The sequence below is a fragment of the Mesorhizobium sp. WSM4850 genome (genome assembly GCF_055811735.1).
On sequence record NZ_JBVVPV010000024.1, the window covers coordinates 1 to 55966 of the forward strand.

Annotated in this window: 54 protein-coding genes (1 of these 54 cut by a window edge); 26 read left to right on the plus strand and 28 right to left on the minus strand. The window is 62.5% G+C overall.

Going from position 1 to position 55966, the window contains the following annotated elements:
* Nucleotides 1-66 precede the first annotated feature (66 nt).
* The gene (locus tag AC0L2Z_RS21250; RefSeq protein ID WP_473629217.1) at nucleotides 67-1011 is read right to left on the minus strand and encodes an AraC family transcriptional regulator; all 945 of its coding nucleotides are present in this window, start codon (nucleotides 1009-1011) and stop codon (nucleotides 67-69) included.
* 92 nt (nucleotides 1012-1103) lie between these two features.
* Between AC0L2Z_RS21250 and AC0L2Z_RS21255 the strand changes: the two genes are divergently transcribed.
* On the plus strand, nucleotides 1104-2315 hold the full coding sequence (locus AC0L2Z_RS21255; protein ID WP_473532073.1) for an MFS transporter: 1212 nt from the start codon (nucleotides 1104-1106) through the stop codon (nucleotides 2313-2315).
* Nucleotides 2316-2371: 56 nt separating this feature from the next.
* Here the strand turns inward: AC0L2Z_RS21255 and AC0L2Z_RS21260 are convergent, their stop codons facing one another.
* Nucleotides 2372-2944, minus strand: a complete 573-nt coding sequence (locus AC0L2Z_RS21260) for a TetR/AcrR family transcriptional regulator (RefSeq protein ID WP_287230199.1) — start codon at nucleotides 2942-2944, stop codon at nucleotides 2372-2374.
* A gap of 100 nt (nucleotides 2945-3044) precedes the next feature.
* Between AC0L2Z_RS21260 and AC0L2Z_RS21265 the strand changes: the two genes are divergently transcribed.
* A complete protein-coding gene (locus AC0L2Z_RS21265; protein ID WP_473629218.1) occupies nucleotides 3045-3953 on the plus strand; it encodes an SDR family oxidoreductase in 909 nt (302 codons plus the stop codon).
* A gap of 37 nt (nucleotides 3954-3990) precedes the next feature.
* Here AC0L2Z_RS21265 and AC0L2Z_RS21270 read toward each other — a convergent pair whose 3' ends face one another.
* Nucleotides 3991-4338: a GFA family protein gene (locus AC0L2Z_RS21270; protein ID WP_287230195.1), complete on the minus strand. Its 348-nt coding sequence runs from the start codon at nucleotides 4336-4338 to the stop codon at nucleotides 3991-3993.
* A 130-nt stretch (nucleotides 4339-4468) separates the two neighbouring features.
* Between AC0L2Z_RS21270 and AC0L2Z_RS21275 the strand changes: the two genes are divergently transcribed.
* Entirely contained in the window at nucleotides 4469-5764 is a 1296-nt protein-coding gene (locus tag AC0L2Z_RS21275) for an amidase (RefSeq protein WP_473629219.1), read from the plus strand.
* A 163-nt stretch (nucleotides 5765-5927) separates the two neighbouring features.
* Nucleotides 5928-6074, plus strand: a complete 147-nt coding sequence (locus tag AC0L2Z_RS21280; protein WP_473629220.1) for a hypothetical protein — start codon at nucleotides 5928-5930, stop codon at nucleotides 6072-6074.
* A gap of 133 nt (nucleotides 6075-6207) precedes the next feature.
* On the opposite strand, the gene AC0L2Z_RS21285 is transcribed toward AC0L2Z_RS21280, so the two are convergent.
* The 4 genes from AC0L2Z_RS21285 to AC0L2Z_RS21300 all read right to left on the minus strand — a co-directional run bounded on the left by AC0L2Z_RS21285 (nucleotide 6208) and on the right by AC0L2Z_RS21300 (nucleotide 10029).
* On the minus strand, nucleotides 6208-7188 hold the full coding sequence (locus tag AC0L2Z_RS21285; protein ID WP_473629221.1) for a hydroxyacid dehydrogenase: 981 nt from the start codon (nucleotides 7186-7188) through the stop codon (nucleotides 6208-6210).
* A gap of 1 nt (nucleotide 7189) precedes the next feature.
* Complete coding sequence (locus tag AC0L2Z_RS21290; protein ID WP_128173445.1) at nucleotides 7190-7906, minus strand: FadR/GntR family transcriptional regulator; 717 nt, start codon at nucleotides 7904-7906, stop codon at nucleotides 7190-7192.
* Between the two features lie 2 nt (nucleotides 7907-7908).
* On the minus strand, nucleotides 7909-9078 hold the full coding sequence (locus tag AC0L2Z_RS21295; RefSeq protein WP_473629222.1) for a mandelate racemase/muconate lactonizing enzyme family protein: 1170 nt from the start codon (nucleotides 9076-9078) through the stop codon (nucleotides 7909-7911).
* 63 nt (nucleotides 9079-9141) lie between these two features.
* Nucleotides 9142-10029, minus strand: a complete 888-nt coding sequence (locus tag AC0L2Z_RS21300; protein ID WP_128173447.1) for a sugar phosphate isomerase/epimerase family protein — start codon at nucleotides 10027-10029, stop codon at nucleotides 9142-9144.
* 394 nt (nucleotides 10030-10423) lie between these two features.
* On the opposite strand from AC0L2Z_RS21300, the gene AC0L2Z_RS21305 reads away from it, so the two are divergent.
* The 3 genes from AC0L2Z_RS21305 to AC0L2Z_RS21315 all read left to right on the plus strand — a co-directional run bounded on the left by AC0L2Z_RS21305 (nucleotide 10424) and on the right by AC0L2Z_RS21315 (nucleotide 13706).
* A complete protein-coding gene (locus AC0L2Z_RS21305; RefSeq protein WP_287066992.1) occupies nucleotides 10424-11479 on the plus strand; it encodes a sugar phosphate isomerase/epimerase family protein in 1056 nt (351 codons plus the stop codon).
* A gap of 152 nt (nucleotides 11480-11631) precedes the next feature.
* Nucleotides 11632-12819 (plus strand): Gfo/Idh/MocA family protein, encoded by a 1188-nt coding sequence (locus tag AC0L2Z_RS21310; RefSeq protein ID WP_473629223.1) that lies wholly within the window; start codon nucleotides 11632-11634, stop codon nucleotides 12817-12819.
* 32 nt (nucleotides 12820-12851) lie between these two features.
* Nucleotides 12852-13706: a sugar phosphate isomerase/epimerase family protein gene (locus AC0L2Z_RS21315; RefSeq protein ID WP_473629224.1), complete on the plus strand. Its 855-nt coding sequence runs from the start codon at nucleotides 12852-12854 to the stop codon at nucleotides 13704-13706.
* Nucleotides 13707-13721: 15 nt separating this feature from the next.
* On the opposite strand, the gene phnE (AC0L2Z_RS21320) is transcribed toward AC0L2Z_RS21315, so the two are convergent.
* The 11 genes from phnE (AC0L2Z_RS21320) to phnG form a co-directional block, all read right to left on the minus strand.
* Nucleotides 13722-15272, minus strand: coding sequence for a phosphonate ABC transporter, permease protein PhnE (gene phnE / locus AC0L2Z_RS21320; RefSeq protein ID WP_473629225.1), 1551 nt, complete (start codon nucleotides 15270-15272; stop codon nucleotides 13722-13724).
* 4 nt (nucleotides 15273-15276) lie between these two features.
* The gene (gene phnE, locus AC0L2Z_RS21325) at nucleotides 15277-16251 is read right to left on the minus strand and encodes a phosphonate ABC transporter, permease protein PhnE (RefSeq protein WP_473629226.1); all 975 of its coding nucleotides are present in this window, start codon (nucleotides 16249-16251) and stop codon (nucleotides 15277-15279) included.
* A 74-nt stretch (nucleotides 16252-16325) separates the two neighbouring features.
* Nucleotides 16326-17234, minus strand: a complete 909-nt coding sequence (gene phnD, locus AC0L2Z_RS21330; protein WP_473629227.1) for a phosphonate ABC transporter substrate-binding protein — start codon at nucleotides 17232-17234, stop codon at nucleotides 16326-16328.
* A gap of 162 nt (nucleotides 17235-17396) precedes the next feature.
* Entirely contained in the window at nucleotides 17397-18254 is an 858-nt protein-coding gene (gene phnC, locus AC0L2Z_RS21335) for a phosphonate ABC transporter ATP-binding protein (protein WP_473629228.1), read from the minus strand.
* 206 nt (nucleotides 18255-18460) lie between these two features.
* On the minus strand, nucleotides 18461-19081 hold the full coding sequence (locus tag AC0L2Z_RS21340; protein WP_473629229.1) for a DapH/DapD/GlmU-related protein: 621 nt from the start codon (nucleotides 19079-19081) through the stop codon (nucleotides 18461-18463).
* Entirely contained in the window at nucleotides 19078-19785 is a 708-nt protein-coding gene (gene phnL / locus AC0L2Z_RS21345; protein ID WP_287325930.1) for a phosphonate C-P lyase system protein PhnL, read from the minus strand. Before phnL ends, AC0L2Z_RS21340 begins: the two co-directional genes overlap by 4 nt.
* A gap of 2 nt (nucleotides 19786-19787) precedes the next feature.
* Entirely contained in the window at nucleotides 19788-20564 is a 777-nt protein-coding gene (phnK, locus tag AC0L2Z_RS21350; RefSeq protein WP_473629230.1) for a phosphonate C-P lyase system protein PhnK, read from the minus strand.
* The gene (locus AC0L2Z_RS21355) at nucleotides 20561-21472 is read right to left on the minus strand and encodes an alpha-D-ribose 1-methylphosphonate 5-phosphate C-P-lyase PhnJ (protein WP_473629231.1); all 912 of its coding nucleotides are present in this window, start codon (nucleotides 21470-21472) and stop codon (nucleotides 20561-20563) included. Before AC0L2Z_RS21355 ends, phnK begins: the two co-directional genes overlap by 4 nt.
* A complete protein-coding gene (locus AC0L2Z_RS21360) occupies nucleotides 21469-22581 on the minus strand; it encodes a carbon-phosphorus lyase complex subunit (RefSeq protein ID WP_473629232.1) in 1113 nt (370 codons plus the stop codon). Before AC0L2Z_RS21360 ends, AC0L2Z_RS21355 begins: the two co-directional genes overlap by 4 nt.
* A gap of 1 nt (nucleotide 22582) precedes the next feature.
* Entirely contained in the window at nucleotides 22583-23194 is a 612-nt protein-coding gene (phnH, locus tag AC0L2Z_RS21365) for a phosphonate C-P lyase system protein PhnH (RefSeq protein ID WP_287054369.1), read from the minus strand.
* Nucleotides 23194-23658 (minus strand): phosphonate C-P lyase system protein PhnG, encoded by a 465-nt coding sequence (gene phnG, locus AC0L2Z_RS21370; protein WP_473629233.1) that lies wholly within the window; start codon nucleotides 23656-23658, stop codon nucleotides 23194-23196. The genes phnH and phnG overlap by 1 nt, the downstream gene beginning before the upstream one ends.
* A gap of 123 nt (nucleotides 23659-23781) precedes the next feature.
* Between phnG and phnF the strand changes: the two genes are divergently transcribed.
* Nucleotides 23782-24531, plus strand: a complete 750-nt coding sequence (gene phnF / locus AC0L2Z_RS21375) for a phosphonate metabolism transcriptional regulator PhnF (protein WP_473629234.1) — start codon at nucleotides 23782-23784, stop codon at nucleotides 24529-24531.
* A gap of 8 nt (nucleotides 24532-24539) precedes the next feature.
* Here the strand turns inward: phnF and AC0L2Z_RS21380 are convergent, their stop codons facing one another.
* The 6 genes from AC0L2Z_RS21380 to AC0L2Z_RS21405 form a co-directional block, all read right to left on the minus strand.
* Nucleotides 24540-25556 (minus strand): zinc-binding alcohol dehydrogenase family protein, encoded by a 1017-nt coding sequence (locus AC0L2Z_RS21380; protein WP_473629235.1) that lies wholly within the window; start codon nucleotides 25554-25556, stop codon nucleotides 24540-24542.
* 65 nt (nucleotides 25557-25621) lie between these two features.
* On the minus strand, nucleotides 25622-26587 hold the full coding sequence (locus tag AC0L2Z_RS21385; protein ID WP_287297005.1) for an ABC transporter permease: 966 nt from the start codon (nucleotides 26585-26587) through the stop codon (nucleotides 25622-25624).
* Complete coding sequence (locus AC0L2Z_RS21390) at nucleotides 26584-28137, minus strand: sugar ABC transporter ATP-binding protein (protein WP_473629236.1); 1554 nt, start codon at nucleotides 28135-28137, stop codon at nucleotides 26584-26586. The genes AC0L2Z_RS21385 and AC0L2Z_RS21390 overlap by 4 nt, the downstream gene beginning before the upstream one ends.
* A 92-nt stretch (nucleotides 28138-28229) precedes the next feature.
* Nucleotides 28230-29225, minus strand: a complete 996-nt coding sequence (locus AC0L2Z_RS21395; protein WP_027153111.1) for an ABC transporter substrate-binding protein — start codon at nucleotides 29223-29225, stop codon at nucleotides 28230-28232.
* A 327-nt stretch (nucleotides 29226-29552) separates the two neighbouring features.
* Nucleotides 29553-30551 (minus strand): aldo/keto reductase, encoded by a 999-nt coding sequence (locus tag AC0L2Z_RS21400; protein ID WP_473629237.1) that lies wholly within the window; start codon nucleotides 30549-30551, stop codon nucleotides 29553-29555.
* Between the two features lie 62 nt (nucleotides 30552-30613).
* A complete protein-coding gene (locus AC0L2Z_RS21405) occupies nucleotides 30614-32119 on the minus strand; it encodes a UxaA family hydrolase (protein WP_473629238.1) in 1506 nt (501 codons plus the stop codon).
* Between the two features lie 269 nt (nucleotides 32120-32388).
* On the opposite strand from AC0L2Z_RS21405, the gene AC0L2Z_RS21410 reads away from it, so the two are divergent.
* The 6 genes from AC0L2Z_RS21410 to gndA all read left to right on the plus strand — a co-directional run bounded on the left by AC0L2Z_RS21410 (nucleotide 32389) and on the right by gndA (nucleotide 38312).
* Nucleotides 32389-33282, plus strand: coding sequence for a GntR family transcriptional regulator (locus AC0L2Z_RS21410; protein ID WP_473629239.1), 894 nt, complete (start codon nucleotides 32389-32391; stop codon nucleotides 33280-33282).
* A gap of 192 nt (nucleotides 33283-33474) precedes the next feature.
* Nucleotides 33475-33831 carry a DUF2946 family protein gene (locus tag AC0L2Z_RS21415; RefSeq protein WP_473629240.1) on the plus strand — a complete coding sequence of 119 codons (357 nt, stop codon included), beginning with the start codon at nucleotides 33475-33477 and terminating at the stop codon, nucleotides 33829-33831.
* Between the two features lie 104 nt (nucleotides 33832-33935).
* Entirely contained in the window at nucleotides 33936-34475 is a 540-nt protein-coding gene (locus tag AC0L2Z_RS21420) for a copper chaperone PCu(A)C (protein WP_473629241.1), read from the plus strand.
* A gap of 39 nt (nucleotides 34476-34514) precedes the next feature.
* Nucleotides 34515-35033: a YcnI family copper-binding membrane protein gene (locus AC0L2Z_RS21425; protein WP_473629242.1), complete on the plus strand. Its 519-nt coding sequence runs from the start codon at nucleotides 34515-34517 to the stop codon at nucleotides 35031-35033.
* A 54-nt stretch (nucleotides 35034-35087) separates the two neighbouring features.
* On the plus strand, nucleotides 35088-36710 hold the full coding sequence (locus AC0L2Z_RS21430; RefSeq protein ID WP_473629243.1) for a copper resistance CopC/CopD family protein: 1623 nt from the start codon (nucleotides 35088-35090) through the stop codon (nucleotides 36708-36710).
* 174 nt (nucleotides 36711-36884) lie between these two features.
* Nucleotides 36885-38312 (plus strand): NADP-dependent phosphogluconate dehydrogenase, encoded by a 1428-nt coding sequence (gene gndA, locus AC0L2Z_RS21435; RefSeq protein ID WP_473629244.1) that lies wholly within the window; start codon nucleotides 36885-36887, stop codon nucleotides 38310-38312.
* Between the two features lie 201 nt (nucleotides 38313-38513).
* On the opposite strand, the gene AC0L2Z_RS21440 is transcribed toward gndA, so the two are convergent.
* From AC0L2Z_RS21440 to AC0L2Z_RS21450, 3 genes are read right to left on the minus strand one after another with little or no spacing between them, the layout of a single operon-like run.
* Nucleotides 38514-40466 carry a coiled-coil domain-containing protein gene (locus AC0L2Z_RS21440; RefSeq protein ID WP_287184038.1) on the minus strand — a complete coding sequence of 651 codons (1953 nt, stop codon included), beginning with the start codon at nucleotides 40464-40466 and terminating at the stop codon, nucleotides 38514-38516.
* Nucleotides 40463-41071, minus strand: coding sequence for a hypothetical protein (locus tag AC0L2Z_RS21445; RefSeq protein ID WP_287184041.1), 609 nt, complete (start codon nucleotides 41069-41071; stop codon nucleotides 40463-40465). The genes AC0L2Z_RS21440 and AC0L2Z_RS21445 overlap by 4 nt, the downstream gene beginning before the upstream one ends.
* Nucleotides 41068-42345: a dsDNA nuclease domain-containing protein gene (locus AC0L2Z_RS21450; protein ID WP_287184044.1), complete on the minus strand. Its 1278-nt coding sequence runs from the start codon at nucleotides 42343-42345 to the stop codon at nucleotides 41068-41070. The genes AC0L2Z_RS21445 and AC0L2Z_RS21450 overlap by 4 nt, the downstream gene beginning before the upstream one ends.
* Nucleotides 42346-42632: 287 nt before the next feature.
* On the opposite strand from AC0L2Z_RS21450, the gene AC0L2Z_RS21455 reads away from it, so the two are divergent.
* The 12 genes from AC0L2Z_RS21455 to AC0L2Z_RS21510 all read left to right on the plus strand — a co-directional run bounded on the left by AC0L2Z_RS21455 (nucleotide 42633) and on the right by AC0L2Z_RS21510 (nucleotide 55329).
* A complete protein-coding gene (locus AC0L2Z_RS21455) occupies nucleotides 42633-44006 on the plus strand; it encodes a hypothetical protein (protein WP_287184047.1) in 1374 nt (457 codons plus the stop codon).
* A 526-nt stretch (nucleotides 44007-44532) separates the two neighbouring features.
* A complete protein-coding gene (locus AC0L2Z_RS21460; RefSeq protein WP_473629245.1) occupies nucleotides 44533-46116 on the plus strand; it encodes a sensor histidine kinase in 1584 nt (527 codons plus the stop codon).
* Between the two features lie 13 nt (nucleotides 46117-46129).
* Nucleotides 46130-46792 (plus strand): response regulator transcription factor, encoded by a 663-nt coding sequence (locus tag AC0L2Z_RS21465; RefSeq protein WP_128247318.1) that lies wholly within the window; start codon nucleotides 46130-46132, stop codon nucleotides 46790-46792.
* A 74-nt stretch (nucleotides 46793-46866) separates the two neighbouring features.
* Nucleotides 46867-47253, plus strand: a complete 387-nt coding sequence (locus AC0L2Z_RS21470; protein ID WP_473629246.1) for a response regulator transcription factor — start codon at nucleotides 46867-46869, stop codon at nucleotides 47251-47253.
* 240 nt (nucleotides 47254-47493) lie between these two features.
* Complete coding sequence (locus AC0L2Z_RS21475; RefSeq protein ID WP_473629247.1) at nucleotides 47494-48855, plus strand: epoxide hydrolase family protein; 1362 nt, start codon at nucleotides 47494-47496, stop codon at nucleotides 48853-48855.
* An 89-nt stretch (nucleotides 48856-48944) separates the two neighbouring features.
* Entirely contained in the window at nucleotides 48945-49373 is a 429-nt protein-coding gene (locus AC0L2Z_RS21480) for a DUF6130 family protein (protein ID WP_473629248.1), read from the plus strand.
* Complete coding sequence (locus AC0L2Z_RS21485; protein ID WP_473629249.1) at nucleotides 49370-50647, plus strand: epoxide hydrolase family protein; 1278 nt, start codon at nucleotides 49370-49372, stop codon at nucleotides 50645-50647. Before AC0L2Z_RS21480 ends, AC0L2Z_RS21485 begins: the two co-directional genes overlap by 4 nt.
* 67 nt (nucleotides 50648-50714) lie before the next feature.
* Nucleotides 50715-51377, plus strand: coding sequence for a VOC family protein (locus AC0L2Z_RS21490; RefSeq protein ID WP_473629250.1), 663 nt, complete (start codon nucleotides 50715-50717; stop codon nucleotides 51375-51377).
* A 129-nt stretch (nucleotides 51378-51506) separates the two neighbouring features.
* Complete coding sequence (locus AC0L2Z_RS21495; protein ID WP_473629251.1) at nucleotides 51507-52313, plus strand: SDR family NAD(P)-dependent oxidoreductase; 807 nt, start codon at nucleotides 51507-51509, stop codon at nucleotides 52311-52313.
* Between the two features lie 53 nt (nucleotides 52314-52366).
* Nucleotides 52367-53104, plus strand: coding sequence for a hypothetical protein (locus AC0L2Z_RS21500; RefSeq protein ID WP_473629252.1), 738 nt, complete (start codon nucleotides 52367-52369; stop codon nucleotides 53102-53104).
* Between the two features lie 43 nt (nucleotides 53105-53147).
* On the plus strand, nucleotides 53148-54200 hold the full coding sequence (locus AC0L2Z_RS21505; protein WP_473629253.1) for an alpha/beta fold hydrolase: 1053 nt from the start codon (nucleotides 53148-53150) through the stop codon (nucleotides 54198-54200).
* Between the two features lie 88 nt (nucleotides 54201-54288).
* A complete protein-coding gene (locus AC0L2Z_RS21510; protein WP_473629254.1) occupies nucleotides 54289-55329 on the plus strand; it encodes an adenylate/guanylate cyclase domain-containing protein in 1041 nt (346 codons plus the stop codon).
* A gap of 242 nt (nucleotides 55330-55571) precedes the next feature.
* On the opposite strand, the gene AC0L2Z_RS21515 is transcribed toward AC0L2Z_RS21510, so the two are convergent.
* Nucleotides 55572-55966: the end of a LacI family transcriptional regulator gene (locus AC0L2Z_RS21515; protein ID WP_473629255.1), read on the minus strand. 655 nt of this gene lie beyond the right edge of the window; 395 of the gene's 1050 nt are visible here — the last part of the coding sequence; the start codon falls outside the window, past its right edge — the gene reads right to left on this strand; it ends in the stop codon at nucleotides 55572-55574.

A 55966-nucleotide genomic window follows, 5' to 3' on the forward strand; every position in this document is an offset into this window, starting at 1 on the left:
TTGTCGCTCTTGATCGCCCTGCTTCAACTTCGGTCGAAGTCGGTCGCCGCTTAGCGCCCGGATTGTTCACGGTCGACGAAAATGGCTGGGAGCCGATCCGATGACGCGCTTGAACGCCCGACTGAATGACGCGTCGGATTCATAGCCCAGGCGTGCGGCGACGACGGAAATCTTCAACCGGTCGCGGACCAGCCATTGCCGTGCCTGGTGCATTCTCACCTGGGTGACATATTTGGCCGGCGTTTCGCCGACGATCGTCGCGAAGCGCTCGGCGAAGCCCGACCGGGAGGCGCCCATCATCCTGGCCAGGGTCTCCACCGTCCAGTCGCGGTCCGGTTCAAGATGGATCGCGGCCAGCACGCGCCCGATCTCGCGATCCCTCACCGCGGCGATCCATCCGGACGAGTCGCCGCAGCCGCGCTCGACCCAGGAGCGGATGACGGTGGCGGCCAGCACATCGGCAAGCCGTGCCAGAATGCCGCCTGAGCCGACGCGCTCCATCGTCACTTCGCGGGCCATCGCCTCCAGCAGATGCGGAATGCCGGGCTCATAGGCCTCCAGTTCGTGCGCGCGCATCACGTCCGGCATCATGCCGAGCAATGGGTGCAAACCGTCGAGATTGAAATACATGCTGCCGAAAAACAGCAGCGTCCCCGGCCGGCGACCTTCATTGGACATGCAATAAACGTCCTTGCAGACCTCGGCGACCTTGTAGCCCTGGATCGGCGAAGCCTCAATGCCCGGGTCGCTCACCAGGACGTGTGCTGCGCCGCGCGGCAGCAGCACCGCGTCGCCCGCCTTGAGCTCGACCCATTCGCCGGACGGCTGCAGTAGCCAGCATCCCTTGCGGCCGATGAAATGAAACCGCGCCCCCGTCTGGGCCGGAAACTGGAGGCCCCAGGGCTCCTGCATTTCACAGCGGCCGTATTCGACGCCGTCGAGCCTTAACCCGCGCAATATGTCCGTCAGCGGATCACCCGTGATCGGAACTTTGGACGAATAGTCAAACATGATGGTGTTTTTAGCATGGAAACTCCAGTCGGTCACTCCCTATGTTGCACTGCAGCCAGATGTTGCGCTGCAACCAGATCGGAGATTCCATCATGACCGAACCTGCGACAGGCGTCATGGACGCCGTTCTCGATCCCGCGGAAACCGACGAACGAGCCGAGCCTGCGTGGGGGGCGGTCGTATCGCTCGCGCTCGGTGTGTTTGGGCTGGTGACCGCGGAATTCCTGCCCGCCAGCCTGCTGACGCCGCTGGCGCAAGACCTAGGCATATCGGAAGGCACTGCCGGCCAGGCGGTGACGGCAACCGCCGTCGTCGGCGCGATAGCCGCCCCGACCATGGCCATCGTCACCAGGCGGCTGGATCGCAGGCTGGTGATGTGGGCGCTGACGGTGCTGCTGATCCTGTCGAACCTGCTGGCGGCGTTTGCGTCCTCGCTTTCCATACTTCTGATCGCCCGCATCATGCTCGGGATCAGCCTCGGCGGCTTCTGGTCGATGTCGGCAGCCATGGCGATGCGGCTCGTTCCGATGCGGCTGATGCCACGCGCCATGTCGATCATTCTCACCGGCGTCTCGGTGGCGACCGTCTGCGCCGCCCCGGTCGGCGCCTATGTCGGTGACATCTGGGGATGGCGAACCGCCTTCATGATCGCGGCTGTTGTCGGCGCTCTGGCGCTGCTGGTGCAGATCGCCACCCTTCCGAAGCTGCCGCCGGCGGGCGTGGCAAGTGTTCGGACCTTGCTGGAGGTCATAAAGCGGCCGATGATCAGGGTTGCGCTTCTGGTGGTCCTGCTGGTCGCCTCGGGACACTTTGCCGGCTTCACCTATGTCCGCCCGTTTCTCGAGAAGGTGCCCGCGCTGGACATCGAGACGATCTCGCTTGTGCTGCTCGCCTACGGCATCGGTGGCTTCTTCGGCAATTTTGCCGGCGGGTTCATGGCTGAACGCAGCCTCAAGACCGCGGTGGGCCTGGCGCCACTGCTGATTGCGGTCGCAGCGCTTCTGCTGCTGACCATCGGCGCCTCGCCAGTCGTTGCGGCGATAGCGATTGCCGCCTGGGGCTTTGCCTTCGGCGCGGTCCCGGTCGGGCTGCAGACGTGGCTGGTGCGAGCCGCTCCCGACCAGGCAGAAAGCGCCGGCGGGCTGATGGTCGCCACATTCCAGGTGGCGATTGCACTGGGCGCGGTTTTCGGCGGCCTGCTGGTCGATAATGCCGGCGTTGCCAGCGCTTTCACCTATTGCGGGATCGCGACATTGCTGGCGGCCTTGGCGGCGTTCTTGCTCGGCCCGAGAAGCGCGACCTAAGCCATCTGTAGGTGCGTCCCACGTAGGACGCCTCCAAGAAATGGCCCGAAAATCGGTTACGGTTTTCGGGCCGTGGCGATTGCGACGACGAAACGGCCCAGACTGTCTTCGACATAGGATGCAACTTCGACTTTCGGGTCGAAACTCCACCAAAGCAGCGAACCTTGCCAGTGCGATGCCATCAGCAGGCCGATGTCTGACGGCGTGTTGGCGACCGAAGCAAAGCAAGAGTCGAGGATGCTGCACAGAGAGGCCTTCCACGACGCCCCGCGCGCGCGAAGCACCGGATCGCGCAGATCTTCGCGCAGGACGAGCAGGCCCTCGGCATAGGATTCGATGCCGCCATAGTCCCGCGATAGCGCCACCAGCAACTCGATCGCGCCAGCAGGGGTTCTCTGTATCGTGTCTGCGAGCCTTGTCGTCTTCTCGTCCAGCCTGTCCCAAGCCTGCAGCAAGGTTTTTTGCCTGAGCGTAGCCTTGTTCTTGAAACGCTGCACCAGGGTCGAGCCGGAAAGTCCGCAAGCTTTGGACAGCCGTTCGAATGTGAGGCTCTCCGGGCCATGGTTGTGGATCAGCCGGTGCGCCGCTTCCAGAACGTGCTCGTCGGACTGCGTTTTTTGCCGAGGCATCTTGACATCCATTTATAACCGAATGATCATTTATATATTACGGCTTTGCAGAATGCCAGCGTTTGGTCAGGGCGTTGATAGGTCGAGTCTGGAGAGTTCAATGTCGCTTGCGGGAAAAGTCGCTTTGGTCGCTGGCGCAACGCGCGGTGCGGGGAGAGGCATTGCGGTCGAACTGGGTGTCGCCGGCGCGACGGTCTACGTCACCGGGCGGACAACGCGCACGCATCAGTCCGAATACGCCCGCCCGGAAACCATCGAGGAAACGGCCGAGCTTGTTTCAGCGCAAGGCGGCCATGGCATCGCTGTGCAAGTCGATCATCTGGTTGCCGAAGACGTGTGCAAGCTGGTCGACCGGATACGTGCCGAGCAGGGCCGCCTCGATGTGCTGGTCAACGACATCTGGGGCGGCGAGAAACTGTTCGAATGGAACAAGCCGGTCTGGGAGCATGATCTCACGAATGGTTTGCGCATGCTGCGGCTGGGCATCGACACGCATCTGATCACCGCGCATTACGCGCTGCCGCTTTTGATTGAGCGCCCGGGCGGGCTGCTTGTCGAAGTCACCGATGGCACAGCCGAGTATAATGCAGACCACTATCGGCTTTCGCCGTTCTACGACCTCGCCAAAGTGTCGGTGACCCGCATGGCCTGGGCCCATGCCCAGGACCTTGCCCCGCACGGCGCCACCTCGATTTCGCTGACACCCGGCTGGCTGCGTTCGGAAATGATGTTGGAAGCGTTTGGGGTGACCGAGGATAACTGGCGTGATGCGAAAGCGAAAGTGCCGCATTTCGTCATTTCCGAGACCCCGCGTTTTATCGGGCGCGCAGTGGCGGCGCTTGCTGCGGATCCGGACCGTTCGCGCTGGAACGGGCAGTCGCTGTCGAGTGGCGGGCTGGCGCAGGTCTACGGCTTTACCGATCTCGACGGCTCGCGGCCCGCCGCGTGGCGCTACGTTCCGGAAGTTGAGAATGCCGGCATGCCAGCAGATGCGACGGGGTACCGTTAGACCACTCGAACGCTGGGAGCCGGCAATAGTTTCGGTTTCAGGCCGCGCGGCCGTCGAAGTCGAGAACCGGCACAGCGGCGAGGTCCAATCCGTCGATGCAATGGATGTTGACGTAGGCGCTTCGCTCGCTCCCTTCGCTGACGTCCTCGGCGAAAGGATGGATGCTGCAGGTCCGGCAGAACCGGTGGGCAATGACATGATTGCCAAAAGTGTATTTGCCAAGATCGTCGCCCCAGGCAAGCACCCGCAATGCCTCGTGCGGCACCGCCCATAGCAACGCGCCCTTGCGTGAGCAGATCGAGCAATTGCATCGCACGGCGCGGGTCAGATCGCCTTCGACCTCGAAGGCGATCTTGCCGCAGTGGCAGCTGCCTTTGTAGAGCATCGGTGTTCTTCCCTTCCATATTCCTGGCGTTTGGCAGGCGTACAAAAATCGCCCGCGCCGGATTAATTCTTGGCGCATGCGCTCGCATTGCCCTTAAGACGTTCGACACGTCCGGAGTCCGACACCGAAAATGCAATCAGCCCGCGATCGCCTCGAAGCCGTCCTTTCACGTCTCGCCGTTCGCGCCGACAATGAAAGCGTGTTTGTAAAACTCTATCCGGAAGCCGCGCGAGCAGCAGCCGACGCCGCCGATGCCAGGCGCAGAGCCGGCGTGACGCTCGGGCCGCTGGACGGCACAATTCTGTCGATCAAGGACCTGTTCGATGTCGCCGGCGAGCCGACCACGGCCGGTTCGTTGTTGCTCAGCACCGCGGCGCCGGCGCTGCGGGATGCCGTCATCGTGCGGCGGCTGCGGCAAGCGGGCGCGGTCATCCTCGGCAAGACCAACATGACCGAATTCGCCTTCACCGCGATCGGCGTCAACCCGCATTACGGCACGCCCGGCAATGCGACCGACGCCAGCCGGATCGCGGGTGGCTCATCCTCCGGCGCTGGTGTTTCCGTTGCCGAAGGCACCAGCGAGATCTCGATAGGTTCCGACACCGGCGGTTCGGTGCGTATTCCGGCGGCGCTGAACGGTGTCGTCGGCTTCAAGCCGACGGCGCGGCACGTGTTCCGCGATGGAGTTTTCCCGCTGTCCGACACGCTCGACTCCATCGGCCCGCTTGCGCGCACCGTCGCCGGATGTGCGGCAGCCGATGCGGTGATGGCGGGCGACGATTTCGCGGCACTTGTTCCGCTTTCGCTTGCCGGACTGCGCATCGGCTTTCCCTACGGCGTGCTCTTCGAGGATACGGAAGAAGAGGTCGCGGCGGCGCTCGAGCGATGTGCTCGCAAGCTGGAACGCGCCGGTGCACGCCTTGCCGGTCTGTCCATCGATGACCTCCTTGCCGATTTGCGCGCGGCAACCGGGCGGGCCTCGATCGCGGCAATGGAGGGCGCCGCCGTCCATGCAGATTGGCTGGCAGAAGGTGCGGCGACGCCGGTCGATCCGCGGGTGAGCGAGCCGTTGTCGCGCGCTGCTGCCGTTCCGGCCACGGCCTATATCAGGGCAATCCGCCGCCGCACGGCGCTTGTCGCCGCCATGGACGAGCGGCTGGCGTCTGTCGATGTGCTGGCCCTGCCGACCACGCCGGTCACCGCGCCGACCATCGTCTCGATGACCAGCGACGAAGCTCTGTGTGAGCGCACGGAAGGCCTTCTGCTGCGCAACACGCAGGTCGCCAACCAGTTCGACCTCTGCGCGATCTCGCTGCCGATGCCGGGAATGGCGCGCCCGGCAGGGCTGATGCTGGTGGCGCGCAACGGCGACGACCACCGTCTGCTGCGCATCGCGGCGGGAGTCGAGGCACTGCTTGGCCGTTGAAGATGTGAAAAAATTATTGCGACGAACAGTGGCCGCGTTCGCTGTCCCTGGACGCGCGTTCGATACCGGTCGCGACCAGCCATGGCAGTTGTATTGCTTGCCGTTGAGGGTCTGGGTTCGGTTCTCGATTGAGCCAACAACGACGACCTTGCCGGCGTAGAGCTTGTCCGAAAGATCGAGCGCCTTGTCCTGCTGCGGCAATTCCTCGATGTCGATCGACACGCCCTTGATGATCGTGCCCGTGGCAAGATCGAGCGCGCTGTTCGACGGACAGGGCGCCATCACGCACCGCAGGCCGTTGTCGCAATAGACATAACTGCTGTCGGCCGCAGCGACCGAGGGCAGGGCGCAGATCGAAACGATCGCAACAAGCAGCGGCGCGCGGCGAAAAACGAGCATAGGGTGCAGCGTCGTGCAGGAATTGGGCGAAACGGCGGTAGCGCTTACGCGTCGGCCGGGAACCGCCGCCGGTAGTGCTCGACCACTTCGGGATTGCGCAGGTTGACCGGCAATTTGTTGGCCAGCACCAGCAAGGTTTCATCAGCCGAACCGACCCCCATGCGCATCATCGACTGCTCGGTGATGCCGGCCATATGCGGCGTGACAATGACATTGTCGAAGCCGAAATAGGGGTGATTGGGCGGTAGCGGCTGCGTCGCAAAGACATCGAGCGCGGCACCGCCGATACGGTCATTCTGCAGCGCTTCGATCAGCGCCTCGTCGTCGATCACCGGCCCGCGCGAAATATTGATCAGCAGCGCGTGCGGCTTCATTCGGCCGATGCGCCCGCGGTTGATCAGCCCGCGCGTCTCCGCTGTCAGCGGGCAGCACAGAACGATGATGTCGCTCTGCTCGACCAGCGCATCGATCGACAGGAACCCGACGCTGTCCGGCGCCGGCCTCATGCTGCGCGTCGTCGCCACCACGTTCAGCTCGAAACCATGCGCCGCGATGTGGCCGACTGCCTGTCCGATGGCGCCGAAGCCGACAATGCCGATCGTCTTGCCGGCGAGCTCGCTGGCGAGAATGGTGTGATCGCGGCCGGCCAGCCAGCCCTTCGCCCGCAAGTCGCGGTCGACCATGCGGAAGCGCCGCAGCAGTGCCAGCGCCGCGAACATCACGTATTCGGCGACCGAGCGCGCATTGACCGCCGGCACGTTTGCCACCAGCACGCCAGCCGCCGTGGCGGCTTCCATGGGAACCATGTCGAGCCCGGCGCCGTGGCGGATTGCCGCCCGGAGCTTCGTCGCCCCTTCGAAAAGCGCTGCTGGCAGCGGCGCGCGAACGATGATGATATCGGCGTCCCTCGCCTCAGTCGCCAGCGTGTCGGCATCAAGGGCTGAGGCGACGACGAGTTCGCCGGCGCCGGTCAACATGGCGGAGGCGCGCGGGTGCAGCGTGTGTGTCGTCAAGATCTTAGGCATGTCAGACCGGTTCGAGCGCTGGGCTGTGAGGTTCTGCCCTGCCGCCCTCGATCAGGCCTTTCCAATAGCTTTCCGCGCCTTGCAGATGGGCGCTCATCAGCGCCTGGGCGAGGTTGCCGTCGCGGCGCAGCAGCGCCTCGTAGATCTGGATGTGCTCGGCATGCGAGCGCATGCTGCGTTCGGGATCGTTGAAGTAGATCGGCAGGCGTTGCTCGCCCATCAAGTAATAGAGGCTGCATATGTTGTGAAAAACGCTGTTCTTGGTTGCCCGCACGATCTCAAGGTGAAATTCGCGGTCCTCCTTGGCGAGGCCCTCGCCCGCCGCAATGCGGTCTTCCGAAGCTTTCAGGATTTCGCGCAGCCGCTCGAAATTTTCCTCGGTGGCGCGCGAGCAGGCAAGCTCGGCAGCCTTAATCTCGTGGATCTTGCGCAACTCGACGGTCTCGTAGATCTGGATCGGATCGAGCGGCAGGCCGGCCTTGGCAAAAAGCGCCATCGCTTCGACGCTGGCCTGCTTGGTGTCGATGTAGATGCCGGACTTGGCTCGGCGCTCGACGATGCGCATGGCTTCGAGGATGGCCAGCGCCTCGCGGATCTGGCCGCGGCTGACGGCGAAATGCTCCGCCAGTTCACGCTCCGACGGCGTTCGGCCGGTCGCCTTGTCGGAGTGCGAGAACAGATAGGCGGCGAGTTCCGCGAGAAGGTTCTTTTCTTTCATGATCAGCCGCGTAGCGCGTGCGCCTCCAGGAACCGTTCCGAAAGGGTGAATCCCAGTCCAGGCTTCTCGGGGATCGCTATCATACCGTCCTTTGCTTCGACAGTCTCCTCGATCAGATCGTGGATCATCGGATTGGCGCCGAGCGAATATTCGATGGTAAAGCTGGCCGGCGAAGCAGCGCAGACATGCAGCCCGGCAAAGAAGCAAGGCGCACCGGCCCACAGATGCGGCGCGAAGCGCAGATTGAAGGCGCTGGCGATGGTGCCGATCTTCATCGCCTCGCTGATGCCGCCGCAGAAGGCGGGGTCAGGCTGGAAGATGTCGGCAGCCTTGAGTGTGGCGAGGTCGCGGAAGGCATAGCGCGTCGCTTCGCTCTCTCCGGTGGCGATCGGGATGGAGCCGGACGCCCGCACTTCGGCCATCCCAGGCTTGTCGTCGGCGATGACCGGCTCCTCGAACCAGGCCAGATCGAGATCGCCGGCGAGATGGATGAAGCGTTTGGCTTCCGCCACCGTATAGGTGCCGTGCGCATCGACCATCAGGTCGACTTCGGGGCCGAGCGCCTGTCTTGCGGCGCGGACGCGGGCGGCGGAATTGTGCGGAGCGCCGTCCATCGCGCCGATCCGCATCTTCAGCGCCTTGAAGCCGCCCTTGGCGATATAGGATTTCAACTGCTCGCCGATTGCCTCGGTGGAGGCCCAGCCGCCGGAAGCATAGGCCGGCATGCGGTCAAGCTTGCGGCCGCCGAGCAGCCGCCAGACCGGAAGCCCCAGCGACTTGCCCAGAATATCCCACAATGCGATATCGACGGCGCTGATCGCGGCGATGCTGATGCCGCGCCGCGCCAATTGCGGCATGGCGTGGCCGTTTTGCGCGGCGCTGTCGTGGCGCACGCCATTGTAGAGCATCTCCCAGATCACCCCGATGTCGGCCGGATCGCAGCCGATCAGCTGCGGGCCGACCTCGTGGTTCAGCATGTGGACGAGGGCGCCATAGCTGCCGGTGCTGCCGGCGGCATTCTTGCCTTCGCCCCAGCCGACCAGCCCATCGGCGGTCTCGATACGCAGGATTGCGGCGTCGAACGTCGTCACCTGACCGAAGTCGCTGCGGTGCTGCCGCGCGGCTTCGATCGGTATGCGGACCCACCAGGCTTGGACCGTCTTAATGCGCATGTTCTTCCTCTGCCTTGCCGCCGTTAGGGGCCGCCGTCGGAAAGGCTCGTTTCCAGAGATCGATTACTTGATCAGCGGCAGCAGCGTTTCGGCGGTGATGCGCATCTGGTCGGTGTAGAATTTTTCCGTGAGCACGCTGGAACCGTGGTCCTGGATGAATTTGAGCTGCTCCGGCGAGATGTCGACCGGGTTGCGTTCGACCATGTCGGGATAGGGAGCAGCCGGCGTGCGGTCGACAGGGGCGACGAACTCGTTGGTCAACGCCCCGTCGTAACCGACTTCTTTCAGGGTGCCGACGATCTTCGGCCAGTCGATCTGTCCGAGACCGGCGGCGAAGCGGTTGTTGTCAGCGACGTGGAAATCGAACAGGCGGTTTCCGACCTGCCGGATGGCATCGTAGACGTTGAACTCCTCCATGTGGAGGTGATAGGCGTCAAGGCAGACACCGCATTCGGGGCTGACCGCATCGGCCAGCGCCAGTGCCTGGGCGCCGCGGTTGAACAGGTAGGTCTCGAAGCGGTTGAGCGGCTCGACCGCGATCTTGACGCCCACTTTCCTGGCATGGGTAAAGCATTCCCTGGTGGCGTCGACCACCCATTTCCATTCCTCTTCCTCGGTGCCGTCCGGCACCACCTTGCCGACGGTGGCGGGAACGAGCGTGATGATCTCGCCGTCGAGTTCGCTGACCATCGTCAGCACCTCCTTGACGTACTGCACCGAGCGCTCGCGTTGGCCCTGGTCCCTGGCGGCGAGATTGCGCTCGCCCAGCATCAGCGTCACCGCTCCCCAGCAGCGAATGCCGTGCTCCTTCAAAAGCGCGCGCGTCTCGTTGGTCTTGTATTGCGCGGGCTCGCCGGAAATCTCGATCGACTCATAGCCGAATTTCTTGATGCGCTTGAGCGTCGTTTCCAGCGGTTCCGCCCGCATCCAGTTGTGCGTCGAAAGATGCATGGTCTGTCCTTCCCAGAATTCGCCTGTAACAATTCGCCTGCGACGCACCCCAGATTGCGTTGCATGGTTCCTCCCCAAGGCGCTCCAGCATTCCTCGTAACTGGTTCGACCAATTGGGCGTGAAAAGAGGTCTACAGCAATTTCATCTGGACGGCAAGAAATCCTGCAAGGCAGCCCCGGCCCATGATTATTTCTTTGATTAAACTGGCATATTTGTCCGCTGCCCGGCAATTTGCGCAGCGCTGGTTGTGCGTGGCAGCGCTTGACCAAATGAGCATATTTGGTAATACCAGAATAGCGGTGCGCACTAGCGCCTGTCGAGAAAAGACCAAAGAGGCTGGCCCTGCTTTCAATCGGCGCTATGCTTGGTCGTGGATAATGAGGGAGGATGCCGATGCCGTCGACAATGAAAGGTCCTGGGCTGTTTCTGGCGCAGTTCGCGGGCGATGCCGCACCGTTCAATTCGCTGCCGTCGATCACCAGATGGGCGGCCGGGCTGGGCTACAAGGGCGTGCAGATCCCGACCTGGGACAGCCGGCTGTTCGACCTCGAGAAAGCGGCGTCTTCCCAGGCCTATTGCGACGAGGTGAAGGGCATCTGCAGCGATGCCGGCGTCGAGATCACCGAGCTGTCGACGCATTTGCAGGGGCAGTTGGTGGCGGTGCATCCGGCCTATGACGCGCAGTTCGACGGCTTCGCACCGCCTGCGGTGCACAACAATCCGAAGGCCAGGCAGCAATGGGCGGTCGAACAGATGAAGTTCGGCGCCAAGGCTTCCAAGAACCTCGGGCTCAAGGCGTCGGTGTCGTTTTGTGGAGCGTTGGCTTTTCCCTACCTTTATCCGTGGCCGCAACGGCCGGCGGGATTGATCGAGGAAGCGTTTTCCGAACTGGGAAAGCGCTGGAAACCGATCCTCGACGTCTATGAGGACAATGGCGTCGATGTTGGCTACGAGATCCATCCGGGCGAGGACGTCTTCGACGGTGCGACATTCGAGATGTTCCTTGACGCGGTCGGCGGCCACAAGCGCTGCAATATCAATTACGACCCGTCGCATTTCCTGCTGCAGCAACTCGACTATCTCGAATTCATCGACATTTATCACGAGCGGATCAAGGCCTTCCACGCCAAGGATGCCGAGTTCAATCCGACCGGCCGGCAAGGCGTCTATTCCGGTTATCAGAGCTGGACGAACCGGGCCGGGCGTTTCCGCTCACTCGGCGACGGCCAAGTGGATTTCGGCGGCATCTTTTCCAAGCTCGCCCAATACGACTACGATTCGTGGGCGGTTCTGGAATGGGAGTGCTGCCTGAAGCACCCCGAGGATGGCGCGGCCGAAGGCGCGCCCTTCATCCAGCATCACATCATCAGGGTGACGGAAAAGGCATTCGACGACTTCGCCGGCAGCGCGACCGATAAAAAGGTGCTGCGCGCCATGATGGGAATCTAGCACTTTTTCCCCTCCCCCTTGAGGGGAGGGTGGCCCGAAGGGCCGGGTGGGGTCGGTTCATGCCGCGCTCCACGCCCGGCGACCCCACCCCGACGCTACGCGTCGACCCTCCCCGCAAGGGGGAGGGCAAGCAACAACGAGGGAGAAAAATCATGGTCGGCGCATCGAAGTCGGAAACGGGAGGCGGCCCGATCCGCTACGGCATGGTCGGCGGCGGGCAAGGCGCCTTCATCGGCGCGGTGCACCGGATTGCGGCGCGCATGGACAATGAGTTCGTGCTGGTCGCCGGTGCCCTGTCATCCGACCCGGCGCGTGCCAAGGCCTCGGCCGAGGAGCTTGGGCTCGATCCGGCGCGCAGCTACGGCTCGTTCGCCGAGATGGCCAAGGCCGAGGCCAAGCGGCCGGACGGCATCGAGGCGGTGGCCATCGTCACGCCAAACAATGTGCATGTGCCGGCGGCGAAGGCGTTTCTCGAAGCCGGCATCCACGTCATTTGCGACAAGCCGCTGGCGACGACATTGGCGGAAGCGAAGAAGCTGGCGGCACTGGTCGAAAAGACCGGCAAGGTCTTTGTCCTCACCCACAACTACACCGCCTATCCGATGGTGCGGCAGGCGCGCGAGATGGTGGCCAAGGGGCAGCTCGGCGACATTCGCATCGTGCAGTCGGAATATCCGCAGGACTGGCTGACCGAGGATCTTGCCGCCACCGGCCAGAAGCAGGCAGCGTGGCGCTCGGATCCCAAACAGGCCGGCGCCGGTGGGGCGCTGGGCGACATCGGCACGCATGCCTATAATCTGGCACGCTTCGTCTGCGGGCTCGAGCTCGATGCGCTTTCCGCCGATCTCGACGCCTTCGTGCCGGGGCGGCAGCTCGACGACAATGTCAACGTCATGCTGCGCTTCAAGCCGGTCGGCAAGTCGCACCCTGCCAAGGGCATGTTGTGGGCAAGCCAGGTGGCGCCCGGCCACGAGAACGGGCTGAAGCTGCGGATATACGGCTCGAAGGGCGGGCTTGAATGGGTGCAGGCCGACCCGAACTATCTCTGGTACACGCCGTTCGGCCAGCCGAAGCAGTTGATCACTCGAAGTGGCGCCGGCGCGCTGCCCGTCGCCGGGCGCGTCAGCCGCGTTCCGTCAGGCCATCCGGAAGGCTATCTCGAAGGCTTCGCCAACATCTACCAGGAGGCGGCCCGCGCCATCCGCGCGGCGCGCCGGAAGGGTGGCAAGCCGGCTAAGGACGTTATCTTCCCGACCATCCAGGACGGTGTCGAAGGCATGGCCTTCATCGAGGCCTGCGTGAAGTCGTCCAAGAAGAACGCAGCCTGGACGAAGCTTTAGAAAACACCGGAAATCATGAGGAGGGGGCGTCGATGAAAATCGGCATGTGCATGTTTTTGTGGACGACGGCCGTGTCGAAGAAACACGAGCCGCTGCTCAGGGATATCAAGGCGACCGGATTCGACGGCGTCGAGATCCCGATCTTTGCCGGCACGCCGGACGACTACAAGAAGCTCGGTGCGCTGCTCGACCGCATCGGGCTGGAGCGCACCGCCGTCTCGGCGATGGGCGATCCGTCGATGAATTTGATCTCGGCCGATGCTTCAACGCGCAAGGCCGGCATCGACTATATGAAATGGGCGATCGACTGCACACAAGCGCTTGGCGCCAAAACGCTGAGCGGCCCGCTGCATTCGACGCTCGGCGCCTTCTCCGGCAGTGGGCCGACGGCGGCGGAGAAAAAGCGCTCCGTCGCCTCGCAACGCGCCATCGGCGATCATGCCGGCAACAAGAACGTCACCATCGGGCTGGAGGCGCTAAACCGCTTCGAATGCTATCTGCTCAACACGATGGACGATCTGTCGGAGCATGTCGACGCAATCGACCGGCCGCACATAAAGGCGATGTACGACACTTTCCACGCCAATATCGAAGAGACCGACACGATCGGCGCCTATACGCGCAACCGCAAAAATGTCGTCCATATCCATATTTCGGAGAATGATCGCGGCGTGCCGGGGCGCGGCCACATTCCGTGGCAAGAGACGTTTTCGGCCATCCGCAAGAGCGGCTATGACGACTGGCTGACGATCGAGGCCTTCGGCCGCTCGCTGAAAGATTTGGCGGCGGCTACCAAGGTCTGGCGCGATTTTTCGGAATGCCCGGAAGCCGTCTACCGCGACGGCTACAAGCACATCAAGAGCGGCTGGAAAAAGGCTGGTGCCTAGGATGCAGCCTTCCTCTCAGGCGATCTGAGCTGCCGGCGGCCGGGCGGAAACGCGCCGCTCATCATTGCTGTTTGCGACAGTCCCCATCAGCTTGCGGCGGAGATAGCTGGAGATGCTGTCGAAGATGAAAACGACAAGCAGAATCAGCAGAACCATGTAGAAAACATTGGCCCAGTTGGTGTTGGTGCGCATGGCCTCCCACAATTTCAGGCCGATGCCGCCGGCGCCGACAGCGCCTATGATCGTCGCTGACCGGGTGTTCGATTCCCAGAAATAGAGGGATTGGCTGAGGAATACCGGCAGAACCTGGGGCAGCACGCCGTAGCGCTGCACCATTGCCGGCGTGGCGCCAACCGAGCGGATGCCCTCGCGCTGCTTGTCGTCGATGTTCTCCAGCGCCTCGGAATAAAGTTTGCCCAAGGTTCCGGTGTCGGTGAAGAAGATCGCCGACATGCCGGCCAGCGGCCCAGGACCAAAGCCGCGCGTAAAAAACAGCGCCCAGATCAGCATGTCGACCGAGCGCAGGAAATCGAAGAAGCGCTTTGTCACCTGGTTGGCTATCCGGCTCGGCGTGACGTTGCGCGCAGCCAGGAAGGCGAGCGGAAAGGCGACGATCGAGGCCAGCACGGTGCCGACGAAAGCCATGACGATGGTCTGCAAGAGTTTCAGCCAGACGTCGCCGTGCTGCCACTCGGCGTTGTTCAAAATGTTGTCCCAGGCGAGCGCCGCGTTTGACCGCCACGGGTCGATGCGAGCCCCGGAGACGATCAGTGAAGCGATCTCGCTGAACGGCTTTCCCCAGAATGGCGAGTTCGTGTCGAACACGAAATTGGCCCAGCCGAAGAAACGTCGCCAGGCGACCACCTCGTCGTTCTGCACCTCGGCGCGGCCGAGAAATCCCAACGAGACATAGGCTGTCGAGCCTGGCCTGCGTTGCTCGATCCAGTCAGGCAGCGGTGTGCGCGGTGTCACAGAACTGCGCTTGGCGATGTCGAAGACGACGCTTTCGGCGCCGCGCGTCACGGTGACGAGGTTTGGCGTGACGGCGATCTGGCCATTGCCAAGGGTGACGGTCGCCGCCACGACGGCGTTTTCACGCACCGTTTCAGGCACCGCAGGAGCGGATTGGCCCGACGGGGCGGCCGGGGTCTCGGCAGTTGGCGCACCAGGCGCCATGAACGAATCCTGCGACGACTTGTTGGTCGCGATCGCCGGTGCCGGCGCTGCCTCGACCTGCCGCTCGATGACGGCCATCTGCTTGGCCACCCAGTCGGGATCTGGATTGGATCCCAGCTTGGAGAAGCGGGAGTAGTCGATCGTCAGATGATTGTCCTTGAATTCGATGTCGGGCCGGATTTCGTAAGACACCCAGTCGGCGAGATACGCGCCGGCAAGGTTCCAGTTCGCCTTTTCGACAACGCTGGCGACCGAGAAGAACCACGAACAATAGAAGGTGTAGAGAATGCAAAGAAGCATGCCGATCGGAGTGGCATAGCGCTTCCACAGCGAGCGCCGGAAAGCGTCCGGGTGGCGAGCGGCGATGTCGTTGATGGCATCGGCATTCATCGCTTTACTCTCCGCGCCCGTATGCGAACGCCTGCCGGCCGACAAGACGATGTCTTAGCCATGCCGAAAGCTGGTCGACGGCGACAATCGTGCAGAACAGCAGGAAGACGATGGCGATGGTCTTGGCCTCATGGCCCCGGCCGATCGAAAGACGCAGGGATTCGCCGATACCGCCGGCGCCGACGGCGCCAAGTATGGTCGAAGCGCGCACATTGATCTCGAAGCGGAGCAGGAAATAGCTGATGAAGTTTGGCAGGACCTGGGGCACGATGCCAAACCACACCCGCTCGACCCAATTGGCGCCCACGGCGCGCAAGCCTTCTTCAGGTTTCATGTCGGCATTTTCGACGACTTCGAAGAACATTTTGCCGAGCGCGCCGACGGTATGGATGCTGACCGCAATGATCGCAGGAATCGGTCCTAACGAGAAAATCGCCAGGAAAAAGCCGGCAATGACAATTTCCGGAAAGGCGCGGACGATTTCAAGGAAGCGGCGCGTAGCGAAACGGAGCCAGCGGCTGGCCGTGATATTGCCTGCAGCGAAGAAGCAGAGCAGGAAGCCGAATGTGGCGCCCACCAGCGTCGAAAACAGGGCGATGTTCAGCGTCTCGATCATCCGGTGGAAATACTCCGGAATGTAGATGCTCTGGGTCAGGTAGGCCCGGCCTTCCGGGTAATCGAACTTGAGGCTGCCGTCGTCATAGGGGGACGGCAGGTCGAACAGCGCGCGCACCGGATCGAACCAGTCGCGCGGCTTCAACTCGGCGAAAAAGTCGGCGACGTAGGGAAGGCGATCGAAGAACTTTCCGGCGTTGGTTTCGTTGGCGAACCAGAGCGAGCCAGAGAGTGCAAGAAACAGGAAAACCAGGCCGCCGATCGTGTAAAGGCGCCGGCGGGCGGCAAGATCGCGCCAGTGCCGCTCGACGGTGGCTCCCTCCGGTGAAAGCGCGGGCGCGCGGTAAACGTCGGTCGCACTCATCGATAGATCCCCGGCCTCTGATGCGGCAACGCCGCCGGCGGCACGTGGCCCCGGCGGCGTTGTGGCAGTCTGCTTTACGAGCCGATCTTCGCCTTACGGGCGTCGATAATCGGCTGGTAGAATTCCGGGGTAACTGGCGAATAGCCCTTGTAATCGCCGCCTTGAATTGCCGAGAAACAGGCCGGATCGGTTTCCGGGAGCTTGGTCAGGAAGTCGGTGATCTTCTGCCTGGTGTCGGCGTCGATCGAAGTACGCAATACCAGCGGGCCGTTCGGGATCAGCGGCGACTGCCACAATTCGACGAGGTCGTCCATCTTGAGGACGCCCTTGTCGACCATCTTGCGCAGATTGCCCGAGCTGTAGCCGTCGTTGAAGTCGCCGACGCCGGAGGCCCAGGTGGTGCCGGCATCGAACGTGCCCTTCAGGACTTCAAGGACAAGCTGTTCATGGCCGCCGCCGAAACCGGTCGACGCGAAGTAGCTCTTCACATCCATGCCGATGTCCTTGGGCAGTGACGTGACCGGGATCAGGTAACCAGAAGTCGAATCGGGATCGGCGAAACCGAGCTTCTTGCCCTTCATGTCGGCGAGCGTCTTGATGCCGGAATCAGCACGCGCGACCATGACCGCACGGTAGCCGGTCGAACCGTCGGTCTGGATCGTCGTCAGGACCGGTTGAACCGCGTCCTTGTTTTCGAGATAAACCTTGGCGTAAGCGGAAGCGCCGAGCTCGGCAAAGTCGAGCGTGCCGCCGAGCAGGCCCTGGATGACGCCGTCGTAGTCAGCGGCCGGGAACAGCGAAACTTTTTCCACGCCGAGGACTTGCTTGATGTGGTCGGCGAAGCACTGGTAGTTGCGCAGGCGGTCGGCTTCGTTCTCGCCGCCCAGAATGCCGACGCGGAATTCCTTCAGGTCCTGTGCCTGGACCGCGCCCATCGCCATGGCGAGGATGGAAACGGCACCGAAAAGTATTTTTCTAAACATTTCGCGTCTCTCCTGTTGGTTCCGGCGTCGCGCCGGAAGCGTTCGAATATTGACGGCGCCTTTTTATGCCCGGCCTTGATGCGGACTGGTGGTCCAGGCGCTCATTCCCCGTCTGCTTTCGTATACTCGTATACCGGTATCCACTTGCCGGGATCGTTGGAGCTAGTAGCCGGGAAATGCCGGCTCTAGCGGTCCGGCGGATGCGGCGATCTTTTGCTTGATGGCGACACTGGTCGAGGTGATCGCCTCGGAGATTTCGCCGCCATTGCTGTCGGCGCCGTAGACCATGCGCACGGCCTCGCGGTTGAGCTCTTCGGGCGGTCCGTCGAACACCACCTTGCCGGCGGCCATGCCGATGATGCGGTCGCAATAGGTGCGCGCGGTATCCAGCGTGTGCAGATTGGTGACCACGGTGAGGCCCTCGCGCAGATTGATGTCCTGCAGCGAATCCATCACCACCTTGGCGTTGAGCGGGTCGAGCGAGGCGATCGGCTCGTCGGCGAGGATGACTTTCGGCTGCTGCATCATGGCACGGGCAATCGCAACGCGCTGCTGCTGGCCGCCGGACAAGGTGCCGGCCGGCTGCAGCGCCGTGCGGGCGATGTCGAGACGTTCGAGCGCGGCGATCGCCTCGGCCCGTTCCTCGCGGGAGAAGACACCGAGCAGATTGACAACGGTCGAACGGTGATTGAGCCGGCCGAGCAGCACGTTGGTCAGCACGTCAAGGCGCGGCACCAGGTTGAATTGCTGAAAGATCATGGCGCAGTCGCGCTGCCAGCGCCTGAGCAGCGAGCCGCGCAGGCTGGAGACTTCGGCGCCGTCAAAGAAAATCGAGCCCTGGCTGGGATCGATGAGGCGGTTAATCATGCGCAAAAGCGTCGACTTGCCGGCGCCCGAGCGGCCGATGATGCCGACCATCTGGCCGTGAGGGATCGAGATGTCGACATTGCTGACGGCGGTGTTCCTGCCAAACCGACGGGTGACGCCGCGGATTTCGAGCGTGGCTGAGGCTGCTGACATAGGCAAGTTCCAGTCCAGTCGCGTTTCGAAGGTCTGTTAACCTTGGCTAGCGCAGCCGCGTGAAACCGCGGTGTCGGATTGATGTCAGTTTTGTTACCGTCCACAGGCTGGAAAGGGCGAGCCAGCGGCCGCAGTTCGATCAAGTGAATGGTGAATGGTGAATGGTGATAAGAACGGCTTCCCTGCCGCCATTCACTATTGACCATTCACCAACTGCCGTATTTTTCCAGAAATGCTTCCGCCGAAAGCGCGCGAAAATCGTCGAGTGCGGCGCGCAGGCGGGCGTGGTCCCAATCCCACCAGGCAAGTGCCTGATAGCGTTCCGCCGTGCGGCGGTCGAAGCGTTCGCGGATCGGTTTGGCCGGCACGCCGCCGACGATGGTGTAGGGCGCGACGTCCTTCGACACCACGGCGCCGGCGCCGACCGTCGCACCATCGCCGACGCTGACGCCGGGCAGGATGGTCGAGCCGTGGCCAAGCCAGGTGTCGTGGCCGATGGTGGCCCGTTTGGCGCGGCGCTGCGCAAAGAATTCGCTCTCGTGCTCGGCGTCGTCCCAATAGTCAGAGGCGCGATAGGTGAAGTGGTGCAGCGTCGGCCGCCAGGTCGGATGGTTGGTGGCGTTGATGCGCACACTGGCGGCGATGTTGGCGAATTTGCCGATCGTCGCGCACCAGGCGCTGCAGTCCCGCATCATGTAGGAATAGTCACCGAGCGTACTTTCCGAAAGCCGGCAGCGTTCGGCGATCTCGGTCCAGCGGCCGAGCATCGAGTTGTCGACTTCCGCCGTTTCGTGGACCAGCGGCGTTTCCGACAGTTTTCTGGTCATGCGGCGATTTTCCCGGCGGCAAAAGCGGTCACGTCGATGACGCGGTCGGCCACTGCCTCGCGCACGTCGTGATCGTGGAAGATGCCAAGCAGGGCGACGCCGGCCGCCTTTTTGGCCGCGATCAGCGCAATCACCACGTCACGGTTGCTGGCGTCGAGCGAGGCTGTCGGCTCGTCGAGCAGCAGGATCGGGTGCTCGGTGATGAAGCCGCGCGCGATGTTGACGCGCTGTTGTTCGCCGCCGGAAAAGGTCGCCGGCGGCAGCATCCAGAGCTTTTCCGGCAGGTTGAGCTGCGCCAGCAAGGCGCGCGCCTTGCTGCGCGCAACCTCACGGTCCTCGCCGCGTTCGACCAGCGGTTCGGCGACGACATCCAGCGCCGAGACGCGCGGCACTGTGCGCAGGAACTGGCTGACATAGCCGATCGTGAGGCGGCGCACGGCAAGAACCGTGCGCGGACTGGCCGTCGCCAGATCGATGAGCCCGTCCCCGTGCTGGACAATAATCTGGCCTGCATCGACAGCGTAGTTGCCGTAGAGCATCTTCAGGATCGAACTCTTGCCGGCGCCGGAGGGGCCGCCGAGCACGGCGCATTCGCCGCTCCTGATCGAGAACGACACGCCGGCGACGACCGGCAGTTTGATGCCGTCACGCAGATGCATGGTGAAGCTCTTGGCGACATCGGAGACGACGAGCGGGGTAGCCATTATCACACCTGCAGAATGGAAGAAACGAGAAGCTGGGTGTAGGGCGCGCGGGGATCGTCAAGCACGCGGTCGGTGAGGCCGCTTTCGACGACGCGGCCGTCCTTCATCACCATCATGCGTTGCGACAGCAGACGCGCCACCGCAAGGTCGTGGGTGACGACGATCGCCGCGAGACCGAGATCGGTGACCAGGCCGCGCAACAGGTCGAGCAGGCGCGCCTGCACCGAGACGTCGAGGCCGCCGGTCGGCTCGTCCATGAACACCAGCCGCGGCCCGGTGACGAGGTTGCGGGCGATCTGCAGGCGCTGGCGCATGCCGCCGGAAAAGGCGCGCGGTTCGTCGTCGATACGGTCCTCGTCGATCTCTACGCGCGACAGCCAGTCGACGGCGGTAGCGCGGATTTTCCCATAGTGGCGGTCGCCGACCGCCATCAGCCGCTCGCCGACATTGGCGCCGGCCGACACCGTCATGCGCAGCCCGTCGGCGGGGTTCTGGTGGACAAAACCCCAGTCGGTGCGCATCAGGAAGCGGCGCTCGGCCTCGCTCATGCGGTAAAGCTCGCGAAACTGGCCGTCGCGCATGCGGTAGCTGGCGGTGCCGGAACTCGGCAGCAATCTGGTCGACAGGCAGTTGAGCAGCGTCGTCTTGCCGGATCCGGATTCGCCGACCACTGCCAGCACCTCGCCCGGCCACAGGTCGAAGCTGACGTTCTCGTAACCTATGCGCGAACCGTAGAACTTGGACAGCGCGGAGACGCGCAGCAGCCGCTCGTCGCTCATTGCGCCGGCTCCGTTTTTTCCAGGGCAGGAGGGGTTTCAGGCGCAAGGTGGCCGCGATGGCCTTGCTCGCGCCGCTTCTCGCAATGGTCGGCATCAGAGCAGACGAACATGTGGCCGCCATGGTCGTCGAGGATGACCTCGTCGAGATAGACGTTTTCGGCCGCGCACAGTGCGCAGGGCTGGTCGAAGGTCTGCACCTCGAACGGATGGTCCTCGAAGTCGAGGCTGACTACGTCGGTAAAAGGCGGCAGCGCATAGATGCGCTTTTCGCGGCCGGCACCAAACAGTTGCAGAGCCGGCGAACGGTGCATTTTCGGGTTATCGAACTTCGGCGTCGGCGACGGGTCCATCACATAGCGACCCTCGACCTTGACCGGGTAGGCATAGGTGGTGGCGATGCGACCGTGTCTGGCGATGTCTTCGTAGAGTTTTACATGCATGAGGCCGTATTCCTCCAGCGCATGCATTTTGCGCGTTTCCGTCTCGCGCGGCTCGAGGAAGCGCAGCGGCTCGGGAATCGGCACCTGATAGACCAGCACCTGGCCTGCGGTCAGCGGGTGCTCGGGGATGCGGTGGCGGGTCTGGATGATGGTCGCCTTCGCCGTGTCGGTGGTGACGGCGACATTTGCGACCTTCTTGAAGAAGGCGCGGATCGAAACCGCATTGGTGGTATCGTCGGCGCCCTGGTCGATGACCTTCAGCACATCGTCGGGGCCGATGATCGAGGCGGTAACCTGGACGCCACCGGTGCCCCAGCCATAGGGCATCGGCATTTCGCGTGAGGCGAACGGCACCTGATAGCCGGGAATGGCGATGCCCTTGAGGATCGCGCGGCGGATCATCCGCTTGGTCTGCTCGTCGAGATAGGCGAAGTTGTAGGTTGCGATATCGGTCGGTTGTGCGGTCATTCCGCGGCCTCCCTTTTTTCTTCGACCTTGCCGGCATTCTCGCGGGCGTCGTGCTCGGCGCGCATGCGGCGCACCAGGTCGAGCTCGGCCTGGAAGTCGACATAGTGCGGCAGCTTGAGGTGCTCGACGAAGCCGGTCGCCTGGACATTGTCGGAGTGCGAGATGACGAATTCCTCGTCCTGGGCAGCGGCGACGACATCTTCGCCGAATTCGGTTGCACGAAGCGCGCGGTCGCAGAGCGCCATGGCCATTGCCTTGCGCTCGCTCTGGCCGAAGACGAGGCCGTAGCCGCGGGTGAATTGCGGCGGCGCCTTGGCGGAGCCCTTGAACTGGTTGACCATCTGGCACTCGGTGACACGCGCAGTACCCAGCGGTACGGCGAATGGCAGCTCCGGCACGTCGAGTTCCAGCTCGACCTCGCCGATGCGAACCTCGCCGACGAACGGATGGTTGCGGGCATAGCCGCGCTGAGTGGAATAGCCGAGCGCCAGCAAAAAACCCTCGTCGCCGCGTGACAGCGCCTGCAGGCGGATGTCGCGCGCCATCGGGAATTCCAGCGGCTCGCGGGTGATGTCGCCCGGGATATGGTCCTGCGGCATGTCGCCGTCGGGCTCGATCAGGCCTTCGCGGGCGAGGATGGCGGAGACACGCGGCATGGCGTCCGCGTCGCTGGCGCGCTGCAGCGGCTCGGCGACGTCGCCGCCGGCGGCGAGTTCGGGATCGAGCAGCCGGTGGGTGTAGTCGAAGGTCGGGCCGAGAAGCTGGCCGCCGGGAAGATCCTTGTAGGTCGCCGACACGCGCCGCTCGACCAGCATCGCCCCGGTGTCGATCGCCCTGGTGTAGCCGAAGCGCGGCAGCGTGGTGCGATAGGCGCGAACCAGGAAGATCGCCTCGATCATGTCGCCGCGCGCCTGAACGATGGCCAGCGCCGCCAATTCACGGTCGTAGAGCGAACCTTCGCTCATCACCCGGTCGACGCCGAGCGCCAGCTGCTCGACGATCTGGTCGAGGCGAAGCGCCGACACGGAACGGTCGCCGCGGCGGCGGTCGGCGAGAAGGGCGTGGGCGTTGGCAATAGCCGCTTCACCGCCTTTTACTGCGACATACATATCACGCCTCCATCGTCTTGATGCGCGTCGTGCGCGGCAGGCAGGCAACGCCTTCCGGGGCGGCTAGGATAATGTCGACACCACGGGGGAAACGCTGATTGTTCTGCTTCCATTGTTCGACGAAGTGGCGCGGCATCTGCGCCGGCGCGATTGTCGCGGTTGTTTCGATGCCAGGACCTTCGAGCAGCAGCGGCGCGCCTGAGACGAGATCGCTGACCTGCAGGATCAGCGTCGTCGAGCGGTCGGGATAGTCCTGGGTGCCTTGTGAAAAGCCGTCGAGCGCCATCATCTCGGCCGGCGTGGCGATCAGCGCGAAATGCGCATCGGCTGGCGTGTGGGCCAGTGGCGCGCCGGTGTGGAAGCCGAGCCAGGATTTCACCGCTGCTGGGGCCTGCAAAACGAGATCGAGCCAGAGCGGCGTGTCGTTGTCGCACAGCGCCAGCGCGATGGCGCCCGCGGTGGCCGACAGCGGCGCCGGCGGGCGGGCAAAGACCGGCAGAGGCTGCAGGGTGCCCGGCCGCGCCATTGCGTCCATCACGGCGCGGAACACCGTCTGGGCGTCGAACACCGGATCGGCAAAGCCGCCCTCGATCGCCTGGGTTGCGATATCCATCAGTCTTCTCCGCGTACCATGGTGAAGAAATCGACCTTCGTCGCCGCCGTCTCGGCGCGCCGCCGCTCACGTCGGCTGGCCAGTGCGGCCTGCAGCGGTGCAATGAGTTTGCTCTCGACCTCGTTGCGGCTTGTGGGATCCTGCCAGAGCGCGTCGGCGATCGCCGCCAGTTTTGCTTTCCGCTTGTCACGGCCCAGCGCGTAGCAGTGGCCGACTTCTCCCGAGGCAAGCCGCACCGTCGCGCGGGTGACTGTCGCTTCGCCGACGTTGAACGGCGCGCCGCCGCCGCCGATGCGGCCACGCACGGTGACCAGGCCGGTTTCGGGGCCGCGCAGGAGTTCTGCTTCCGAAGGCAGGCCGGCTTCGATCCAGAGGCGGACGATATCGTCGCCGGTCGATTGCGCCAGCGTCGCCATGACGGCCTTGCGCTCAAGCTGCTGATCACGCGCTTCCTGTCCTCGCATGGTTAACATTCCCTTGCATCGAAAATTCGTCTATTGATATAGACAATTATACAAATTATATCTATTTTCTAATGCGTGTCCATGACGGATGGATGACAGCGCGAAAAAGATCGGGGCAAAGAGATGATCGGTCAGCAGATGGCCAGCAGCTTGGAGCGGCGCAGCGGCGTCTCGCTGTGGCGGCAGATCGCCGACCAGATCCTGCATTCGATCGCCGTTGGCGACTTTGCCGAGAATGCTGCGTTGCCACCGGAAGTTGCACTGGCCGAGCGCTATGGCGTCAACCGCCATACGGTGCGCAGCGCCATCGCCGCACTGGTGCAGGATGGCGTGCTCAGGGCCGAACAGGGGCGCGGCACCTTCGTGCTGTCGCGCAAGCGGCTGTCCTATCCGATCGGCGCGCGCACCCGTTTTTCGGAGGGCTTGCAAGGGCAGGCGTCGGAGCGCCGCAGCGTGCTGCTCGAATCGGCGGTCGAGCCGGCCAGCCGGCGCGTCGCCGAAGGGCTGGGGCTTGCCAGGGGTTCGACTGTCATACGCCTCGAGACGCGCGGCGAAGCCGATGGGCAACCGGTCTCGCGTGCCACCGGCTGGTTCGATGCGGCTCGCTTCGCCGGCATCGATGCCGCCATGGCCGAAACCGGATCGGTGACCGCCTCATTCCAGCGTTTCGGCATCGGTGACTATCTCAGGCAATCGACGGTGCTGTCGGCCCGCCATGCGGACGCCGCCGACCTTGCCGATCTTAATCTGCAGCCCGGCGCCATCGTGCTGGTCACGGTCGCCGTCAATGTCACGCCGGACGGCCAGCCGATCCAGTTCGCCGAAACGCGGTTTCCGGCCGAGCGGGTCGAGCTCAAGATATCGGCGCTTTAGGTCCGATCTTATCCGACCTGGATGACTGCCTTGATCAGGCCGGATTTCGCATGCGCCCAGCGGGCGAGGTCGCGCGGTGTATCCGAAAGCGTCGTGCGATGGGTGACGAGCTTTGCCAGCGGCACAGCACCATCGCGGATCGAGGCAGCGACATGGTCGAAGTCGGCGCGCAGCGCGTTGCGGCTGCCGATCAGCGTCATCTCGCGCTTGTGGAATTCGGGATCGGAAAAGACGATGTCGTCCTTGACGACGCTGACCAGGACCAGCGTTCCGCCATGCGCGACATGGGCGAAGGCCGACTGCACGGACTGAGTGTTGCCGGTGGCATCGAAAATCACGTCAAAACCTTCGCCGTTGGTCGCCTCGCGCACCAGATCGGTCGCAGACTGCCGCGAACCGTCGAGGGTGGCGAAGCCGAGTTCGCTTGCAGCAAAACCCAGCCTCTCCGCACTCATGTCGAGCAGCGTTACGTCGAGGCCGGCGATGCGGGCAAACAGCGCTGTGCCGAGGCCGATCGGCCCGGCGCCGATGACCAGCGCGCGCGCGCCGGGATCAGCCAGCGAGCGCCGCACGGCATGCGCCCCGATCGCCAGGAATTCGACGGCGGCGGCATCGGCCAGCGACAGGCCGTTGGCCGGGTAAAGATTTTGCGCCGGCACCAGGATCCGTTCGCACATGGCGCCGTCGCGGTGGACGCCGAGCACTTCGATCCTGACGCAGCAATTCGGCTTGCCTTGCCGGCAGGCGATGCATTTGCCGCAGGCGAGATAAGGATTGATGATCACCGGCTCGCCCACAGCCAGATCGACGCCTTCGCCGGCCTCGATCACGGTGCCGGAGACCTCGTGACCCATGATGCGGGGATAGGCGAGGAACGGATGTTTGCCCTCGAAGATGTGATAGTCGGTGCCGCAGATGCCGACATGACTGACCGCGACCAGCGCCCAGCCCGGCGGTGGTGTGCTCGGCGCCGGGCGGTCTTCCACAACAAGATCGCCGGGCGAACGGCAGATGACGGCTTTCATGCTTTGATCCAGTCGGTTCATGGCACCGCCGGCCCGATCGCCGGGCCGGCGGTTGTTAAGATGGTCTACTTGCCGCGGCGGCGCAGGCCGTCGAAATAGACGATGACGATGATCAGCACGCCGGTAATGATGCGCTGCCAGAAGGCATTGACGTTCAAGAGATTGGCGCCGTTGTTGATAGTGGCGAGGATGAAGGCGCCGAGCAGCGGTCCGTGCACCGAGCCGACGGCCCCGAACAGCGAAGTGCCGCCGATCACCGACGAGGCGATCGCCTGCAACTCCCAGCCCTCGGCCTGCGTCGGATTGCCGATGCCGATGCGCGAGGCAAGCAGCACGCCGACAAAAGCCGCACAGAGGCCCGACAGCGTATAGGCCATGTAGATGGTGCGCTGGACGTTGACGCCGGACAGACGCGATGCCTCGGCGTTGGAGCCGACCGAGAACAGATACCGGCCCCAGCGGCTGTGATGCAGGAAGATGTAGGCAGGGATGCCAACCAGGATCACCATCCAGAACAGATTGGGGACGCCGAGGAACGAGCTGCGCGAAAACAGCTGGAAGGCGTCGTTGTTGATCGAGATCGAGTTGCCGTTCGTCATCAAAAGGCCGATGCCGCGCAGCGAGGTCAGCGTCGCCAGCGTGATGATGAAGGGCGGCAGGCCCATCTTGACGATGCCAAAACCGTGGAACAGGCCGATGGCGACGCCGACCAGCAAGGTGATCAGGATGGCGAGGTAAATCGGCACGCCGGCATTGATCAGCATCGCCACGATGACGGTGGCGAAGCCAACCACGGCGCCGACGGAAAGGTCGATACCGCCGGTGATGATGACGAAGGTCTGGCCGACCGCCAGGATGGCGATCATCGAACCTTGCCGCAGCAGGTTCGAGATGTTGTTGGCAGAGGCGAAGCTCGGCGTCGCCACCGACAGGATGATCCACAAAAGAACCAGCAGCGCCAGCAGTGTCAGCCCGAACAGGGCGTTGTAGTTGCGTTTCGGCCTTTCGGCCGGTATCGCCTCGGTGCTCATATCTGTCCTCCCGGTTTTTCTTGTTTCTCGGCCAGCGCCTGGGTGAGGATCTCCTCATGGTCGGCAGTGTGGAAACCATGAGTGGCCACCAGTTTGCCGCGCCGGAACACATGCAGCGTGTCGGCGAGTTCATAGACCTCGGGCAGGTAGGACGAGATCAGGATGATGCCGGCGCCCTTGGACAACAGTTCGCCGAACAGGCGGTAGATCTCGGCCTTGGTGCCGACATCGACGCCAACTGTCGGCTCGTCGAAGATGAACAGCTTGGCGCCGTGCGCCAGCCATTTGCCGATGACGATCTTCTGCTGGTTACCGCCGGACAGGCTGGAGGCGAGCGCGTTGCGCGTCGGCGTCTTGATCCTGAGATTGGCGATCTGGCGATCCGCCTCGGTCTTCTCCTGTGCGCTGGAGATCAGCAGATTGCTGGAGATGCGCTTGTAGATCGGCAGATTGAGATTGAGGCCGACCGGCAGGTTGAGGCAGAGGCCCTGGTCACGGCGGCTTTCCGGCGCCAGCGCCATGCCGAGCCTGATAGCGTCATGCTCGGAGTTGACCTGAACCTCCTTGCCCTCCCAGAGGATCTGGCCGGCCGACTTGCGGTGACGCCCGTAGAGCGTGGTGACGAACTCGCTGCGCCCGGCACCGATCAGGCCGTAGAGCCCGACGATTTCGCCGGCACGGACCGTCATCGAGACATTTTCGAAGCCCTTGCCGGAAAGATTTCGGGCTTCGAACAGCGTCGCGCCCGGGGTAAAATGCTCCTTGTGATAGACTTGCTCGATCGAGCGGTTGATCATCATCTTGACCAGCTCGGCGTCGTTGGTCTCGGCGATATTCCTGGTGCCGACAAGCGTGCCGTCGCGCAGCACCGAGACGCGGTCGGCGAGCTCGAACACCTCTTCCATGCGGTGGCTGATGTAGATGATGGTGACGCCTTCGCCCTTCAGCCGGCGGATCAGCGTGAACAGCTGGTCGGCTTCCTTGCGGGTGAGATAGGCAGTCGGTTCGTCGAAGATCAGGAACTTGGTGCCGCGCACGGTGGCGCGGGCGGCGGCGATCAGCTGCTGCTGGCCTATGGTCAGGTCACCCAGCACGACATGCGCCGGCAGATCGAAGCCGAGATCGTCGATGATCTTCTGCGCTTCCCTGACCATGGCCCGCTGCTGCAGGATGCCGAAGCGGGAATCCTCCTCGCCGAGGAACATGTTGGCCGCGACAGTGAGATGGCGGCACAGAACGACCTCCTGGTGCACGGCATTGATGCCGAGCGCCATCGCCTCATGCGGCGTCGCCAGCGCTGCCGGCTTGCCCTCCCAGATGACGTCGCCGGAGGTGCGCGGCATGACGCCGGTCAAAAGCTTGATCAGGGTGGATTTGCCGGCACCGTTCTCGCCGACAATGGCGTGGATTTCGCTGGCCTTGAAGGCGAGGTTAACCGGCTTCAGCGCGTGCGTGCCGGGATATCGCTTCTCCAGGCCCTTGAGTTCGAGGATCGTCCTGCCCGGTTCCAGCGTTGGGGCCGGATGCAGTTCCTGCGCCGTCGACGTCATGACAATCCCTCCCAGATTGGCCTCACGAGTGGCACGAGTGTGGGTCGTTTCCGGGACAAAAAGCCCCGGAAACGGTGCGCCAATGCCGGTGCTCAGTCGAGCTTCGGATTGAGCAGCGCGTCGATCTTCGGATCTTTCATGTTAGCCTTGGTGACGAGGTTGGCGCCGGTGTCGACATTGGCCTCGACCTTCTCGCCCTTCGAGGCAGCGAGCGCCGTCTTGATGCCGTCATAGCCCATCCGGTACGGATCCTGCACGACGAGGCCGGAAATGACGCCGTCATTGAGGAACTTGACCAGCTTCTCGTCGCTGTCGAAACCGATCAGCCCGACCTTGCCGGCAAGGCTGTTCTCGGCGATCGCCTGACCGACGCCCTGCGCCATGATCAGGTTGGAGGCGAAGATGCCCTTGAGGTTCGGGTTGGCGGTGATCAGGTCGGTTGCGATGTTGAGGCCGGTGGTGGCCTGGCCGTCGGCGTATTTGTCGGCAATGAGCTTGAGGCCGGGATATTTGGCGGCAAGCTGTTCCTTGAAGCCCTGGGCGCGCTGCTCGAGCGAGCCGGCACCCGGAAGCGCGGTGATCAGGGCGACGTCGCCCTCGATTTTGCCGCCATTGGCTTCGCCGATCGCGGCGGCCAGCCCGTCAGCGGCGACGCGGCCGCCCTGGATATTGTCCGTGGTCAGGAACGAGGTGAAGGCCTTGGAGTCGGCGCCGGAGTCGATGCCGATGATCTTGACGTTGGTGGCTGCCTCATCGATCGGCTTGCCGAGCGCCTTAGCCTCGGTTGGTGCGATGACCACGGCAGCCGGGTTGCCGGCGACGGCGTTTTCAAGGATCGAGATCTGGCCGTTGACGTCGGTCTCCGCCTGGGCGCCGAGTTCCGGCACGTTGACGCCGAGGTCCTTTCCGGCCTTGCGGGCGCCGGCCAGGACGATCTGCCAGTAGAAAGAGGTGGTGTCCTTGACGATGATCGGGATGGTTACGTCCGCCGCCGAAGCCGGCGCCGAATGCATCACGCCGGCAAGCATCGAGGCGGCGGCGAGTGCCACGAATGCGCGGCGGTTGAGAATGCTGGTCACGAATTTCATTAGACTTCCTCCCTAAGTCGCCCGGTGAACGTAGCGGAAGCTCGGTTTGGATAGGCGTTGCCCAAACGGAACTTTATCAATAAAAAACATTTACCGCATTTTGATAGTGCATCGGTCCGGTCGACGCAAGCGGTGTTGTATCGTCCTGCGTATGCCTCGACCGGAAGGGAGTGCCGGTGCTCATTGCCAAACCCCCTCCCCGAAAAGGTATGGAATATTAATTCCATCTTCCGGTCAAGATAGAATATTCATTCTTTTTTTGAGGCGTACGGTGGAGCGCCTCCTGATCGCACCGCCCGCCGTTCAACCAGCGAAGGCCGCTACGCATCAGCCGAGTTTCTGAACGACCGTGTAGGGATCATATTTGGCGAATTCTGTTTCGGGCACCTGGATGTCGAGCAGTTGCAGATTTCGCGCCAGATTGGCCGGTTTGGCGGTGCCCGTCAGCACAGAAGCCACCACAGGCTCGTGCAGCGGGAACTGGAACGCCGCCGCGGCAAGCGGGTAGCCGCCCTCGGTGGCGATTTTTTCCATGGCGCCGACGCGGTCGAGAATGTCCTGGGTGGCCGGCAGGTAGTCGAAATGCGCACCCGGCACCGGACCGGTCGCCAGGATGCCCGAGTTGAAGACGCCACCGATGATCAGCGAGGTCTGCCGTTGCCGGCAAAGCGGCAGCAATTCGGCTTCGGCGGTGCGGTCGAGCAGCGAATAGCGGCTGGCGAGCAGGATGCAGTCGAGCGGCGCCTGGCGCAGCACATCGAGACAGATCTGCACCTCGTTGACGCCAAGGCCGTAGGCGGAAATGACCTTGTGCGACTTCAGCTCTTCCAGCGCCTTCAGCCCGCCATCCATAAACTGGCGGAAATGCAGCTTCGTTTTCTCGACGCCATGCGTATAGACGCCGATGTCGTGAACGAACAGGATGTCGATTCGATTGAGGCCAAGCCGCGCATAGCTGAACTCGACGGAGCGCATGATGCCGTCGTAGGAATAGTCGTAGTCGGGCGTAAAGGGCAGCGGATCAACATAGGAATGGTCCGGAATCCGGTCTTCCGGCACCGGCCGCAACAGGCGCCCGACCTTGGTCGACAGCACGTAAGAGTCCCGCGGCTTGTCGCGCAGGAAATCGCCGAAGCGGCGTTCCGAAAGGCCGAAGCCGTAGAACGGCGCGGTATCGAAATAGCGCAAGCCGGCATCCCAGGCGACCTGAAGCGTCTGCATCGCCGTCTCGCGTGGACAGGCTCGGTAGAGCCCGCCGACCGCCGCGCCGCCGAAGCTGACCTCGGTTATTTCCAGCGCGGTGCTGCCGACACGGCGTTTCTTCATGCAAAACCTCCCACCGGCCATTTGCCGGCCCCGTCCATGTCTCAAGTCAGTTGGTGGCTGTTCTAGAGGGTCGCTCCAAGGTGCCACGGCACGAACTCGTTGTCGCCGTAGCCGAACTCCTCGCTCTTGGTCTTGCGGCCGGAAGCCGTCTCGACGATCAGCTCGAAAATCTCGCGGCCCATGCCGGCAATGGTCTTTTCGCCCGAGGCGATGACGCCGCAATTCACGTCCATGTCCTCTTCCATCGTGTGGTACATGGTCGAGTTGCTGGCGACCTTGATCGACGGTGTCGGCCGGCAGCCGAAGCAGGAACCGCGGCCGGTGGTGAAGACGATGACGTTGGCGCCGCCAGCCACCTGGCCGGTGGCGGAAACCGGGTCGTAGCCGGGCGTGTCCATGAACACCAGCCCGTGGCCGGCGACCTTCTCGGCGTAGCCAAAGACGCCGTTGAGCGGCGTCTGGCCGCCCTTGGCGACTGCGCCAAGCGACTTCTCCAAAATGGTAGTCAGGCCGCCGCGCTTGTTGCCTGGCGACGGATTGTTGTCGATGGAGGCGCCATGCTTGGCAACATGGTCTTCCCACCATTTTACATAGCCATCGAGCTTGGCGGCGATCTCCGGGGTCGCCGCGCGATAGGCGAGCAGATGCTCGGCGCCGTAGATTTCCGTCGTCTCGGAAAGGATGCCGATGCCGCCGACGCCGGCCAGGATGTCGACGGCGGCGCCCAGCGCCGGATTGGCGGTGATGCCGGACATGCCGTCGGAGCCGCCGCATTGCAGGCCGACGACGATCTCGCTGACCGGGATCGGCTCACGCTCAAGCTTGCCGACCTCCTCTGATATCTCGGCCAGCACGACCAACGCCTTCTCGACCGATTTGCGCGAGCCGCCGGCTTCCTGGATGTTGAAATGGCGCTTTCCCGCGGCGACGCCCTTCTGGCCATAGAGGGTGAGCTGGTTGACCTCGCAGCCGAGACCGACCATCAGCACACCGCCAAAATTCGGGTGACGAGCATAGCCGGCCAGCGTGCGGTGCAGCACCATCATGCCGTCGCCGGTGGCGCTCATGCCGCAGCCCTGGCCGTGAACGATGGGAACGAAGCCGTCGATCCCCGGATATCTGGGCAGCAGCGTCCGGTTCGCCTCGTCGGCGATGGCGTGGCAAACGGTGGCCGAGCAATTGACGCTGGCGAGAACGCCGATGAAGTTGCGCGTGCCGGCACGGCCGTCGGCGCGGCGGTAGCCCATGAAGGTGCGGGCGCGATCGGCCTCTGTGGCGTGCACGGCCTCGCTCGGCGGCACCACTGGCAAACGCCCGGATTCGAAGACCAGATTGTGCGAATGGACATGCTCGCCGGGCGCAATGGCTTCAGTGGCGCGGCCGATCGCCTGGGCGTATTTGACCACGGCCTCGCCGGCGGCAATCGGCTTGATCGCCACCTTGTGGCCGGGTTCGATCAGCGCCGTGGCAACGGCGCCGCCCGGCAGCACCGCGCCGATCTCGATGCGGCCGTTGGCGACCGCGACATTGTCGGCGGAGGACAGAAGAATGCTGTTTGCGGTGTTCACGGGCAGTTTCCTGGGTGTTCCTGGGATCGGCAAGCGATTGACACGCGCCTGTTAACGGTTAATGTCTTTTATCGTGAAAAAACAGTTTTGCGTCAATTGTTTTTTCGTGACGAAGCCGCGCGTTCTTGCGGATGCGCAGAGGACCGGACGCTGGAACCAGGCCTGACTTCCGAAAAGCGATTCCGCTTCCCGGGAGCCTGCGCCAGAAGCATCTGCATATCGCGCTTCAAGCCGGCCGCCGCAAGCGCCGGCGCGCAACGGGGCAGGGGATGTCGAAGAGCAACAACGTCTATAAGGACGCCTACAATCGCGGTTTGCGGCTGCTCGACGAAACGAAAAGCCTGCCGTCGGAGCCCGAGCTGGGCACCCTGCTTGGCGTCAGCCGCACGACGATCCGCACCATCCTTGCGCGCATGGAAGAGACCGGGCTGATCGCCTGGAACAAGCGCAGCAAGACGGTTTTGCGCGTGCCGCGGCCGGACGACTTTTTTCCCGAGGAAGAAACCGACACGCTCTCGCAGATCATCGAGCGCTCCTTCATGCGGCGGCTGCTTGCCGGCGGTGCTGAGCCCGGCATGCAGATCAACGAACTCGAGCTGGCGCGCGAGATCGGCGTTGGCACCACCAGCGTGCGCGAGTTCCTGATCCGCTTTTCCCGTTTCGGGCTGATCGAGAAGCGCCGCAACAGCCATTGGGTGCTGAAAGGCTTTACCCGCGCTTTCGCGCTGGAACTGACCGAAATCCGCGAGATGTTCGAACTGCGCTCGGCCGCCGCCTTCGCCGCGCTGCCGGAAGACAGCCCGGTGTGGGCCGACCTCGACCTGCTGGAGGACGAGCATCGCCTGCTGGCGCGCGAGATCGCCACGCGCTTCAACGAATTCTCGGAACTCGACGAGCGCTTTCACCGGCTGATCCACCGCGCGTCGCACAATCGCTTCATCGTCGATTTCTACGACGTCATCGCCATGATCTTCCACTACCACTATCAGTGGAACAAGGCGCAGGAGCGGGAGCGCAACGAAGTGGCGGTCGCGGAACACCTGGCCTATATCGGGGCGCTCAAATCGCGCGATCTCGGCAAGGTCGACGCCGCCTGCCGCAAGCATCTGAAATCGGCGCGCAATACGCTGTTGACCTCGATCCCGGAGGGCCAGCAACCATAGCGAGCTTTAGGTTGTTGTTTTATGCATGTCGTTATCGCAAAACCGCTGCACACTTTTGCGCGACATGCATTAAAGCGCCGCGTTGCCGCAGTGGTAATTTGGCGATTTTCCGACCGCCGGCCGCGTGCTAGATATCTTGCCGTTGCTGCGTGAAGAGGCAGGCATTTGAATATCCGGCGGAGACGATGGAGCATGCCGGCGGCATTCGCCGCGGCCTATTTGCTGGTGCTCCAGTCGGTGCTTGGCGCATTCGCCTTCGGCATCGGGCCGGATGCTTCGCAACGCGACGCTTTCGGCAACGTCATCTGCACCCATGAGGGCGCGGCGCAGCTTCCAAGCGGCGATCCGCACCAGCAGCACATGCCGGCTTGCTGCATGCCTGGCTGCGGCATGGCTTCGGCTGTCTACGCGCCGCCGCCCGCTGCCGCCACGCTGTCCGGCAATTTTTCCGTCGAAACCGTCGCGTTTGTGCTGCCGGCGTTCAGGCATCTCGACTTTGCCCGCGACCGCTCTCCGTCGAATCCGCGCGCGCCTCCGGTGACGGCCTGATCCGTCCCGGTTCGCCTTGCGGAATTTTTCGCGGGCGAATGCGTTCAACATCGAAACTGTTCGCGACCGGCCGACGGCGCGATTTCTCAGTTCCTGGAGCTATCATGTCTCACACTTTTCGCGCGCGGCTCGGCCGCAACAGCCGCTTCCTGCGCAGCTTCGAGGAGCGACTCGGCGTTACCGTACTCCTCCTCGCCCTGCTGTTCGTCAGCGCCCAGGCCGTTTTCGCGCATGAGTTCAGGGCTGGCGACCTCGAGATCGTGCATCCCTGGTCGCGCGCCACACCGCCTGGCGCCAAAGTGGCCGGCGGCTACTTCACCGTGACCAACACCGGCAGTTCGCCGGATCGGCTGCTGTCGATCTCCTCTGACGTGTCGGACAGGACCGAACTGCACGAAATGGGTGTCAAGGACGGCGTCATGACCATGCGGCCGGTCAGCGGTGGCCTCGAAATCCCGGCCGGCGGCAAGGTCGCGCTGGCTCCCGGCGGTTATCACTTGATGTTTATCGGCCTCAAGCGTCAGCCCAAACAAGGCGAGAAGTTTTCCGCTGCGCTGACCTTCGAAAAGGCTGGCACGGTCGCCGTCGAGTTCGCGGTGGAAGGCATGGGCGAAACGGGCGGCATGCACGACCATGCCAATTGATCCGGCCAGATCCGCTCAATTCAAACTCGAGGAACCATCATGAACAATTATCTTCTGTCGGTCGGCGCGTTTTTCGTCCTGGGGACAAGTGCTGCCTTTGCCCACATTACGCTGGAAGCGCAGGAGGCGGCGGTCGGTTCGACCTACAAGGCCGTCCTGCGTGTGCCGCATGGCTGTGAAGGCAAGGCGACGACCGCCGTGCGCGTGCAGATCCCGGAGGGAGTGATTTCAGTGAAGCCGATGCCGAAGGCCGGCTGGACGCTGCAGGTCAAGAACGGCAGATACGAGAAATCCTATCAGCTCCATGGTCAAGAGGTGTCCAGCGGCGTCAAGGAAGTCAATTGGAGCGGCGGCAGCCTGCCGGACGAATTCTACGACGAATTCGTCTTCCGCGGGACACTGGCGGCGGATCTGCCGGCAGGCCAAACGCTCTACTTCCCGGTGGTGCAGGAATGCGACGGCGCCGCCGAACGCTGGATCGAGATTCCAGCGGCCGGCCAGGATGAGGACGCGCTGGAATATCCGGCGCCCGGCCTCAAGCTTGCGCCGAAGCTATGATTTTTTGGCGGCGCGCCTTGTTCCAAAGAGTGCGCCGCTGTTTTGTGCCGTGACATGAGTGCTGCATCCCTGCTGCGAACGGTCTGCACAACCGGCCGATTTGCGATCTGCCTGCTGGCTGCGATCGTGCTGCTTGCCGCCATTGCCGCGCCAGGTCAGGCCTTCGCCCACGCGGCGCTGGTCACAACGGAGCCGACGGACGGCGCCGTGCTGGCGCAGAGCCCCGCGCAGTTCTCGCTGACCTTCAGCGAGCCGGTGTCACCGCTGATGCTGACCTTGGTGCGGCCCGATGGAACGCCGGTTCCGCTGACATCCTTTCGGCTCAATGGCCTGACGCTCGACATCGACAATCCGCAACGGCTCGGATCCGGCACGCACGTGCTGAGCTGGCGGGTGATCTCCGCCGATGGCCATCCGGTTGGCGGCTCGGTGCTGTTTTCGATCGGCGCGCCGAGTGCGGCGCCGGCCGTCGCCGAAGCTGTCGACCGGGGTCTGAGGTCGGCAATCTGGATCGGCAAGGTCTTTCTCTACGTCGGCCTGTTTCTCGGCGTCGGCGGCGCCTTTGCCATCGCGTGGCTGGCGAAGGGCGGGCGTTCCGGCCGGCGCTTCGTCATCGCCGCGATCCTGTGCGGCCTCGTCGCGGCGCCGTTATCGCTCGGCTTGCAGGGACTGGACGCGCTCGGCGCACCGTTCGTCCGGCTGGCGCAGCCAGGCGTCTGGCAGGCCGGGCTCGGCACCAGCTTCGGCTGGACAGTGCTGGTCGCGCTGGTGGCGCTCGGGCTTGGCCTGCTGTCGCTGGTCGGGCCGCGCGGCGGCGCACAGCTGTTTGCCTTTGCCGGCCTGGCCGGTGTCGGCGCCGCCCTTGCCGCCAGCGGACATGCAAGTGCTGCCGAACCGCAATGGCTGACAAGGCCGATGGTGTTTCTGCACGGCGCCGGCATCGCGTTCTGGGCCGGGGCGCTTGCGCCGCTCGGTCTCACTATCAGGCGGAAGCCGGCCGAGGCCGCGCCTTTCCTGCATCGGTTTTCCCAGGTGATCCTAGCTGTCGTGGCCGTGCTTGCGGCCACCGGCTTCGTGCTGGCTGTCGTCCAGGTGCAGGCGCCCGCAGCTTTGCTCGAGACCGCCTATGGCCGGCTGCTGCTGGTCAAGCTGGCGCTGCTGTTGTTTCTGTTCATTCTGGCCGCCATCAACCGCTGGAAGCTGACCGGTCCCGCGGAAGCGGGAGAGACGGAAGTACAGAAGAGGCTGGTCCGCTCGATCGGCATTGAGATGCTGATCGTTCTGGCGATATTCGGCGTTGCCGCCGGCTGGCGCTTCACGCCGCCGCCACGCGCCCTGGCGATCGCAGCGGCGCAGCCGGCTTCGGTGCATATCCACACGCCGAAGGCGATGGCCGACCTCAGCATCACACCCGGCCATGTCGGGCCGGTTGCCGCCTCGATCGTCATCATGACCGGAGATTTCGGCCCGCTCGACGCTGAACAAGTGACGCTGGTGCTGTCAAAACCCGATGCCGGGATCGAGCCGATCAAGCGCGCGGCGACAAAGCGCGCCGATGGTACTTGGCGTGTCGACGATCTCGTCGTCCTGGTCCCGGGCCGATGGACGGCGCGGCTCGATATTCTCGTCTCGGATTTCGAGATCGTGAAGATAGAGGCGCCGATCTATATCAGGTGATGAGGACCAGCCGGCAGTCTGCGCAACACATTTCGGCGAGGCGGTTGACGCGGCCTTGAAGGCCCGTCATTCATTTCGGCAAGATTGGCATCTCGACAAGAATGGCATCCCAAGAAGAATGGGCACCGCTACAAATCGCGCCTCAACAAAAGATCCGAAAGCAGGGAAGAAACGATGGAAAAAGCCGAAATCGGCCTGATCGGCCTCGGCACGATGGGCTCCAACCTGGCGCTCAACATCGCCGAGAAAGGGCACCGCATAGCCGTTTTCAACCGCACCGCGGCACGCACCGACGCCTTCGTCGAGAATGCCGGGGCGCTGAAGAACATGGTGGTGCCCTGCTACAGTCTGGAGGAACTCGCCGCCGCCATCCGGCCGCCGCGGCCGATCATCATCATGGTGCTGGCCGGCAAGCCGGTCGACGAGCAGATCGCGGCACTGCGCGGCGTGCTGTCGGCCAACGACATCGTCATCGATGCCGGCAACGCCAATTTCCGCGACACGATGCGGCGCTTCTCCGAGCTTTCCGATTCGGGTCTCACCTTCATCGGCATGGGCGTGTCCGGCGGCGAGGAGGGCGCGCGCCATGGACCGTCGATCATGGTCGGCGGCACGGAAGAGTCCTGGAAACGCGTCGAAAAGGTGCTGACCGCCATTTCGGCCAAGTTCAGGGACGAGCCCTGTGCGGCATGGCTTGGCACCGATGGCGCCGGGCATTTCGTCAAGACCATCCATAACGGCATCGAATATGCCGACATGCAGATGATCGCCGAGATCTACGGCATCTTGCGCGACGGGTTAGGCATGGGGCCGAAGGAGATCGCACAGGTGTTTGCCGGCTGGAACAAGGGCCGGCTCAACTCCTACCTGATCGAGATCACCGCCAAGGTGCTGGACGCCGACGATCCGAAGACAGGCAAGCCGGTGGTCGATATCATCCTCGACCGCGCCGGCCAGAAGGGTACCGGCAAATGGTCGGTCATCGAAGCGCAGCAGCTCGGCATTCCGGCCACCGCGATCGAGGCCGCAGTGGCGGCGCGCGTCCTGTCGTCGATCAAGGACGAGCGGCTGGCCGCCGAAAACGCCTATGGCAAAGGCGGCGTGACCACCATTTCCGGAGACAAGGACGCGCTTCTTGGCGATCTCGAACTGGCGCTGTTCGCCGGTAAGATATCAGCCTATGCGCAAGGCTTTGCGGTGATGAGCGGCGCGTCGAAGGAGTTCAACTGGAACCTGCCGATGCCGACCATCGCCAAGATCTGGCGGGCCGGCTGCATCATCCGCTCGCAATTGCTGGACACGATGGCGGAAGCCTTCGGCAGCGGCGGGGCGGCCACCAATCTTTTGATGGCACCGGCCTTCATTGCAATGATGCAGGAGGCGCATCCATCGCTGCGGCGCATCGTGGCAAGGGCGTCGGAAGCCGGCTCGCCGGTGCCGGCGCTGTCGTCGGCGCTTGCCTATTTCGACAGCTATCGCCAAGGCCGCGGCACCTCGAACCTGATCCAGGCGCAACGCGATTTCTTCGGCGCGCACGGCTTCGAACGCATCGACGGGCCGGGCGCTTTCCATGGCCCTTGGGGCAGCGGAGCGGGCGGCTAGCGCCTAATTCCGGCTGTTCGACCCACACCTACGACTTACCGAAAGCTGACATTGCTATTGTCTTTGCCTTGCAAGCGTAGCCTCAAGCACTCCCTAGGAGAGGGTCGTGCGCCAGTGATCAGATCATGTCGTAGTCGCTCTCCAATCCGATAACGACTATTCGGACGCAAGCCGGGAATGGTTCTCAATGTCGATAGCGTGCTATTTGCCTCGGTAGTAGCGTATCAGTGGCTGGTGTACGTCACTATCCGGCTGCATGTGTCGGTTCGTGATGCGGGCAGCGAGGTCGCCGGGTGGCGGGAAGAACTCCTTGTCGATCAAGATGAACTGGGTCTGCCGAAGTTCTCCAGCGTTGAGCTGGTAGAGCATTCGATAGAACCCTTCGAACTGTGCCTTATTCTCCCGCTCGCTGATGTTCTTCATCGGGGAGTCGACGATTAGGAGCTCGGGAAGAGGCGCGTGAAGCTGTGCCGCGATGCGGTGCAGGGCGATCGCGAAGCAGCATTTGAAGAGGGTCTTCTTGCCGCCGCTGCTAAGGGAGGTGAATGTCGAGCGGGTGAGGTCGCTGGGGTCGGCGCTGAGTATCGCCGGGTAGAAGTCGGGCGGGTCCAACTCGACATGGTCGTTGCGCTTGATGCCCGGCACCCCGGACAGAACTAGGCAATCTAGGAAATAGCCGGCGAAACGATCGAGGCTTGTGCGATCCGCCTCTGCTTTGCTGCGTGCCTGTTTGAGCGCCTCGCGCTTCGACTGTTCTAGGGCGACGATTTGGGCGAGAGCTTCGCGCTGCTGCTGCAGCAAAACGGGTAGGCGCAATAGCCAGGCGAAGCTCGCCAATTCGGCCTCTAGCGTGGCGCGCTCGCGTTCCTTCAGCAGGCTCATCGACAGAAAGGCAGAGTCCTGCTCGGCGATGGCGCGATTGATGTCGGCTTCGGCCTTATCCTTGGTCTGCAGCAAGTCCGACCGCTGTGCCCGCATTCTGGCAAGACTATTGTCGATCGCTGCGACGGCGTCCTTGAGCTCGGAGTGTCGGCTGGCGATATCGGCCTCAAGGGCTGCGAGTTCGGCGGGATCGGCTAAGTCGACCAGATCTTCGCGGCCGCACACGTCGCAGCATTGTGCTGAGCGGGTAGGCAGGGCTTGGGTGCATCTCGGGCAGGCGCTAAAGGCAACGTCCCCGAGGATTTCGCGGGCCTCCGCGGAGCGCCGGAATTTCAGGCTAAGCATATCGATTTCGTTGCGATGCCGCACGTGACGGTCCCGCATGGCGCGGAGTTCCTCGGCGTTAAGGTCGAGCTTGGCGATATCAGACCCTAGGCTCCGGGCTGTCTTCGCCAGCTCGTCGATGGCATGAGTGGTCTGGTCCTCGCGGCGCCCCTTGCGCAGCACCTCCAGCTCTGCGGTAACCTTGACTATCGACGCGCGAAGTCCCGACTCGCGCTCTGTCACTTGAGCCTCCGACTCAATGCCGACCTCCGCCAATGCCCTGGATAGGCTATCGATCGAGGCAGCGCGCGCTGTTCGGTTCGCCCGGAGCTGATCGAGCTCTGCTTCCAGATCAGCGACCCGCTCGTCATGGTAGCCGATGATGTAGCGGATCACGTCGCGACTCTTGAGTCGCATGTAGAATTCCGCCGATTCTTCTAGGTAAAAAAACGAACTGTCGATGTGGTCTTGATCGAGGTAGCAGTACCAAAGCAAGTCGCGCAATGACAAGCGAACGATCTTGCTGTCCGCCTTGGTCTTGCTCTTGCGAACACGCGGCGGGTTAATCTCCGAGAGCCAGAATATTAAGTCCGACAAGGTCTCTACGCCCGTTTCCGGGATGACCTCGCCGGCAGCCACACGGGACGGGATGACGATCGAATAGCGACCTTGATCGTCCTCCCATGATGCAAAGACGTCGGCTGCGTCCCGGGCCCGCTCAATGCTGAGCGTAGCCCGTTCAAGCTCAAGGGTCAGGGTCGCCGAGACGAACTCGGACTGCAGCGCGGGGGACAGCTGGATTGTGCCCCCAAGACAGTAGTCGACCAGCCGGGCGATGCTCGACTTGCCCGCACCCATCTGCCCCCAGAAGTAGCTTAGCTTTGAGAAGTTGATCTGATCGTCGGCACGGCGCAGCGACAGTTTTAGGGATATGAGATTAAACTTCATTGCCGCTCTCCACTGACAGCGGAAGTCTCCGCCGCCGGGTCGCTGGCGCCGATCTCAGCGCCCCATTTCATGCCGGTGATTTCCGGGACGATCTCGTAGACGAAATCTTTGAGTTTCGTGGCCGACATGGCGCCAACCGCTTTCATCAAGACGGCGCCTCGCGTCTCGAAGTCCTTGAAGGTCGGACGGTTGGCTAGATCGTCGGCCAGGGCGCGGCCGCGTTCAGTCAAGCCGATTTCGATCTTGCGGCCGCTGAGTGACAGGGTAATGAGGTCGCGAGATGATAGGAGGCTGAGCCAGCGCCGATAGCGTCCGTCCCACGGCCCGTAGCGGAACCGGATCATCTTCGTCTCGACGGTCGTGCGTTCTCGCGGCAGCACCGCTGCGTCGGCCGGCGACTTGTCTAGCGCCTCCAATGCCCGCTCCAGATAGACCGGGTATCGCAGCAGGAAGTCCAACTTTGCGAGTTTGGTTATGCCCTCGATTGGCTTCGGGGCACTCTTGCCGCGCTTGTCGGCGCTTCGCAGGAGCACCAGCAGGCGGGCGAGATGTAGACCATCGGCGTTCTCGGCATCAGCCGCGGCCTTGAGGACGGAAAGGCTCACCCTTCTCCTCCATCGATCTGAAAACGGTCGCTCCACCACACGCGGCAATCGTCGGTCAAAAGCGCTGCGGTTCCCATAAGCAGTTCATAGGGCGCGCCTCCAAGCAAATCTTTCCGCTTGGTCTCCAAGCTGCGTAGACGGGTCGCCACGTCATTGAACATGGCCTGCCCGAACGGCGCGCCGGGGGTATGAAGCGCCATGTAGGATTCTAGGCATTCTCCGTGAACCGCCTCTTCCACTTGTCGTAGCTGGCGGGCCGCCGCCACGGGATCCTTGGCCTGCTCTTCCAGAAAATGATACTCTGCCGCCTGCTCGCGAGCCTTCATGTAGTCGACCAGGGCGCCGACGCCGCCGCGCGCCAGCTTCTGCTCCAAGATCCGCTTCGGCCGAACTTGACCGAGGCTGATGGTCGGCGAGCCTTGGTAGCGGAATGTGTTGCTGATCCTCGACACCGGGACCAGAGCCACATCAGCGATGATAATGCGTTTGGCCGTGATCACCGGATCGTCAATCGTCCCCGAGGCAACTTTCGCAAGGTGACGATCCGGGTCGACCACATACAGCGATGCGGCGCGGTGGAATAGGGCGACGAGGTCGTTGCAGAGCTCGCGGAGAGGATCCGGCGCGAGGTGCGCACATTCGCTTAGTCCGCCGATATGTTCTTGAGCGAGTGCTGCATCGAATTCTTCACGCGAGGGGCCTTTGACGATTTCGAGCCGGCGCAACACTTCGAAGAGATGCGCTTTCTCCGCGCCGAGCTCCGCCGCCAAGGCGTCGAAGGTGTTCCGAAATGGCGGCTGTATCCCGTCGGCTTCGCTGCAGGATCTCACGTGGTCCAGCATGAGGCGGGGGCAACGGCCGCGACGCTTGTCGTCCGTGCTGGCCGGTGTAACCGAATCCACGTCGGAGTTAGACACGAATAAGAACTTCCCGACCTGGCCGGGAAATGCAGTCACGAGATCGACGAAGCGGCCGATCGACTTGGTGAGGGCGGCGGACGCAAGCGTCCAAGCCCCGTTTTCAGGTCTTGATGTCTTGATCTGGTAGCCGTCGAAGAGGCCATCGGGCCGTTCGGCCAGGAAGTCTTCGTGGTGTTCACAATACAGGGCGATGTAGTTGAGCGTGCCGCGCCTCACCGCTGCCAGAAGCACCACGCCATACTGATGTTGGTAACGAAAGTTGCGTTCAGTTTCGTCGCCTGGATCCCTGCTGGCAGTATTTTCCAGCCGAGCAGGGACTGTGACTTCCTGTACTTGAATGTCGCCGCTACTCAACCGAAGCGAACCGGATTTTTTGAAGCATAGCTAGTCGCCCTCCCGCGCAGATAGTTCTAATCAGATTTCACTTTTCCTACAACGGTACACACGCCGCTTTATCTGGTATCGCTCCGCAATTCTCTGAAACGCCGCGTCGCGGATGTCGCTTGCGCCCCTCAAGCGATCACAACTCGTCGAATGTTCGATGGGATTTGGTAGGGGCCCGGCTCAGCCTGAAAGCACGCAATGGGCTGACATTCTGACCGTCAGTTGGTGGCAGCAATTATGCGGACGGATACCGGTCGTTGTTACTTTTTTTGCGGACGTTTATGCTGCGGCGAGGCACCGACAAGATGGAAGCGAAAGCTGCGGCTGAGATGGCGAAGAAGTACAACCGAATTGCTGACCTGCCATCTACGGAGGAACTATCGGCCGCGCTCCCTGCAGTGCGAGCGGGGCGTTTTCTAGCGAAGCTAGCCCTCAGGACGGGTTTTGGAGGTGAAAAGGCGAAGCAAGTTGTGGACAGTGCAGATCAGCTTCTCGCCCAATCCGCAATCCTCGATCTTCCCGACCGCTTTAACGCGGTATTCGCAGAACGCAGTTGGTTCGCGACCTCATCCATGTCGGTGGACGCGATGCGTGTTGCATTGGAGAAGCATAGAGAAGGTGATACGGATTCGGGGGAAGAGGTCCTAATTAACTGGGTACTAGACCCAGAGACCATTAACCTCTTCGCCATCACACGGAGCAAGTCTTTCGGCGATGTCCACGGTCGATGGCATCAGCTGCGCGAGGCACTCGCGCTGACCGAAGAAGGCCGCTACTGGTCCGCAGTTCCGCTAGTCCTGATAGCCTGCGATGGTTTTGCGTCCGATGTGCTGGGAACCTCTCCGTTCGAAAAAAATGCGGACCTGAGTTTGTTCGACTCGATGGTAGCTCACTCTTCTTCGCTGCCAGCGGCGATCGAGCGGATTACGAAGGGAGTACGCAAGTCGAGCGACGATGCACTGTCCGTGCCGCTTCGGCACGGCATCCTTCACGGCCGGTCGCTGGGATACGCTAATCGTACAGTCTGCGGGAAGGCTTGGATGCTGATGATCGCGTTGGTCGATTGGGCGGCAGACAAACGGGACGAGGACGCGCGACGGGCGAAAGACCAGGCGCGACGATCCACAAACTGGGGCGACATCTCTACATCGGTGCAGAAGAACCGCGCGGACCGGGCGTCTATCGAAGCGTTCGTGCCTCGCCGGTGGGAGGGGCCATTCGCCGGGGACATGGCTGAGGACGAGCCTCCGTTTGCGTTCCGGGAATTCCTCGCTGGCTGGCAGACCAGGAACTTCGGCCTCATGGCGAAGCGAGCCGTCAACATTACACAGCAGAAACATGGGCATCTCGCAGGGCGTATGCGAGCAGATGTGGAGCATGTGCAACTCGTTGAGTTCGATATCCTCTCGGTGTCTCAGACAACGGTCGTACGGGCGGAAGCGCACGTTCGAATGCTCGGTCAAAGTATTAAAGGAAATGTCAGCGGCAATTTCTTAATCCCGGCATTCCGTCATACGGCCAATGGTGACATCGCCATGCCGACTGATGAAGGCATCTGGCAGATCCAGCAGGGGTGCATCTTCGATCTGCTGCACGAACGGACAATCGAGAAGCGCGAGGCCCGACTGTGACGCTCTCTAGTAAGACGCGCCAGCCGAAGCAGTCATTCGGATCGCGCATGACATTGGTCGGAATCGCTCAAAGCGCCACCTCGTAAGGGAGACACGAAAGGACGCAATGGGGTCGTTGTCTGAACGTCGGCTTTCTCAGTATCTCAGCCAGAACCGGACAGTCCGCAGTCGGCCCCATTGCGGTCATTGGCACGCGCTGACGAATCTTTGTGCGCGCGAGCCTACGGACTCGAGTCGATCGGGGGCACAAAGCCGAACAAGCAGCACGGCAGCCCAACCCGCCGCTGCTCGGTTTTGATGGGCACGGCCCCAAATCGCCGATCGGGGAAGATCCACCTTCGAGATCGGGTCGTTGGCAGGAAAGTGCGATCTCCGCTGACGCGCCTTCCTGGTTCGTTGTTACTTGGCAACCCGGGTGGTAGAATGACGATGAGTTCAGGCAAAATAGCTTTATCATATTCGAGCGTCATGACTTCGTGCCGCGCGCTGCAGCCGCTGCGATGAGTATTTTATGGAGAGGACAGCCGTGACAGTCCCAGAGGACGATTTTTTCGTCCTCTCGAGCTTGCCGCCAAGTCGGGCGCAAAAGCAGCTCGCTCTTGTTTTTGTGCTTGGCCTGTTGGCCGTCTACGTGTTGATCACTGTTGGTCCGCTCTCGGGCATCCATCTGAGCCGGGTCGACGCCTTCGTGCCGGCATACGCGACAGCGATGTTTGTCAACGATTCGATCACCGCAATCCTCCTGTACACTCAGTTTTCCATCCTGCGCTCACGTGCCACGCTCCTGATTGCAAGCGGATATCTCTTTACAGCGCTCATGCTGATCCCGTTTGTCCTGGCATTTCCAGGTCTGTTCACGCCAGAGGGCGGCCTGGTGGGCGGCATGCAGAGTACGTCATGGATCTACTTTTTCCAGCACGCTGGCTTTCCCCTGTTCGTCATAGGCTATGCCCTCTCAAAGGGCTCGAACCCCAGCAAACGATTTTGGCAGGGTACCGCGCGTGCGGAGATTAGCCTCAGTGTCGCCCTGACCGCAGCTGTGGTCTTGTTGGCGTCATATTTTTTCATAGCGGGCGAAGCGTTATTGCCGCCCGTGACCCTCGATTCCACTCGCCTTAGCCCGGTGTGGCCCTATGTGGGCGCGCCCGTCGCATTGCTAAGTATCACCGCGATGGTCGTGCTCTGGATCCGGCGACACTCAATGCTCGATCTTTGGTTGATGGTCGTGATGCTCTTATTCACGATAGAGATGCCTTTAAGCTATTACCCTGATCCGGCTCGCTTCAGCCTTGGCTGGTATACCGTCCGCATCTTCGGAATTCTGTCCAGCGGACTCGTCCTTATGGTTCTGCTTCACGAGATAACGACCCTTTATACGCGGCTTCTCGGAGCGGTCCGTGGCCAGCGTCACGAGCGCGAGGCGCGACTGGTAACCGGCGACGCAGTCGCAGCCACGGTTGCGCATGAAGTCAAACAACCTCTATCTGGCATGATAACGAGCGCCGATGCCGGCCTGCGCTTTCTCGGTCGCTCGATGCCCGATCTGGAGGAAGCAAAGGAGGCATTCAAGCAGATTATCGCCGGTGGTCATCGCGCGGCAGCGGTGATCGACGGAATTAGAACGATCTTCAAGAAAGAAGACCGCAAGCGAGCTCCGCTCGACCTCAACAGTCTTATCGGGGAAACACTCACCCTGGTGCGAGAGGGTCTGGCGAAACACCGGATAATGGTCGAAGCCGATCTGGATGAACGCCTGCCGCGCGTAACAGGCGATCGAATCCAGCTACAGCAGTTGCTTGTAAACCTGATGACGAACGCCATCGATTCCATGGCCGCGGTCGGCGGGGCGCGGGTGCTGTCCGTGAAATCCAAGTTGCATGACGATGGCCACGTAACGGTTTCGGTTGCGGACACTGGAACCGGAATTGGTCCGCAAGACGTGGATCGGATATTCAACCCGCTCTTCACGACAAAGCCCGACGGCATGGGGATGGGCCTGTCGATCTGCAGATCGATCGTCGAAGCCCACAATGGGCGGTTGTGGGCGGCCCCGAACAGGCCCCGGGGTGCCATATTTCATTTTAGCGCAACTCGATCTGTCTCCGCATGACAAGGATCCGTCTGTGATCAAAGTCGCACCGAACAGTTTGCAGCCGACGACAGAGGTCGAGCCTGCTGTCTATGTGATCGATGACGACGTCGGAATCCGCGACTCGCTCGGCCTGTTATTCCGCTCGGTCGGTTTGCGCGCCGAACTATTCCATTCGGCGAACGAACTCATGCAAAGCAAGCTGCCTCCGATCCCGAGCTGCCTGGTTCTCGATGTTCGGCTACCGGGGTTGAGCGGCTTCGAGCTTCATGCCGAGTTGACCAAGGCCGATGTCCATATACCCATCATCTTCATTACTGCACACGGCGATATCCCCATGTCCGTACGGGCTATGAAAGCCGGCGCCGTCGACTTCATCACCAAGCCGTTTCGCGACCAGGATATGTTGGATGCCGTCACCGCCGCGATCACCCGCGACCGGGCCAGGCTGGATGCCGATCGCGCACGGCTCGACTTAAAGGGCCTATTCGACAGCCTGACGTCGCGCGAACAGGAGGTGATGGCGCTCGTCGCTACCGGCTTAATGAACAAACAGATCGCCGCTCACATCGGCCTCAGCGAGATTACGGTTAAGATTCATCGCGGCCACGCGATGAAGAAGATGCGTGCGAAATCGCTCGCGGACCTGGTCAAAATGGCCGAAGCACTCGGTATCGGCCGGGAAATGTCCTCGTAGCCTCATATCTATGTATGACTTTTCGAACACAGCCGACTCGTACCATTGTCGGTGCGCATAGATGGGCCAATCGCTTGCCAGACACCCCCGTTATTTCAATCGTCGACGATGACGAATCCATTCGAAGCGGAACTGCGAGTCTTGTACGGTCGCTTGGGTTTGTCGCCCACGCTTTCCCATCCGCACGTGCGTTCTTGCATTCGGAGCAACTGGCTCAAACCTCGTGTCTGATTTCAGACATCCAGATGCCGGAGATGAGCGGAATCGAGTTGCACGATATCTTGCGCACGCGTGGACATCACACGCCCATCATTTTCATCACGGCCTTTCCCGATGAAAAGGCGCACGCTCAAGCGCTGGTTCGAGGCGTCGTCTGCTTTTTGAGCAAGCCTTTTGACGGCGACACGCTGTCTCGCTGCCTCGACGTTGCATTGAAAAACAATGCCGGTGAGAGCGACTAGCGCGTCGCTGATCGTTGGGCGCGATCAGGCTCAGCAGACCCCAAAATCCAATTCGTCGAAGCGCATCCGTTAAACCGAGGGATGCTCGGGCCCGTCGGGGCCAATAAACCTAAGGTATGACCGCCATAAACGAAAATGCGGTCACGACCAACCTACGTCCGATGGAGCGCGCACCGGAGTGAGAGCACAACTAAAGTGGTCAACCACTCTAATGGCACCGCGCAACGAAGGAGACTGATCATGTCCACGGCATCACCGGCGCCAAATCGGCGCGACTTTCTTGCCACATCGGCCACCGCATTGCTTGCCACTTCGGCAGGTGCTGCCGCGTTCAACTTCACCTCGTCTCAGCCGGCGGCCGCGGCCGAAGCCAGTTCAATCCGCCCCTTCACCGTCAGCTTCCCGCAGGAGGAGATCGACGAGCTACGCCGTCGCATCGCCGCCACGCGCTGGCCCGATCACGAGTTGGTGTCCGAAGCAGCTTCTCGGCGGACTTCGGCGACGTTGGCGGCAGGCGACACACAAGGCGTGCAACTCGCGACGATGCAGAAGCTCATCCAGTACTGGGGAACGGAATATGATTGGAGCAAGTGCGAGGCGCAGCTGAAGTCGCTGCCGCATTTCGTCACCGAGATCGACGGGCTGGACATCCACTTCATCCACGTGAAATCAAGCCATCAGGGTGCGCTGCCGGTCATCATCACGCACGGCTGGCCCGGTTCGGTCATCGAGCTGCTGAAGGTCATCGATCCGCTCACGAACCCCACGGCGCATGACGGAACCGCGGCCGACGCGTTCGACGTGGTGATCCCGTCGATGCCGGGCTACGGCTTTTCCGCCAAACCGACCCAACCCGGTTGGGATCCGGTGCGCATCGCGAAAGCGTGGACCGTGCTGATGAAGCGCCTGGGCTATAACCGGTTTGTTGCACAGGGCGGCGACTGGGGGGCTCTCATCACCGAACAGATGGCTCTGATGGCGCCTCCCGAGCTGATCGCCATCCACACCAATATGCCAGCGACCATTCCGCCCGAGATTGTGAAGGCGCTTGCCGCCGGCGGTCCGCCTCCCGCCGATCTCGGGCCCGACGAAAAGCGCGCCTACGAGCAGGTCGCCTTCTTCTACAAGTTCGGCCTGGGCTATGCCAACGAGATGGCGCTTCGTCCGCAGACGCTTTACGGGCTCGTCGATTCACCGGCCGGCCTGGCGTCATGGATTCTCGATCACGATGCGGACAGTTATGCACTGATAGCCCGCTCCTTCGATGGGGAGCCGGAGGGCCTTACCCGCGACGACATCCTCGACAACATCACGCTCTATTGGCTGACCAACACGGCCATCTCGTCGGCCCGGCTCTATTGGGAACACCGGCAAACGGCGAAGGCGGGCTTCTTCGACGCCAAAGGCATCACCATTCCCGTCGGCGTGAGCGCGAACCCCAGCGAGATCTACACGGCGCCGAAGAGTTGGACCGAGCGCGCGTTCCCGAAGCTCCTGCATTACGGTCACCCGCCCAAGGGCTGCCACTTCGCGGCATGGGAACAGCCGAAGTACTTCACCGACGACGTGCGCGCATCGTTCAAGACGTTGCGGACGGCGTGACGTGTTGAGCGGGGATGGCGCGCCGGACGTGCGCGTCACCCTCCGCCTGGCGATTAACCCCCAGCGCATCTCCAAAAGGAGAGAATGCAATGAACCTTCTCATCCAGACGCTCACCGCACTCGCGGCTTGCACCGTGTTCGCCACGGGTGCGTCCGCCCAGAGCACGGTCGTGCCCATCGACAACGAGCCCGCGCCAAAGCTGATCGTGGAGCCGCCGCTTCCGGGTCCGTTGGCCGGGGGCGTGGTGTTCATCCCGTACCGGGTGGAGAACCTGCGCATCCTGCCTGTCGGTGGGCCGGCCGCGCGCAACGTGTCTCCGCGGGTCGGGCATCTGCACCTCACCGTCGACGACCTGCCCTGGGCGTGGGCCGATTACGGTCAGAGCGACACTATCATCCTGGTGGGCATGCCGCGCGGTCAGCACAAGGTCCTAGTCGAGGTGGTGGACGCCGAAGGTAACGTCTTTACCAAGCAAACGGTGACGTTCAACTCGCCGGGCAAGGAGATTCAGCCATGAAGCTCCACAAGTTGGCGACCGTGCTGGCATTCGGGCTTTGCATCTTTTCCGCCTTGGCCAACGCCAGTGCGGCCGAAGATCGCTCGATCCGGCCCTTCACCGTCAGCATCCCGCAAGCGGCGCTCGAAGACCTTCGTCGGCGCATCGCCGAAACACGGTGGCCAGATCGCGAGACGGTCGATGACCAGTCGCAGGGCATACAGTTGGCGAAGCTGAAACCGCTCGTCAAGTATTGGGGCACCGGCTACGACTGGCGAAAGGCCGAGGCCAAGCTCAACACCCTGCCTCAATTCATGACAACGATCGACGGCGTGGACATTCACTTCATTCACGTCCGCTCGAAGCATCCCAATGCTTTGCCGCTGATCATGACGCATGGCTGGCCCGGGTCGGTGTTCGAACTGCTCAAGACCGTGGGCCCGCTGACGGATCCCACAGCTCATGGCGGACGAGCGGAGGACGCGTTCGATCTCGTCCTGCCTTCGATGCCGGGATATGGGTTCTCCGGCAAACCGACAGAGACGGGTTGGGGACCTGATCGCATCGCGCAAACCTGGGCGGAGCTGATGAAACGCCTGGGTTACACCCGCTACGTCGCACAGGGTGGCGACTGGGGCTCCCCCGTCTCCAGCGCGATGGCGCGCCAGGCGCCGACAGGTCTGCTCGGCATTCATATCAACTTGCCGGCGGTGGTGCCGCCCGAGATTGCCGCGGTGCTCGCCGTCGGCGGGCCAGCGCCAACGGGACTCACGGATAAGGAACGCGCAGCGTTTGACGCGCTCAGCGCTGCAGCCAAGATGGGGAACAGATCCTACGCTACGATGATGGGCACCCGGCCGCAGACGATCGGCTACGCCATCAATGACTCTCCCACAGGCCTCGCGGCGTGGATGCTCGGGCATCCGGGCTTCTCACGCTGGACATACGACAACAGCGATCCCGAAAAGTCCCCGGACGAGGTGCTGGACGACATTACTCAGTACTGGCTGAGCAACAGCGCGACCTCAGCAGGGCGGCTGTACTGGGAGTACGGTGGACGCAGCGTTGTTTTTGCCGCCGTCGAGCGGACCCTTGAGATCGCGCTGCCGGTGGCCATCACGGTCTTTCCGGAGGAAACTTATCTGGCCCCGGAGACGTGGGCCCGGCGCGCCTATCCAAACCTGATTTACTTTCATGAGGTCAACAAGGGTGGTCATTTCGCCGCCTGGGAGCAGCCCGAACTGTTTTCCGCCGAGTTGCGTGCGGCGTTCCGACCGCTCCGACAAGATTTCTGAGGCTCGCGTACCTGGCCCCAGCTCGGACGCGTTCAACGCTCAACAGGTTAAACCTAAGGAGATCGACATGAGCAGCACCACTCAGACGCATAGCGAAAAACCGATCGAAACTCCCGGAACGCGGACGCTCGACATGAAGCTCGAGGCCGTGGTTATCCCAGTTTCGGACGCAGCACGCTCCAAGCAGTTTTACGAAGGCCTGGGTTGGAGGCTCGACGGCGACTTCGTCGTCGGCGACACGTTCCGGGCGATGCAGTTCACGCCTCCGGGCTCGCCGGCCTCGATCCATTTCGGCACCGGCATCACGTCGGCCGCCCCCGGCTCCGCAAGCGGGCTTTTCCTCGTCGTGCCGGACATTGACGCCGCGCGCGCCGAACTCATTGGCCACGGGGTCGAGGTGAGCGAAGTGTTCCACCGCGACGGTCCGGGCAAACCAGCGCTCAGCGGCAGGCATCCGGAGCGGCAGAGCTATTCCTCTTACGCAACCTTCAAGGATCCAGACGGCAACGAGTGGCTGCTGCAGGAGGTCACCACCCGGCTCCCTGGCCGGGTCGATTCCAATACGACGGACTATGCTTCGGTAGCGGACCTTGCGGCCGCAATGTGGCGCGCGGGGTTAGCCCATGGCGAGCACGAGAAGCGCAATGGCGGCCAGCGCGACGAGAACTGGCCGGACTGGTACGCCAAGTACATGGTGGCGGAGCAGGCGGGCAAGCCGCTGCCGCTTTAAGCAGCAACCGAAATTGGGTGAGCGGGGCGGATCACCGTCCCGCCGCCAAACTTAGCCGGCGATCCAAGCCAGGCTTGCGGCAGATGGTTTCACGCGCAGTTGCCAGCGCAATCGAATGGGAGAGCAATCATGACGTATTCCAAAGTGGGCATCGCGATGGTGACCGGCGCCTCCGCCGGGATTGGAGCGATCTACGCCGACCGGCTGGCGCGCCGCGGCTATGACCTCATTCTCGTGGCGCGCAGCCAGGAGAGGCTGGACGAAGTGGCCAAGCGCATCGCCGGCTCAACGAATTGCAACGTCAGCGCCGTTGCGGCTGACCTCAACGACAAGGCGGATCTGGGCCGGATCGAGACCTTGCTCGGCGCCGATCCCGCCATCACGATGTTGGTCAATAACGCTGGCATCGGCGCTGTCGCGCCGCTCCTGGAATCCGACATCGACAAGATGCAAGCGATGATCGGGCTCAACATCACGGCGTTGACCCGCCTGACTTATGCAGCGGCTCCGGCCTTTGTGGCGCGAGGCGGCGGCACAATCATCAACATCTCGTCAGCGGTCGCCATCGCGCCGGAAATCCTCAACGGTGTCTATGGCGCGACGAAAGCCTTTGTGCTCGCTTTCAGCCTGTCGCTCCACAAGGAGCTTGCGGACAAGAGGCTGCGCATCCAGGCGGTTCTGCCCGGCGCCATCGCCACCAATTTCTGGGACGTATCAGGAGGTTCGCTCGACGATCTGCCGAGCAAGGCGATCATGCAGTCCGATGACCTCGTCGACGCGGCCCTTGCCGGCCTCGACCAGGGCGAGTTGGTGACTATTCCCTCGCTTCCCGACGTCGCCGACTGGCACGCTTATGAAGCGGCGCGGCAGAAACTCATCCCAAACCTTTCGCTCAACACCTCGCCGGCGCGGTACGGCATCGCCGTGGCCGCCTAACCAAGCGAAAACTCAATGAGTCAGCCTGAGTAAAGCGCCCGAGGAGAATCAAAATGGACAAGCTTTTGACGGCGGTTCTAGAGGCGCATGGCGGTTTGCAGAACTGGGGTAACGTCACAAGCATCACTGCGGAAATGTCGCTTGGGGGCGTATTTTGGGCTGCAAGGGGCTGGCCGGACATCTATTCCAAGCAGACGGTCACGCTCGATCCACATCGCGAGCACATCGTTTTTTCGCCCTTCACAGCACCAGACCGTATGTCTGTGCTGGATGTCGCTCCCGAGCGGGTCGCTATCGCTACGCGCGACGGCCGCATCATCGAGGAACGTTTCAATCCACGTGGCTCATTTCCGCTGCCCTTTCTGGATGGCAGCACACCCTGGGATGCGATCCAGGTGGCGTACTTCACGAGCGCCGCCGTATGGAACTACCTCACGGCGCCGTTCGTCTTCACCCTGCCCGGTGTCGAAGCACGAGAAATCGCCCCCTGGAGAGAGGGCGCGCAAACGTGGCGACGGCTGGCCGTCACGTTCCCTAAGACCATCGCCAACCATAACGCCGATCAGGTCTTTCATTACGACGATGCGTTTATGCAGCGGCGCATGGACTATTCGCCCGACGTGACGGGAAACCCGCCGGTCGCACACTACGCTTATGACCACAAAACCTTTGACGGGTTCGTATTCCCGACACGGCGGCGTGTGCTCCTGCATGACGCCGAGGGGGTCGCAAACCAAGCATTCGCACCTATCACGGTCGACGTGTCCGATGTGACAGTCGACCGAAGATAATCCTCCACCAGGCACCATGCCTTATCAACGGATACAAACCACTATGACCGAACAAATCGACCTCCATCGACGTCACTTTTTGGGCGTTGCCGTCACCACCGCTGCGGCCGCTCAGTTTGCCATGACGGGCTCGGCAAATGCGCAGTCCAGCATTACGAAACCGGACGCAAGCACAATCGAACCACAAGCAAACACGTCGTTCGGTCCGTTGAAGCAGGTTCAAGCTGGCGTGCTCGACATTGGATATGCCGAGGTCGGTCCTGGCAAAGGGTCGGTCGTTATCCTCCTGCATGGATGGCCGTACGACATCCACACCTATGTCGACGTTGCGGCGATCTTGGCGTCGAAAGGCTTTCGGGTCGTCGTTCCATATCTACGCGGCTATGGCACCACGCGGTTCCTCTCCGACAAAACGCCACGCAATGGCCAGCAGGCGGTGGTCGCGATTGATGTCATTGCGCTGATGGATGCACTGCAAATCGATAAGGCGATCGTCGGCGGTTGCGACTGGGGCGCACGCACGGCCAACATCGTCGCGGCGCTGTGGCCGGAACGCTGCAAGGCCCTTGTCTCGGTCAGCGGCTACCTGATCGGCAGCCAGGAGGCCAACAAGATGCCTCTGCCGCCAAAGGCCGAGCTGCCATGGTGGTACCAATATTACTTCGCCACTGAGCGGGGCCGCGCTGGCTACGGGAAATACACGCGGGATTTTGCCAAGCTGATCTGGCAACTCGCTTCTCCGCAGTGGAATTTCGACAACGCCACCTTCGAGCGCAGCGCCACCGCCTTCGACAATCCGGATCATGTCGACATCGTAGTACACAACTACCGCTGGCGGCTTGGGTTGGCGGAAGGCGAGCCACAATATGACGAGTTGGAGCAGCGACTTGCGAAAGCTCCGGTCATCGCAGTGCCGACGATCACTCTGGAGGGCGACGCCAACGGCGCGCCGCATCCCGACCCCAGCGCCTACGCCAAGATGTTCTCCGGCAAATACGAGCACCGGCTCATATCCGGCGGCGTAGGGCATAATCTTCCTCAGGAAGCACCGAAGGCATTTGCAGACGCCATAATTCAGGTGGCGAGTCTAGCCTGAGCAAAACGGCCATGCCACGATACATGATCGACCATGCCCAAGGCAAAAACTGATGAAATCACACCCGGGGCAATCCCTCCGATACGAAATGAACATTTGGCGCGGCCGGGACCGCTTTCGTCGCCCTTTGCAGTGGCTCCTCGCACCCATTGTGGGGGCAGTAGCGGGCTTGGCCTACGCACTGATGTTCGATGTCGAAGCACTGCACTCCGCAGTCAGGGGCGTGTTCATCGGCACGCCTATTCTGTTGTATGAGCGCGGCGTTATCTTGCGCCGATGGCGCAATGTGATCCGGCAAGCGGCAACGCCGGTCTTCGTCGTGGCTACGATCGCAACCTACGTATTGACGATCTTGATCGGCAATGCCGCCGCTGGCACAGCGCTTCACCATCTCCTCGGCTATATGAGCACCGCTCGCGAAGCCATGGTGATGTCGGAGTCCGGTCTTCTGTATTCACTCGGCGTCTCCACCCTCGTCGCATTCGTGTTCCGAGTACGTGACCTTATCGGGCCAAGCCTGTTCACCAGCCTGCTTCTCGGTCGTTATCACCGTCCCATCAAGGAGGAGCGGATCTTTCTGTTCCTCGATGTCAGTGGCTCCACGCACTTCGCGGATCGGTACGGAGATCTGGAGACCCAGGCCTACCTCGGACAGATATTCAACGCACTTGCGTCGCCTGTTCGTCGCTCCCAGGGCTCTATTGACGACTACATCGGGGATATGGCGCTGGTCACCTGGCCCATGGATCGCGGCATGCGGGACGCCGCGTGTCTTCGTTGCGTCTTCGACTTCGCGGCGGTCATAAGGGATCAGGCGGCGGCGTGGCAAGCGCGTTTCGGACAGGTGCCGGAGTTTCGCGCCGTCCTGCATTGCGGCCCGGTCGTTACCGCTGAGATTGGCCTTGAGCGACACAAGATCGCGTATTTCGGCGATGTCGTGAACACCACTGGACGTCTAGAGTCGCTATCCAAGGCTCTCGGTCAACCTATCCTGGTCTCCGCAGATCTTCTCGCCGGTATCCGTGTTCTACCTCCACATGTCGTCGCGGAGAACCTCGGATTTCATGTGATTAGAGGCCGAGATGAACCGCTTCAGATATCAGCCGTAAGGCTAGCATTGGGAAGCTGATTGGAGTGGCCCCATCATCTCCGTGCATCCACCTATCTTCGATGCCCCATTTTACGGCAGTCGCCGTCACCTGTCCGCTTTTGAAGGTCCAGGTTCCGCAGCTGCCGGGTTCGTTCTCCGGCCCAAGGCTGCCAGTCAGCAGCGCGCATTTTGCAGCCAGTGGAATCACTTGGCGCCGCAGAAATGCGGCTAAGACAAATAGATGGAGAGGGATGCCCAGTTCAATTTGAACGTATCCCGCTCTAGTCGGGAGGGCGATAGGCCAGAACCCCGGTCGGCTTGCTCAGGCTCTGCAAGGAGCCAGGTGTTGCGCCGCCGATCCAGCCCAACACTGAGCGGGCGAGCTCGGCGCCGGCCAGCCGGAAGTTCTCGTTGACCACCAGCAATTCCCTGCGGAACAGGTGCAGCAGGTCGGACGACTGCTTGGACACCACGTCGACGTCCCGGCCGAGCTTGAGCCCGGCGTCCTCGATGCCGGCGACGATGGCGAGTGTCGCGGCAGCGGCACTGCTGACGAAACCGTCCGGCCTGACGTCGCGGCGCATCAGCTGCGCGGTCCTCATCCTGATCTGCTCGATCGAATGGTCGACCGAAACGGTGTTGAACGGGATCTCGCTGGCGCCGACCTCGCTCAGCG

What these genes read in the sequence shown, in the direction of transcription:
- AC0L2Z_RS21250 (WP_473629217.1), bottom strand. Translation starts at nt 1,011, where the DNA reads ATGTTTGACTATTCGTCCAAAGTTCCGATCACGGGTGATCCGCTGACG.
- AC0L2Z_RS21255 (WP_473532073.1), top strand. Translation starts at nt 1,104, where the DNA reads ATGACCGAACCTGCGACAGGCGTCATGGACGCCGTTCTCGATCCCGCG.
- AC0L2Z_RS21260 (WP_287230199.1), bottom strand. Translation starts at nt 2,944, where the DNA reads ATGCCTCGGCAAAAAACGCAGTCCGACGAGCACGTTCTGGAAGCGGCG.
- AC0L2Z_RS21265 (WP_473629218.1), top strand. Translation starts at nt 3,045, where the DNA reads ATGTCGCTTGCGGGAAAAGTCGCTTTGGTCGCTGGCGCAACGCGCGGT.
- AC0L2Z_RS21270 (WP_287230195.1), bottom strand. Translation starts at nt 4,338, where the DNA reads ATGCTCTACAAAGGCAGCTGCCACTGCGGCAAGATCGCCTTCGAGGTC.
- AC0L2Z_RS21275 (WP_473629219.1), top strand. Translation starts at nt 4,469, where the DNA reads ATGCAATCAGCCCGCGATCGCCTCGAAGCCGTCCTTTCACGTCTCGCC.
- AC0L2Z_RS21285 (WP_473629221.1), bottom strand. Translation starts at nt 7,188, where the DNA reads ATGCCTAAGATCTTGACGACACACACGCTGCACCCGCGCGCCTCCGCC.
- AC0L2Z_RS21290 (WP_128173445.1), bottom strand. Translation starts at nt 7,906, where the DNA reads ATGAAAGAAAAGAACCTTCTCGCGGAACTCGCCGCCTATCTGTTCTCG.
- AC0L2Z_RS21295 (WP_473629222.1), bottom strand. Translation starts at nt 9,078, where the DNA reads ATGCGCATTAAGACGGTCCAAGCCTGGTGGGTCCGCATACCGATCGAA.
- AC0L2Z_RS21300 (WP_128173447.1), bottom strand. Translation starts at nt 10,029, where the DNA reads ATGCATCTTTCGACGCACAACTGGATGCGGGCGGAACCGCTGGAAACG.
- AC0L2Z_RS21305 (WP_287066992.1), top strand. Translation starts at nt 10,424, where the DNA reads ATGCCGTCGACAATGAAAGGTCCTGGGCTGTTTCTGGCGCAGTTCGCG.
- AC0L2Z_RS21310 (WP_473629223.1), top strand. Translation starts at nt 11,632, where the DNA reads ATGGTCGGCGCATCGAAGTCGGAAACGGGAGGCGGCCCGATCCGCTAC.
- AC0L2Z_RS21315 (WP_473629224.1), top strand. Translation starts at nt 12,852, where the DNA reads ATGAAAATCGGCATGTGCATGTTTTTGTGGACGACGGCCGTGTCGAAG.
- phnE (WP_473629225.1), bottom strand. Translation starts at nt 15,272, where the DNA reads ATGAATGCCGATGCCATCAACGACATCGCCGCTCGCCACCCGGACGCT.
- phnE (WP_473629226.1), bottom strand. Translation starts at nt 16,251, where the DNA reads ATGAGTGCGACCGACGTTTACCGCGCGCCCGCGCTTTCACCGGAGGGA.
- phnD (WP_473629227.1), bottom strand. Translation starts at nt 17,234, where the DNA reads ATGTTTAGAAAAATACTTTTCGGTGCCGTTTCCATCCTCGCCATGGCG.
- phnC (WP_473629228.1), bottom strand. Translation starts at nt 18,254, where the DNA reads ATGTCAGCAGCCTCAGCCACGCTCGAAATCCGCGGCGTCACCCGTCGG.
- AC0L2Z_RS21340 (WP_473629229.1), bottom strand. Translation starts at nt 19,081, where the DNA reads ATGACCAGAAAACTGTCGGAAACGCCGCTGGTCCACGAAACGGCGGAA.
- phnL (WP_287325930.1), bottom strand. Translation starts at nt 19,785, where the DNA reads ATGGCTACCCCGCTCGTCGTCTCCGATGTCGCCAAGAGCTTCACCATG.
- phnK (WP_473629230.1), bottom strand. Translation starts at nt 20,564, where the DNA reads ATGAGCGACGAGCGGCTGCTGCGCGTCTCCGCGCTGTCCAAGTTCTAC.
- AC0L2Z_RS21355 (WP_473629231.1), bottom strand. Translation starts at nt 21,472, where the DNA reads ATGACCGCACAACCGACCGATATCGCAACCTACAACTTCGCCTATCTC.
- AC0L2Z_RS21360 (WP_473629232.1), bottom strand. Translation starts at nt 22,581, where the DNA reads ATGTATGTCGCAGTAAAAGGCGGTGAAGCGGCTATTGCCAACGCCCAC.
- phnH (WP_287054369.1), bottom strand. Translation starts at nt 23,194, where the DNA reads ATGGATATCGCAACCCAGGCGATCGAGGGCGGCTTTGCCGATCCGGTG.
- phnG (WP_473629233.1), bottom strand. Translation starts at nt 23,658, where the DNA reads ATGCGAGGACAGGAAGCGCGTGATCAGCAGCTTGAGCGCAAGGCCGTC.
- phnF (WP_473629234.1), top strand. Translation starts at nt 23,782, where the DNA reads ATGATCGGTCAGCAGATGGCCAGCAGCTTGGAGCGGCGCAGCGGCGTC.
- AC0L2Z_RS21380 (WP_473629235.1), bottom strand. Translation starts at nt 25,556, where the DNA reads ATGAAAGCCGTCATCTGCCGTTCGCCCGGCGATCTTGTTGTGGAAGAC.
- AC0L2Z_RS21385 (WP_287297005.1), bottom strand. Translation starts at nt 26,587, where the DNA reads ATGAGCACCGAGGCGATACCGGCCGAAAGGCCGAAACGCAACTACAAC.
- AC0L2Z_RS21390 (WP_473629236.1), bottom strand. Translation starts at nt 28,137, where the DNA reads ATGACGTCGACGGCGCAGGAACTGCATCCGGCCCCAACGCTGGAACCG.
- AC0L2Z_RS21395 (WP_027153111.1), bottom strand. Translation starts at nt 29,225, where the DNA reads ATGAAATTCGTGACCAGCATTCTCAACCGCCGCGCATTCGTGGCACTC.
- AC0L2Z_RS21400 (WP_473629237.1), bottom strand. Translation starts at nt 30,551, where the DNA reads ATGAAGAAACGCCGTGTCGGCAGCACCGCGCTGGAAATAACCGAGGTC.
- AC0L2Z_RS21410 (WP_473629239.1), top strand. Translation starts at nt 32,389, where the DNA reads ATGTCGAAGAGCAACAACGTCTATAAGGACGCCTACAATCGCGGTTTG.
- AC0L2Z_RS21415 (WP_473629240.1), top strand. Translation starts at nt 33,475, where the DNA reads ATGCCGGCGGCATTCGCCGCGGCCTATTTGCTGGTGCTCCAGTCGGTG.
- AC0L2Z_RS21420 (WP_473629241.1), top strand. Translation starts at nt 33,936, where the DNA reads ATGTCTCACACTTTTCGCGCGCGGCTCGGCCGCAACAGCCGCTTCCTG.
- AC0L2Z_RS21425 (WP_473629242.1), top strand. Translation starts at nt 34,515, where the DNA reads ATGAACAATTATCTTCTGTCGGTCGGCGCGTTTTTCGTCCTGGGGACA.
- AC0L2Z_RS21430 (WP_473629243.1), top strand. Translation starts at nt 35,088, where the DNA reads ATGAGTGCTGCATCCCTGCTGCGAACGGTCTGCACAACCGGCCGATTT.
- gndA (WP_473629244.1), top strand. Translation starts at nt 36,885, where the DNA reads ATGGAAAAAGCCGAAATCGGCCTGATCGGCCTCGGCACGATGGGCTCC.
- AC0L2Z_RS21440 (WP_287184038.1), bottom strand. Translation starts at nt 40,466, where the DNA reads ATGAAGTTTAATCTCATATCCCTAAAACTGTCGCTGCGCCGTGCCGAC.
- AC0L2Z_RS21475 (WP_473629247.1), top strand. Translation starts at nt 47,494, where the DNA reads ATGTCCACGGCATCACCGGCGCCAAATCGGCGCGACTTTCTTGCCACA.
- AC0L2Z_RS21480 (WP_473629248.1), top strand. Translation starts at nt 48,945, where the DNA reads ATGAACCTTCTCATCCAGACGCTCACCGCACTCGCGGCTTGCACCGTG.
- AC0L2Z_RS21485 (WP_473629249.1), top strand. Translation starts at nt 49,370, where the DNA reads ATGAAGCTCCACAAGTTGGCGACCGTGCTGGCATTCGGGCTTTGCATC.
- AC0L2Z_RS21490 (WP_473629250.1), top strand. Translation starts at nt 50,715, where the DNA reads ATGAGCAGCACCACTCAGACGCATAGCGAAAAACCGATCGAAACTCCC.
- AC0L2Z_RS21495 (WP_473629251.1), top strand. Translation starts at nt 51,507, where the DNA reads ATGACGTATTCCAAAGTGGGCATCGCGATGGTGACCGGCGCCTCCGCC.
- AC0L2Z_RS21500 (WP_473629252.1), top strand. Translation starts at nt 52,367, where the DNA reads ATGGACAAGCTTTTGACGGCGGTTCTAGAGGCGCATGGCGGTTTGCAG.
- AC0L2Z_RS21505 (WP_473629253.1), top strand. Translation starts at nt 53,148, where the DNA reads ATGACCGAACAAATCGACCTCCATCGACGTCACTTTTTGGGCGTTGCC.
- AC0L2Z_RS21510 (WP_473629254.1), top strand. Translation starts at nt 54,289, where the DNA reads ATGAACATTTGGCGCGGCCGGGACCGCTTTCGTCGCCCTTTGCAGTGG.